Genomic DNA, 57,671 nt, shown 5'->3' with positions numbered 1-57,671 from the left:
TCTTACTTACTCTTACCAGGACGAAGGCAATGATACTTTCTACTATAATCCACTGAACTACGCACTTTACGGACCAACCTCTGTAAATACCTGTGCTTCCGATCTCTGCAAAGTATTAGATGAGTACATTCATCCAAATGTGATCGATCCTGAAATTATCGAGCTTATGAAGAAACCTGTCCTTCTCAGCAATGGCAAAACGGCTGAATACTGCGGCGGACTTATCACCCATAAGCTTCATGGTCTGGATGTATTCGGACATGGCGGTGCCGATGCTGCATACCGTGGTGAAATTATTTGCATTCCGGAAAAAGAACTGGAGCTTGTACTGATCAGTAACACCACAACTTACGCAATGTCTAAGCTTGCCGATAAAGCTGCCTGCATCGTACTCGGATTACCGGATTGTACCGAACCAGCCGTGCCGGAACATGAAAATGCACCTGCTCGCAGCGGTGTATTCCTGACAGCACTTCCGGATGATCCAATGTTTGTTGATATTGCAGAGCAAAACGGTACCTTCTATATGCAAAGAGAATGGTGCCGCACAGAACTGGTAAAAGAAGAGGATGGCGGTTATCGCATTGGTTCATTAGACGAAAAGATCTACTTCACAGATAAGGAAATCCTTTATCGACTTCCTGCCCGTGTACTTACATTGACCCCTGCCAAGCCTGCAGATCCGGCACTTTTCCAGGAAGGAACCTATTACAACGATGAAACCGATTCCTTCATGAAATTAGTGAAAGTTGAAAATACATGCGAAATCCATATGCGTCGTTATGGGAAAACAACACTTTATCAATCAGGATCAGGAAGTATTATCTTCCGAATGGATGCAAATCTTGTAATGTATGTAAAAGCTGAAAATGATACCATCATTATGGATGGCGGCCGTGTAAAACATATCATTTATCAAAAACAATAAATTAACAGGACGCATGAAAAAACGAAAGCTTTTTCATGCGTCCTGTTGCTTATGGATACAATAACAGCTGTATTACACAAACAAAACTGTTTTCAGCATACTGACCGGATCACATCGCTTTTGATGTGCTCTTTTACACTTTCTAATTCTCCAGATACTTCCGTATCCGATCTTCCTTCAACTGTTCCCCAATCACGATCACAACCTCCTGCCCGTCTCCGATCGGCTTCATACTGATCTCATGACCGGTTGCATTCAGCTGCATCCAGCTTCCTGCATCATCTTTCACAAATCCCTTCACCCGGAAAATACCGCCACATTCCGGATCCTGCATCATCTTCGCAACCTGCGTCTTCAATTCATCTGCAGAAATTTTTAATTCCATAAAATACAACGAATCAAAACCTTTTTTCTCATCCAGCTCCATCTTCCGATAATTTTCTGCAACATAACCGCCCTTTAAGATCTTATCAAAATCCTCTTCCGAAAGCTCTGCTCCATCTTTTCTCATGATTTCCTGATCCAGCCTTCGCTTGCACTGAACCTGTTCAAGCGCTCTGTTCAAATGTTCAATTGTATTTTCAATCTGTTCTTTTGTTGCTTCTTCTGCCCTGCTGAGGATAATGCTTCCTGCATTTGCAGCCTCGGACGCAAGCAGATAGTCTGCTTCTTCTGACAATTCCGGCTCCAGTTTTGCGTCAACGATCGCAATCACATTGCCAATCTCATACCACTTATCCAGTGGTTCATCGTGAAGAACGTCAAAAAATTCGTCTACATCATAAATCCCGGACGGTTCAACAATTACTCTGTCATATCCGCACATTCCCATTGCGATCAGCTTCGTCCGGAAACGCCGCCTGTGCGTCTCTTTGTCGCACCCACCGGAAATCATTTCAAGCTCACAGTTATCTCCCATCAGGTCCTGCAAAAGAAGCATATCTACATTTACCGCACCAAAATCATTCTCAAGGATGCCAATGTTCATTCCTTTATCCAGAAGATATTTTGCATATTTTTTAATAAACGTTGTCTTGCCGGAACCTAAGAAGCCGGTGATTAAATCTATTTTTACCATCGCTAATCTTCCCCTTTGATTTTTTAGTTCTTCAAAAATTTTCTGCTGTAATTTTACTTCCTTCTCTCTACTTTTAAGATAATAGCATATTTTTTTAATTTCTTAAAGGAACTCAAATAAAGAACTCAAACAGAAACTTAAATTTTGAGTTCCTATTTGAGTTCTTTTCATTTTTTCTAAAAAATCATTTTCCTTTTTACTTTTCTTCTTTCTTTATCCCAGCCTTCTCCAGAATCCCATTCCACATTTGCTCCCGCTTTTTCTCCCGTTCTGCCTTTCCGTCATTCCACTTCTGTATAAATGCCATCTGTTCCAGATCATCTCGCTCTTCCATAAACAGCCTCTCTTTCTTACATTTATTCAGATGAATTATTTCCTGTACCTGACTATTATATGCATGTCCGCAATGATTCTTTCCACTTTGCACGTTATATTTATAAGCAAGAAAAATCAGGTACCACACCAGACACCTGATTTTCTCTCACTTATTCACTCTTTAATTTTCTCTTCTTTCTTCCCCAGATATACATGGACAGTACAATCGCCACGCAATCCGTAAGTGCCTGTCCGTAAATGACTCCGTTTAATCCGAGCACTGCATTCAGCAGATACAGTAAGGGAATCAACAGAAGTCCCTGTCGGAGCACCGACAGAATCGTTGCCGGAAGCGCATCTCCAGTAGACTGCATGCAGTTCATATTTACAAAAAGGATTCCGATAAACGGTCCAGAAAGCATATATGCGACCAGCATTTTCACGCCATAATATATAACGTCTTTATCGTTGATGAACAGGTGGATAATTGGTTCTCGAAAAAAGAAAAATAATGCCGTCGCCAGGATTCCAACGACCAGACAGCATTTTTTCGTAAAACAGTCCACTTCCATAAAACGTTTCTGGTTGCCTGCCCCAAAATTGTAACCCATCAGCGGCTGCACACCGTTGGCAAGCCCCATTTGAAGGAAGGTAATAAACATATTTGCCTTGAATACAATTCCAATCGCTGCCACCGGTGCATTTCCGTATTTGACCAGAATCTGATTCAGCACGATCGTTGATACACTCATCAGTGCTGAAAAAATTGCGGTCGGAAAACCGATCGAACATACCCTTGATAAAACCTGCTCTCCGCATTTGAAATACTTCGGACTGACGGAAAAGCTTTTACTCTTTTTCATGAAATACCAGAGATAATAAATGCTTGCCAGAATATTGCCGATTGTTGTCGCAATCGCAGCCCCTGCCGCCCCCATTCCAAGTCCGCTGATAAATACCGGATCCAGAACAATGTTGACAACTGTACCGATCATGCTTCCGATCATCGCCTCACTGCTTGCACCTTCCGCACGAACGATAAAGCTTGCCGCTGCTGACCAGATGATAAATGGTGCACCATAGGAAACGTGAAATGTATAACCTTTTGCCATCTCATAAGTCTGACTGTTCGCACCAAATGTGTAAAGGATCGGTTTCATAAAGAAAATCAGGATCAAAGCAAATAAAATCCCGACGATCAGTGATGCATAGGTTACAAATGCCGATGTATTCTTTACCCGTTTCTCATTTTTTTCTCCCATCGCCATAGATGCAACGGCACTTCCACCCATACCAAACATATTTGCAAATGCCATCAGTAAAATAAATATCGGATTGGTCAGACTGACCGCTGCTACCTGCAGTGGATCCCCAGTCTGTCCAACAAAAAAGGTATCTGCCATATTGTAGACAACCGTGACCAGACTGCTGATCACGCTTGGTATTGCCATCTTCGCAACGGCTTTTGACACCTTCATACTTCCCATCAGTTCATTTTCATTCATCTGTCCGTCCTCCGTGTTGTTTTTTTTTGCCTGCGTTTTTCTTTACCGTATTCGCAGGAAAAGTATCCAGATTCTGCAACATTTTCTCTGCGATCCGCAGAAATTCCTGCCGTTCTTCTTTTGTCACTCCCTGCAGCAAAATCGTTTCCGACTCTTCGATCTCACTCTTAAGCACAGCTTCTATCTGCTCTGCTTTTTCAGTAAATACGATTTTCTTATATCTTCCATCATTTGGATCAGTCTCTCTTTTTATCAGTCCATTTTTCTCCAAAGATTTCAGTGTCTCTGTTGCCGTGGAAGGACGAAGTCCGAATTCCTGTTCAATATCCTTCTGATAGACAGATCTGTTCTGAGATTCTACTAAAATATAATTTAAAATATTCCCCTGTGCACCGCTGATCCCGATTGTTTCCTGGATTGCCCTGGACCGTCTACGGAGACGGTTGGAAATCTGATTGATCTTCTTTCCTGTCTGCATGATAACCTCCCTTGCACTTATGATATTTTACTTTATCATTTTTTGCATTAAATACTTCGTTTCCTAAGTATTTTAGGGCAGATTTTAAAAAAAGTCAATCAAAAAAAGAGACAGCCCATCATTTTGACAAGCCATCCCTTTTCGTCATATTTTATAAATCCTACGCTTCAGACTCTTTCTTAGCTCCAAAGTAAGCCTTCAGAGAATTGATCACAATAACAAGTCCGAGTGCCATCAGCAGAACTGCGATGATCAGCTGCAGTCCTTCTACAAGGAAAGTAGCGGAACCTGCTGCATATGCTTTTACAAGTCCGATGGTTCTCTCTACCAGTGCGGTTCCTGTTACACAAAGCATGATAATCAGCGGTGCGAACAGCATCTTGTTGCTTCTTCCTGTTACCTTCATGAATACACAAAGTGTTACAAGTACAAGTGCTGACAGTAACTGGTTTGCTGATCCGAACAGTGGCCAGATATTTGCATATCCGATACGTGTCAGAACGTAAGCACATAACAGAGTCACGATTGTTGAGAAATATGTATTGCAAAGGAGTTTTCTCCATCCTTCTGCATGTTCCATATCATCTACACTGAAAAGTTCCTGGAAACTCATACGTCCGATACGTGAAACAGCATCCAGACTGGTAAGTGCAAGTGCAGATACACACATGGTCATGAAACACTGTGCGATGTAAACCGGAATACCGAACATTTCAAAGAATCCTGCAACACCGCTTGAGAATACCTGGAATGGTGTTCCGGCTGCCGGTGTTCCGTCTGCTGCTGCAGCTGCACCAGCTACGCAAAGTGCGATAATTGCAAGAAGACTTTCCAGAACCATTGCTCCGTATCCAACCTTCAGCATATCCTTTTCATTGGATACAGTCTTAGATGATGTACCTGATGAAACAAGGCTGTGGAAACCTGATACAGCACCGCATGCCACGGTAACGAACAGGATTGGGAACATATCTCCAAGTGTATCATTGTGGAAGCCTGTAAATACCGGAAGGTTCATGGTTGGATGTGCAACCAGAAGTCCCAGTGCAGCTCCTACGATCATACCGATGAACATATAAGTTGTCATGGTATCACGAGGCTGCTTTAAGATCCACATCGGAAGTACTGCTGTAAAGAAGATATATACAAATGTAATGTAAGTCCATGTATCTTTTGTTGCTGTGATCGGTACTAACATACCAAGACCAAGAGCAGCTACTGTAAATACAAGACCAACAACTGTTTCTTTCCATCCGTGAAACCGGAATTTTTTCTGTACCAGACCAAAGATCATAGCAAATACGATAAACAGCAGAGAAATGGTTCCTGCAGCTCCGTTTGTCTTTGCTGCATCTGCAAGTTTTACGACACCGTCTACTTCTGTGTAAGCGTTAAATGTACCTGCAACCATATCTGCGAATGCTGCAATTACAAGAAGTGTAAACAGCCAGCAGAAAAGCAGGAATACTTTTCGTCCGAATTTACCGATATACTTTTCGATCAGAAGTCCCATAGACTTTCCTTCGTTCTTTACACTGGCATACAGTGCACCAAAGTCTGTAACAGCACCGAAGAAAATACCTCCAACGATGATCCACAGGAATACCGGAACCCATCCAAATACCGCCGCCTGAATTGCACCTGTAACAGGACCTGCACCTGCAATTGACGAAAACTGATGACTGAATACGGTCCATCCGTCTGTCGGAACATAATCCTTTCCATCTTCAAATTTCTTTGCCGGAGTCTCTGCTTTGGGATCGATTCCCCACTTATTAGCGAGCCAGCGACCATAGAATACATATGCACAGCTAAGAAGTACTGCTGCGATCAATACGATAACTAATGTATTCATACTAATCCCTCTCTTTCTCTTCCAGTTAAAATAATTAAGTTTTAATAAGATAACTAAAAATTTTATTAAATTATTATAGTGGTGTTTTAACTCTTTAAAGTCCTTTTGTCAATGGACTTCTCGCAATTTCGGCACGTTCACATGATTTTTTAGAGTATGCTCTGTTTTTTTGTGCATTTTTCCATACTCCGCGTTACAAAAACATATGACCGTTTCTCGAAAGCATTCCTGTAATATACAATTTGTCCATGACACCTGCTTCTGACTCCAGAATATGACCGAATATATTTTTATATTGATATTGACATTTTTTCCCAACCGAACTATACTAAATTTTGTAAATGAAACGGGGAGCTTGTTTGACAGGCTGAGAGGAAGTTCAGAACTTCGACCCATATACCTGATTTGGATAATGCCAACGTAGGAACGTATATTTTGATGATAACGGGAGATACATTGGTATCTCTCTTTTTTTGATATGCGACGTCAAATACCGTCAGCGTACTCTGATGATATTTGAGAAACAGGATTTCTTATAATAATATGAAATGATACCAGGGTCAAAAGGTCAGAAAGCTGATGCAAGCTTGCTTGCAAGAGGATTTTTGACCTCTTGACCCGCCAAAAACATGGGTAAGTAGCCATTTTTCAAAGAAAAATGAGCGGATTACGAATGTTTTTGAGGATTGCGAGAGTGCAAAGCACGTAGCAATCTGGTATCAAAGGGGTCAAAATACCTTTTGACCCCAACATCATGAAATTCCACATTCAACCAGGGTTTACACAAAAATGAATAAGGTAAAGTTGAGATTGGGCGAGAGTTCATGAAGGGGTACACCACCACGGGTGTAATTCTTTGTGTACTCTTTTTTCATTTTTAAGAACTTTTCCGTTTTGAAAGGAGGTTTTTCCATGATTACAGTTAATGGTAAAGAAGTTACTCTGACCGGACCGCTCAGTGTTGCGGATTATCTGGAACAAAACAATTATCAGATCAAACGGATCGCCGTTGAAATGAATGGTGATATTTTACCAAAATACAGCTATTCTGACACCATGCTCAAAGACGGGGACCGTCTGGAGGTTGTAAGTTTTGTAGGAGGAGGCTAAGAAATCATGTATCATACACTTACAAAAGAAGAAATCTACACCGCCCTTGACGAGCGACATTCACCGGAGACGCAGAAGCTTCTCTCGGCAGGAAATGTAGCGATCGCAGGGCTTGGCGGCCTTGGCTCTAATGTTGCTTATGCGCTTGCACGGATCGGTGTCGGTCATCTTCACCTGATTGATTTTGACGTAGTTGACATTACCAATCTGAACCGCCAGCAATATTTCATGGAGCATATCGGAATGTACAAGACCGATGCCCTGAAATCCCTGCTTCTGAAGATCAATCCGTATCTGGATATCCGCACGGACTGTGTAAAAGTTACGGACGATAATCTGCAGGAATTATTTGCAGATGCCACAATTGTCTGCGAAGCTTTTGATAATCCGGAAGCCAAAGCAATGCTGGTCAATGGAATTCTGGAACATTTCCCAGAGAAAAAGCTCGTATCCGCAACCGGAATGGCCGGCTATGGAAGTAGCAATACCATTATCACAAAACGGATCATGAAAAACTTTTATCTGTGTGGTGATGGCGTGACAGCACCAACTTACGGTCATGGACTGATGGCGCCGCGTGTTGCCATCTGTGCCGCACATGAAGCCAACATGATCACGCGGCTGATCCTCGGTGAAGAAGAAATTTAAAAATATAAGAAAGAAGGAACTTTATTATGAGTACAAATGAAGATAAATTTATCCTGGGAGGTCATGAATTCACTTCCCGTTTTATTCTCGGATCCGGTAAATTTTCTCTGGATCTTGTAAAAGCCTGTATCGAAAAAGCAGAAGCTCAGATCATCACACTTGCCCTGCGTCGTGCAAATGAAGGCGGTCTTGCAAATATCCTGGACTATATTCCGGACAATGTAACCCTGCTCCCAAATACATCCGGTGCACGTAATGCTGAGGAGGCAGTCCGTATCGCCAGACTTTCCCGTGAAGTCGGATGCGGCGACTTTGTAAAGATCGAAGTCGTTCATGATTCCAAATACTTGCTTCCGGACAACTACGAAACCATCAAAGCAACAGAAATCCTTGCAAAAGAAGGCTTTGTTGTCATGCCGTATATGTACCCGGATCTGAATGCTGCAAGAGCACTTGCTGATGCCGGAGCTGCCTGCATTATGCCGCTCGGCTCTCCAATCGGTTCCAACAAAGGGCTCAGCACAAAGGATTTCATCCAGATCCTGATTGATGAGATCGATCTGCCGATCATCGTTGACGCCGGAATCGGTCGCCCTTCCCAGGCTTGTGCAGCCATGGAAATGGGTGCTTCCGCTGTCATGGCAAATACTGCTATCGCAACTGCAGGAGATGTTCCTGCCATGGCAGAAGCTTTCAAGAAAGCCATCGAAGCCGGACGCAGTGCTTATCTTTCCGGACTGGGACGCACCATCGAAAGAGGCGCAAGCGCATCCTCACCTCTGACAGGATTCTTAGAGAATTAGGAGGCAGTCAAAATGGAAAATTCACATATCAACGAAAGTATTTTAAGTGAAGAAATTCTGGAAGACCAGAAGAAAAACCGCATTGATCATATGACTTACCTTCCGGGAATGGAAGATATCGGATCTGACGTAATGGATCAGGTCATAAGTGCCATGAACGCTTATGATTATGAAAAATATACCGAAGCTGACGTAAGACGCGCCATTGCGCATGACATCCGTACACCGGAGGATTTCGCTGCACTTCTCTCACCTGCCGCACTTCCTCTTCTTGAGGAGATCGCACAGGCTGCACAGGCAGAGACACGAAAACATTTCGGAAACAGCGTCTACATGTTTACTCCGATCTACATTGCAAACTACTGCGAAAACTATTGTATTTACTGTGGTTTCAACTGCCACAACAAGATCAACCGTGCACAGTTAAATGAGGAAGAAATTGAAAAAGAAATGGCAGCCATCGCCAAAACAGGTCTTCAGGAGATCCTGATCCTGACCGGTGAAAGCCGTAGCAAATCCACGGTGGAATATATCGGAAATGCCTGCAAGATCGCCCGTAAATATTTTAAAGTCATCGGACTTGAGATTTATCCGGTCAACTCGGACGAATACGCATTCCTCCACGAGTGCGGTGCCGATTATGTAACCGTATTCCAGGAGACTTACAATTCTGACAAATATGAAACCCTTCATCTTGCCGGACACAAACGGATCTTCCCATACCGTGTCAACGCCCAGGAACGTGCACTGATGGGCGGCATGCGCGGTGTCGGATTCGGAGCACTTCTCGGACTTGATGATTTCCGCAAGGATGCCTTTGCAACCGGATACCATGCTTATCTCCTGCAGAGAAAATACCCACATGCCGAAATCGCCTTCTCCTGTCCGAGACTTCGTCCGATCATCAACAACGACCGGATCAATCCGATGGACGTCCATGAGCCACAGCTCCTTCAGGTAGTCTGCGCTTATCGTCTGTTTATGCCATTTGCAAGCATTACGGTATCCACAAGAGAATGTGCGCGTGTAAGAGACAATCTGGTACAGATTTCTGCAACAAAAATCTCTGCCGGAGTCAGCACCGGAATCGGAAGCCATGTGGATGATATTGAGGATAAGGGAGATGACCAGTTCGAGATTTCTGACGGACGTTCCGTAGATGAGGTTTATCAGGCACTTCTTTCCAACAATATGCAGCCGGTTATGAGTGATTATATCTATGTATAGAGATCTTATTGCCGTAACAAACCGCCATCTCTGTTCCCGTCCTTTTACAGAACAGATTACCCGTGTCTGCAAGCTGCATCCGAAAGCTCTGATCCTGCGTGAAAAAGATCTGCCGGAAGAGGAATATTTTTCTCTTGCCCGGCAGGTGAAGGAAATCTGTGAACAGTTTAAAGTTCCGTTTATTCCGCATTTTTATCCAGCCGTTGCGAGAGAACTCGGCTGCGACAGGCTACATTTACCACTTCCACTTTTGCTTGAAAATCCGAAAGTGGTTTCCGATTTTCATACAGTTGGAACTTCCATCCATTCTGTTTCTGAAGCAGTCGAAGCGGAAAAGCTGGGAACTTCCTATCTCACAGCAGGACATATTTATGTTACCGACTGCAAGAAAGGGCTCCCGCCACGGGGACTTCCATTTCTGCAGAATGTATGCCAAGCTGTGCAGATTCCGGTTTATGGCATTGGCGGAATCAAAATTGATGAAGCACAACTGCACGAACTGAAAAATGCCGGTGCTGCAGGAGGTTGTGTGATGTCAGGGATGATGCACGTCTGACCGGTCATTCCTCAAAATAAAAAAGGCACTATGCAGGGTAGCATATCAAACTGATATTGTCACCTTGCACAGTGTCTTTTTTATTTCACCCGAAGTTGCACTTCTTTGCCTTCTTCTACTTTTATATTTCTGTCTGTCCGTACAATAATATGTTCATGATTCATTGTTTCAACATAATACTGTCTGTAAAACCCAAGAAATTCTTCCTGTCTTACAATTCCTTTCACCGAACCTTCTGCTGCAAATTCCAGTTCCTCCGGTCTGCAGCATATTGTATTTCCATGGATATCAGCAAAACGGTTGGATATTCCAAGGAAATCTCTTGCAAAATCATTCTGTGGATGCAGATACACCTCTTCCGGCTTTCCAATCTGAACCAACTTTCCCTGATCCATAATAGCGATCTGATCTCCAAGTACCATTGCCTCTTCCTGGTCATGCGTTACAAAAACCATTGTAATTTCATATTTCTTCTGGATTTCACGGATTTCTTCTCTCATTTTTACCCGGAGTTTCGCATCCAGATTACTAAGCGGTTCATCCAGAAGAAGCACCTTCGGTTTTGTGATCAGAGATCTGACCAGTGCTACTCTCTGCTGCTGTCCTCCGGAAATTTCCCCAATCGATGACCCGGCATATTCTTCCATATCTACGATTTTCAGATATTCCATACCCATTTCTCTGGCTTCTTTTTTTCGGATGCCACGGAACTTCAGACCATAGATCACATTTTCCAGAACACTCATATGTGGAAATAATGCATAAGACTGAAAAACAGTCGATACCGGACGCTTCTCCGGAGCCAGTGTGGTGATATCCTGGCCATCAACCAGGATCTGCCCTTTATCTGTTTTTAAAAATCCACTTATCATTTTGAGTGTTGTCGTTTTTCCACAGCCGGATGCTCCCAGAAGACACAACAGTTCTCCCTTTGGAAGGGAGAGTGATAAATCTTTTACTACTTCTTTTTCACCAAAACTTTTACTTATGTTTTTCAGTTCTAAATACACGTTTCTTTTTCCCTTTCCATGCAACAATTATTGAAAACAGCACATTTACTGAAATTGTGATCACAATAATAAATGTCGCAATCATAGATGCTTCTCCATACCGACCTGTGTTAATGCAATCAAATAATGTAAATACTGCAATCTTCTGTCCCGGTGTCACCAGGAAAATAACTGCTCCTGCTGTAACCATCGCACTTGTAAAATTATTGATAAATCCCGTTGCAAATGCCTGCTTTACATTCGGAAGAATGACATCTTTCATTACCAGAAATTTATTCGCTCCAAGATCCCGCGCTGCTGCATCAAGCTCTGTACTGATCTGCAAAAGGGAGGATGCCGAAGCCTTCGTTGTAATTGACATCTGTTTATAGATCATATTCAAGATAACAATGACCGCTGTTCCGGTAAGTTTTAACGGTTCATGATTAAATGCCAGAATATATCCGATTCCAAAACAACTTCCTGGAAGCATATACGGAAGTGTAATAATAAAGTCCAGTACTCCGCCAAATTTTATCTTTCGTCTTTCAATATAATACGAAAGTAAAATACCGATCAGACTGCCGACTATTGCTACAATAAGCGCATATTCCACACTTCGGATAAATGTATCCATATTCCGTTCCAGAAGTGCGTCCAGATACATCGTTGTAAATGTGATTTTCCCACGTAAATTTCTACTGAAACTGTTTAGAAAAATGGATCCGTATTCAAGCGCCATCATTACAAAAAAGATACCTGCGCCCAGCCATACAATCACTGCTGACAGCCCACGAACCCGGAATGTATCTCCCGCTTCTACCGTCTTATTACTGTTTCCGCTGATGACTTTTTCATTTTTCTGCATTAGATAGCGGTACAGGATAAAAACAAGAATTGTCGGGATCAGAAGCAGTACATTAAGTGCCGCACTCTTATCCAGTCTGGAATATCCGATTACCTGCATATAAATTTCGGTCGAAACTGTTTCAAAACGCCCACCTATTACAACAGGCGTTCCGAAATCAGCGATTGACCGGATAAACGAAAGCAAAAAGCAGCTGAGCAGTACCGGTTTCAATAATGGCACAACAATTCTCCATAATGTATAACCGGAGGACGCTCCAAGGTCAAAGGATGCCCGTACAAGCGACATATCCATCTTCCGAAGCATTCCGATTATCATCAGTGCATTTAACGAAGAAAAGAATAATGTCTGCATTACGACAACGCCAAGCCATCCATACGGGTTCAGCGAAAGACCGAAAACGCCTTTTGTGATCAGACCGTTCCTTCCGAAAAGCTGGATATAAGCGAGCGAGGCTATAAACGGCGGCGAAACCATACTGATAAGCAAAATGGCTTCCAGAAATTTGCCGGCTTTCTTCCCTGCTGTCCATACGCAAATGGATACGAACAGGCCCAGAATCGTTGAAAAGAATGCAGATAATACACCTACAAAAACACTGTTTTTTACAAGCAGCAGATTGTCACTGAAAATACTTTTGTAAACTTCTGTCGAAAATCCTTCTTCTCCCACAAAACTCTGTCTGATCATACAAAGAAGTGGATACAGAATAAAAAGCAATACACCTGCTACCAGTACTGCCAATATGAAATAATCCAATATATTATAAAAATGGGCATCATAAAATGATGCCCGTTTTTCTCTAGGTTTTCTATTCTTCACCTTTATCTCCCATCAAAGTATTCCACTTATCAAGAATTGTAGTTCTTTCTGCTCCAAAAAGTGAAAGATCTTCTTTCATCAGTTTGCTCTGGTCAAAATCGAGTTCAAGTCCTTCTATACTTGGTTTTACTAATAAACAAGTATTTTTATGATCGATTTCTGCAAGCATCTTCATATTTTCATCATCTGAGAAGAACCATTTGATAAATGCTTTTGCTGCTTCTGTGTTTTCTGCATTTGCAAATGCTGCAACACCTTCCGGAACATATGGCATTCCATCTGTCGGATATACAACTTCAACATCTGCCTGTTCTTTCAGTTCATCTAAAGTTCCATCAATATAAGTAATCCCGATTCCAACTTCACCGGCTGCAGTCTTAGTGCTCGGATCAGAACCACGTTTTGAGTAATAATCTACATTCTTATTCAGATCTTCAAAGTATTTCCAGCCTTCTTCTTCTCCCTTTGTCTGAAGAAGTGCATTTACTACTGCGTAGTTTGTTCCTGAAATAGCCGGGTTAGACATCAGAACTTCACCCTGATATTCTTCTTTTGTAAGATCATCCCAGGACTTTGGAGCTTCAAGTCCTTTCTCTTTTAAGATATCATTGTTAACAATAAATCCTACAACTGTAACACCTTTAGAGAACCAGTAATTATCACTGTCCTTATATTCCGGTGCAAGATCATCTGCTGCATCAAAATCTACCTTTTCAAGAAGGTTATTATCTTTTGCATCCATAAATGCATCGATTCCGCCCCCGAACCACAGATCAGCTGCCGGTGTTCCACCTTCTGCTTTAAGCTTTGATAAAACTTCTCCTGAAGACATGGAAATAAATTCTACCTTCGGTCCTACTTCTTCTGTAAACTTATCAAATAATGGCTGATAAGCATCACCTGTTGTAACAACCTTCAGAGTTCCTTCCAGTTTCTTTGTCTCTTTGTCGTCTTTCTTGGTTTCTTCTTTTTTTGTAGTCTCTTCCTTTTTATCTGAGCTTCCACAGGCTACCATACCTGCTGCCATTGATACTGCAAGGAGAAGAGCTGCAAATTTTTTCATTTTTTTCATAATGTTCCTCCCTTTAACATATCTCTGATATTATTCCGACATGCTTTTTACATTCTAGCACCAGATATTTTAATTTTCAAATTGTTTTTCTCTATAGATAATCATTCCTATAGTTTTTATCTATTTATTTTATTTTTATTTTCTATAAAAGAAATGCATGTGGGATACTGTACTGTCTTTACCGTTTTATTCAGTAAAAGCATTTATATCCTACACGCACTTCGTTTTACTCTCTTTTATAATTATCCCGCCAGATGAAGCACTCCGATCAGCAGAATACCACACAGTCCATAGTAAGCTACAACCGCAACAAGGTCGTTGATGGTCGTAATAAGTGGTCCGGATGCTACCGCCGGGTCGATATTGATCTTCTTGAAGAACAGAGGAATCAGTGTACCCACCGCACCGGAAATTACCATTGCCACCATCAGAGACAGACCGATACAGCCGGATACCGCATACGCGAATGTCCAGGTCTTTCCTTTGAAAAGTGCAATATAAAGTCCTAATACGAGAAATGACAAAATTCCAAGAATCGCACCATTTGAAAATGCGATCCGCATCTCTTTGAATACCAGTTCTACTTTCTGCTTTCCTGTCAGTGATTCATCCATCAGAACACGGATCGTTACCGCCAGTGACTGGGTACCGACGTTACCTGCCATGTCCAGGATCAGTGACTGGAAACACATAATGATCGTCAGCTGACTTACTACCTGCTCAAATACACCTACAACAGAAGATACAACTGTTCCCAGTGCCAGCAGAACAAGCAGCCAAGGGAGACGTTTTTTCATGCTCTCTTTGAGTGGCTCTTTCAAATCTTCTTCTGCAGTCAGACCAGCGAACATCGCATAATCTTCACCCATCTCATCATCGACCAGATCTACAATGCTCTGGGATGTGATAACACCGAGAAGTTTATTATCGTTATCCAGGATCGGAATAGAATTTTCCGAATAATCTTTCAATTTTTCGATACAGTCATCGATCAGCTCATGACCGTATACATATGGATATGATGTCACGATCAGATCCTCAAGACGTGTATCCTGTCTTGCCGTGATCAGATCCTTCAGATCCATCGCACCGTAGAAGGTGTGATCCGCTGTCACCATAAAAATTGTAGAAATATTGTCATTTTTTGCTGCCTGACTGACAAGTTCGGTCATCGCCTGCTTTACAGTAAGATTCTCTCTGATCTCAATGTAATTCGTGGTCATTCTTGAACCGATCTCTTCATCATCGAATGCAGCAATAACTGCCATATCCTTTCTGGCTTCATCATCCATCAGCTCTAGCAAAAGAGCTCTCTTTTCTTTTGGAATCATCCGCAGTACATCTACAACCGCATCTGTTTCCATTCTGGAAAGAATTGCTGCTGCTTTCCGCACATCCATCTCATCCAGATATTCAGCAGCCTGCTTTTCATCGATATACTCGAAGATATCCGCAAGCATGTCCAGATTCAGAATCCGGCACAATTTCCGCCGCTCTGCAACGGAGAGATCCGGGAATACATCTGCAAGGTCATTCTCATGGTAGTCTTCCAGTTTATTTCTCATAATTCCCGGAGAGGCATTGCTTCTTACAATGCCCAGGATCTCAGCTCTGTAGTCCTGGTAGTCCTGATAATCCTGTGTATTTTCCATAACTTTCGCCCTCCTTATCCTTTTTCCAGCACAAAAACATGCAGAATCAAAGTCTAAAATTCTCCACATTTCTGTCTTTCATCCAATATTCAATTATGAATGTCAATACGGGAAAACAGGATAAGAAATGCTATACGAACAAACAGAATGAACTGCTGCCATTTTCCCATCCTGCGTATATACTTCGCCCATGACTATCACAACTGTCCATTCTGTTCACCTGCCTTTTGTTTGAATTTGATTAAGAAGTTTTCAACTTCCTACGCTATTATAATACCTTAGTCTACAAAATTCAAACCTTTCTGTTTATAAAATTATTTTTTTATCAACTTTTTTCTTATTTTTAACATGAAATAAAAATCAACTGTTTTTTCGCTCCTCTTTACTCCTCTGCTTCCACTCATACATCTGTAAATCCGCTTCTTTTACACAGCTTTCACAATCATTCTTATCCGGATCAAATCTGCTGTAGCCGACAGATACATACGGAATCCTTCCCTCATAGCTCTGTCTGTTCATAAGTCCTGTTATTACATCTGTCTTCACGATAATACTGCTATAATAAATATAACCATCGCCAGGCAAATATAATCCGTCCGTACCTTACTGCTTATCATCCCAAACATAACACCAGAGTTTAAGAAAAAGAGTATCGTTCCCAATACAATACGATTACTATTCTGATATCTCCCTCCGAACTTCCATGCCTGAACAACAAAATATAAACTACAGCCGAAATAAAAAGCAATATATGCCCAATAAAATCTTTCATGATAATAATTGCTCTGCGCATCAATATAATAAATCTATCCGAAATATACGGATAAAATTTCAATCAGTGCATATCCACCTACCAGAAACGCAAAAATTCTCTTTTCTTCTGTCTTTCAATCAGGTCATTTCTTCCAATCATAAGGCTCATGACCAATATCGCTAATATAACCAAATAAATCTGGACCGTATACTGTTCCATCTTTTTACAACTATCCTTCCGCTTTATTATCATTACATTATATGCGATTTTGAAGAAAACATGAATATTATTTATTATTTTCTATCAAAAAAGGCAGAGATTTCATTCTGTTAAAATCTCTGCCTTTTCATGTTGCTCTTTATTTTCTAAAAACAATTTCAACAATATCACATTTCGGATATATCACTGTTCCGCGTTTTGTGTTTTTCCATTCTGCTCCGCAAACCTCTTTTACATCATGAACATTTACCAAAAGATATGTAATTTCTTCATTTTCCCCTGAACTGCACAGAACAATTTTTTCATCCTTATATCTGGCAGTAATATCCAGAACCTCATTTCCTTTTTCATCTGGAACAATACATTCCGCAATCTTGTCTTCTTCTAGTGGATATACCAGAATCTGTAACTGTTCCGGGTAATGATATGTTGCCGTTTTTTCATTATTACCAATTGGAAGAAGCGTGTTCTCACGGACAAACAACGGCAGAGAATCAAATCCATACACTTCTGTATACCAGCGTCCACCTTCTTTTTCTTCTCCGCTGAGCAAATGTGTCCATCTTCCCTTCGGAAGGTAATACTCACCAATACCCTCTTCATTGAAAATCGGTGCAACCAAAATCTGCTCCCCAAGCATATACTGTTGATCCAGATATCGCACTGCAGGGTCTTTTTCAAATTCCATGATCATTGGTCTCATAACAGGTATTCCAAATTTATTTGACCGTACAGCCGCTTCGTAGATATACGGCATCAGACGAAGTTTTAATTTTGTAAACTTCCGACACACCTCAACTGCCTCTTCATCGAACGTCCACGGAACCCGGTAACTCTTGGAACCATGCAGTCTGCTGTGAGTAGATAAAATTCCAAACTGCAGCCATCTTTTATATACCGTAGGATTGGCAGCTTCTTCAAATCCCCCAATATCGTGACTCCAATAAGAAAATCCCGAAAGAGTAAGAGAAAGGCCTCCTCTTAAAGATTCTGCCATTGACTCAAATGTACCTGTGCAGTCACCACCCCAGTGAACCGGGAATTGCTGTCCGCCTGCTGTCGCACTTCTCGCAAACACAACTGCATCTTTCTCGCCACGTTCTCTTTTTAAAAGCTCAAATACTGCCCGATTATACAAAAATGTATAATAATTATGCATTCCCCATGGATTGCTTTCATCATGATACTCTACGTCTATCGGAATTCGTTCTCCAAAATCTGTTTTAAAGCAGTCTACTCCCATATCAAGCAATATTTTTAATTTACTTTGATACCATTTTACAGCTTCCGGATTCGTAAAATCCACGATTGCCATTCCCGGCTGCCAGTTGTCTACCTGCTTGATTCCGAACCCATCTTTTCTTAAAAGAAAATATCCTTTTTCTTTTCCCTCTGCAAATAGTGTAGAATTCTGAGCAATATACGGATTGATCCATACACAGATTTTCAGTCCTCTTTCTTTATAACGTTTCAGCATTTCTGCCGGTTCCGGAAAAATTTTATTGTTCCATTCAAAATCGCACCAGTGTAATGCTTTCATCCAAAAACAGTCAAAATGAAACACTTCCAGCGGAAGATCTCTTTTTTCCATTCCTTCAATAAACTCTGTTGCTGTCTTTTCATCATAGTCTGTTGTAAATGAAGTACTCAGCCACAAACCGAAAGACCACGCTGGAAGAAGTGCCGGTTTTCCTGTCATATCCGTATAATTCCGAATAATTTCTTTCATATCATCCCCGCCGATTACATAATAGCGAAGTTCTTCTCCTTTTACCGAAAACCCTACATATTCTACTTTCTCACTGGCAACTTCAAATGAAACATTGGAAGTATGATCAACAAAAACGCCATAACCTCTGTTGGTGATATAAAATGGAATATTTTTATAGCTGATCTGCGAAGCTGTTCCTCCATCTTCATTCCAGCAGTCAATCTGCTGTCCGTTCTTAACAAATGCTGTAAAACGTTCTCCCAATCCATATACGTTCGTTCCTGCTGTTAGAAGCAACTCATTTAACATATACGGTTCCCCGGTTTCTGCCATATACTTTTCTTCTGGATATTTTGTTGCATACCCTCTGTTGTAGCGCATATAACCGACATTTTTAAAAGCTGCACCGGTAAGAAGTTTCCCGTTTCTCTCAAATCGGATATAAAATTCTTTCAGTCCTACCCGAACCGTCATTTTTCCATTTTTTAATACAGCTTCCTCCTCAGAAATTATAACTTCCGCTTCCTGATGTTCCAGAAAAAGTTCAAATCGTGGCTCTCTGTTTTTATACCCTAGAAAATGTGTGTATGTCACCTGAATCCGATCTTTTCCGGCTGCAGTAAATTCCATTACCATTGTACCGACATCCAGTTCATCCGCTCTTCCCAGGATTGGTTTAAACGTTGCAATCACACGCATACCAGCCGCTATTTTTTCTGCATAACCGGCCTGCACAGCATACAAAGCATTGGCTCTTTCATTTTTTTCCCAATATCCTTCTGTAAATTTCATACTCACAGCCTTTCTTAACAAACAACTGCTTTTGCGTAAAATCCCCGTGTTTTTCCATCAATATAATCATCTTCTGAAATGCTGACTATATCAGAAAGTCGAATATCTTCGCAAGAAGCTCCTACCAGAAGTTCAATTTCACCCTTTTCTACTTTCCACTTCATTTCTTCGTCAAGGAAGGCGAATTGTGACACCTTTATTTCAAATACAACTTTCTTCTTTTCCCCTTTTTTCAGGAATATTCTTACAAAGCCTGCCAGTTCCTTTGTTGGTCTTACCATTGATGCAACCTTGTCTGAAAAATATAATTGTGCGACTTCCGCGCCATCATATTCTCCTGTGTTTTTCACTGTAAAAGTAACTTTCACTGTATCATCCGGATTTATGTTTTTCTTATCCGTCTGCAAATCTGAATAGGTAAATTCTGTATAACTTAGACCGTGTCCAAAATAATACAGCGGTTCTGCCGTATCATTGATATAACCATTTTTATTGCGAATCATCCCTGTATGTCCGGCTGATACATATCCGCTTCCTCTTGGAAGACCATAGTATACTGGAAGCTGTCCTACATTTCTTGCTACTGTAACCGGAAGGTGTCCTGATGGTGACTGTTCACCAAACAATACCTTGCACAGTGCCTGACTGCCATATTCTCCCGGCTGCCATACTTCCATAATCGCATCAAAATGTGATGCCACAAATTCATTTGAAAGCGGTCTGCCATCATAATGAAGAACCACTGTCTTTTTATGCAGATCATAAACCCTTCTTGCAAATTCTTCCTGTCGTCCCGGCAGATCAATATCCGTAGAATCTATACCTTCTCCAACCGTTGAAGTTACGCCCCATCCATTTTTTCCACCAATAGTCAAAAGAATCACATCTGCCCCTGCTGCCACCTGTAGTGCTTCTTCCATGCCACCTGTATTGTCTCCAGAGCAGTTAATTCCCTGTGCATAAACCACTTCCGCTTCTGGAAGATATTCCTTCAATGCTGCACATAATGTTCTCGAGTTTGGAAATTCCTTTTGAATCTTACGATTTACCCGTGGTGATACTTCTCGAATCTCACCTTTATATTTCTGTTCAACATCATAAATAATCAGTCCGGGCTCTTCAAATTCCTGCCCATCTTCTTCTCTCGACATGGTCATATCAAGTACAGCCGGATAAGAAAATGTACCAAAAAGACTTCGAATATTATCCGCATGAGGCCCTATTACCGCGATTTTCTTAATTTTCTTAGAAAGTGGAAGTGTTTTATTTTCATTTTTAAGCAGTGTAAAACTTTCTGCTGCAATTTTTTCATTCAGTTCATCTGCTGATTTAAGATGAAGATATTTTTTCAGCTTTTCAAGATTCGGATAAGGATTCTCAAATAAACCAAGTTCAAATTTCTGTGTCAAAACACGCCGTACTGCCTGATCTATTATATCCATAGAGAGTCTACCGCTTTCAATCGACTCTTTCATTTTATAGCTGAATCCTTTTGATCTTGGATACTCTACATCTAATCCAGCCTGGATTGCACGAATTCCGGCCTCTTCAAAATTCTCAGCGACAGCAAACGGATCCACCAGGCGGTCAAGTGACAAATAATCAGAAACCACAAAACCCTGAAATCCCATTTCTCCACGCAGAATATCTGTCAACATCTTCTTTGATCCCACAACCGGTTCTCCATTCACTGAGCAATAGGAATTCATTACACTTTTCAGTCCTGCTTCCGTGATCGCGCATTGAAACGGCTTACAGTGTATCTCCCGCATATCTCTTTCTGAAACAATATTACGCCCCATATTAAGACCGCCCTCTGTGATACCGTGACCTGCAAAATGTTTTGCAGTCGCCAAAACCCCTTCTTTCAGCTCATCTCCCTGAATTCCTTTTACAAAGGCAGATGCCATGGCTGATGTAAGTGCTGCATCTTCCCCGTATGTCTCAGTAATACGTCCCCATCTCGGATCTCTTGTAATATCCACTACCGGTGAAAGTGCCTGTCTGAACCCAACATAATACATTTGTTTGCGAATAATATCTGTCATTTCGCCAACCACTTCCGTATCAAACGTTGACGCCTGCGCTATTGCACTCGGAAATACATCCGCCTCCGTAAACTGTGCCCCAGCACTCGCCTCACAGTGAATCAGTGCCGGTATTCCAAGACGTGTATGATTTACCAGATATTTCTGCAACTTATCCGCATATTCCACAATTGGCTCTACCGTATCTGCTACTGTAAATGCACCTACATTTCCAATGCCATTCGGTATATAATTTTCAAACTCCGGAATATCATCAGCAATAGTTACCAGACATGTAATCTGGTCAATTTTCTCTTCAAAAGTCATTCTGTCCAGCAGATCCTCCACTCTCTCTTCTACGGGAAGATCTTTATTCCTGTATTTTTCCATAGTAGTCCCCTTTACAGCACTCCCCTTGCCTTTTGTGCCATCACATCTAACAAGGGGAGAATTTCATTCTTTATTATTTACTTAAATAATCTGCTACATTATCTTTTGTTACAATTTTAAATGGAATATTGACATCTTCGATATCTGCCGGATCTGTTCCTTTTTTCAGTTTTTCAAAAATATCTGCTCCTGCTTCTGCCTGTGCCTTTGCATCCTGAAGTGCAGTCATTGTCATTTCTCCATCCTGAATTGACTGCAGAGCATCATCACTTCCGTCAATTCCAAGTACCTGAATACTGTCAAGTTTTCCTGCTGATTTAAGCGCCTCTACAACACCAAGTGCTCCATCATCGTTTTGGCATACAATTGCATCAATCTTGTCATAAGAAAGAAGACTGTCTTCTGCAGTACTCATACCAAGGTCTTTTGAATTTTCTACGTTATATTCATCAAGGATTTTGATATTTGGATTTTTCTTAAGTGCTTCTTCCAGTCCTTTTTTACGATCGACATACTGCTGATCATTTGGTGCACCGGTAAAATACAAGATTGAAGCTCCATCCGGGAATGCATCACACAGATACTCACCCTGTGCTTTTCCTGCATCTTCATTTGGCGAACCCACATAAATATATCCGTCATAGTCGTCTCCACCAGATACAGAAGTAAGGAATGATACATACGGAAGTCCTGCATCTTTTGCTGCCTCAAGTGCCGGAATTGAACCGTCAAGGTCATTACTGATTGCAGATACAACATTTGCATTCTGCACAATAAAATCATCGATCTGTCCGTTCTGAACATTTGTATCACCGCCTGCATCTGTTACTGTGATTGAAATTCCTTTTGCTTCTGTGGCATCTTTCAGATAAGATCTGAACTTTGCACAATAGTTATATGTATCACTGTTATTTGCAAATCCTACCAGATAATCGCTTTTCCCTTTTGAAGAACTACTGCTGTCCTTTGTATCATCTGCTGTTCCACAGCCGACCACCATTGTTGCACACATTGCTGTTACCATTAAAATTGAAAGTAATCTCTTTTTCATTTTCCTTCTCCTTTTACTTATTTACTCTTTTTGTTTTCTTTTGTCTTAATATCGATAATAACTGCGATTGCAATTAAAAGACCTTTTACAATTAACTGATACTGTGTTGATACATGAAGCAGGTTCAGAATGTTGTTGATAAGACCTACAATAATTGAACCGATCAGCGCTCCTGTAACCGTTCCGATTCCACCAAGGAAACTGGTTCCACCAACAATAACTGCAGTGATCGCATCAAATTCATATCCCTCACCAACAGACGGCATACCTGCCATCAGTCTTGCCATCAGTACTACACCCGCAAGTCCTGTAAGTGCACCACTAAGTGTAAAGATCAGACGTTTCATTCTGTTTGTATTGATTCCGGATGCAATTGTTGCCTGCTCATTTCCACCGATCGCATAAATATAAGTTCCAAACTTTGTTGATTTCATCAGAACAGCGATCACAATTACAGAAAGGAGCATAATGAGAACCGGAACCGGAATCCCCAAAATAGAGCCATGTCCTAAAAATCTCGCTTTGTTCACACCCCCAATTGTCTGACCGTTGGTGTATATCTGAACAATACCCTTTAATACATAAGTCATTGCCAGTGTTGCAATAAATGGCTGAAGCTTATAATAGGTGATCAGAAAACCATTAATCCATCCACATACGCATCCAATTACAATTCCTACTAGAAGAGCCAGTGATAAATGTCCTGTTGATGCAAGAACTCCGGCCGATACACAGGCTGATGTCGTACACAGGAAACCTGCTGACAAATCAATCATTCCTGATACGATCAGCATTGTTTCACCACATGCTATAATTGTTACAACTGAAATCTGTTTTAAAATATTGAGCAGGTTCTGAGGTTTCAGAAAGTTGTGATTGATCACTGCCGATGCAACAAACAGAATGATCATAATAATTACGATTCCGTACTTTCTGTAAAGCTCACCTGAAGATAATGCTTTTTTCTTATTCATCGCCTTTTGCCTCCACTATCATCTTCATAATCTTATTTTGTGAAATTTCATTCCGATCCAGAATTCCAAGCATTTTTCCTCCGCCGACAACACCAACTCTGTGACTCATTGACAGTACTTCCGGCATATCAGATGAAATCAGGATGATTGCCAGTCCCTGTTCTGCAAATTCTGTTATCAGAGAATATATTTCCTGCTTTGCACCTACATCAATTCCTCTGGTAGGTTCATCCAGGATCAGAAGTTTGATATTTCTTACCAGCCATTTTGCAAGTACTACTTTCTGCTGGTTTCCACCACTTAAATTTCCAACCAATGTATTTGCATCTGGTGCTTTTACAGATAATCTTTTACAGATTTTTGCAACTTTCTGCTGTACTTTTTTCTTATCCCAAATGCCACCTTTTGCAAATAAATCTCCATTTGGAAGAATGATATTATCACTGATTGATCTGACACCGACAAATCCATAAGTTCTTCTGTCCTCTGTTACCATTGCGATTCCATTTTGGATTGCATCTTTTACAGATCGAATTTTTATCGGCTTTCCATCCAGGATGATTTCCCCTTCATTTGCCCTTGCAAGCCCAAAAAGAGTTTCAACAATCTCGCTTCGTCCTGCACCTACCATTCCTGCCAAACCAAAGATTTCTCCTTTATGAACCTGAAAAGATACTTTCTGAAACACATCCTTTCTTCCTAAATTCTTTACTTCAAGGCGAATGTCTTTTCCGATTTGCGGTATCGGAGGGTAAATATCCTTGATATCACGTCCCACCATCATTGCAATCAGTTTATCTGTATCTACATCTTTGATATCTCCAGATGCAATCCATTTTCCATCTCTTAATACAGTATAGCTGTCACACAGTTCAAAGACCTCTTCCAGTCGGTGTGATATGAAAATAAACGCAATTCCTTTTTGCTTTAATTCATTTACCTTACTAAAAAGAATCTCTGACTCTTTTGAGGTAAGTGCAGATGTAGGTTCATCCATGATGATCACTCTGCTGTCCCGCGATAAAGATTTCAGGATTTCTATCATCTGACGCTGTGCCACATTTAGATTTCCCATCTTTTCCCTCGGATTATAATCAAGTCCCATTTCATCAAGTAATCTCTGGGTTTCCTTTAGTCGTTCTGCTTTATTCACAAAGACTTTTCCTTTTTTCGGCTCACGTCCCAGAAACAGATTTTCTGCAATGCTTAATTCTGAAACATAGTTCAATTCCTGCGCTACAATAGAAATTCCATATTTAAATGCATCCTTTTCACATTTCATATGAATCTCTTCACCTTTGCAGATTACGGATCCACCGTAGTTTGAATAAGTACCGGACAGTATCTTCATTAAGGTCGATTTTCCAGCTCCATTTTCTCCTACAAGTGCATGAACTTCAGAAGCCCGTATCTTCATATTTACATTATCCAGAGCAACTACACCAGGAAACTCTTTCCGAATATTCTTGAGTTCGATAATTGTTTCCTTCTCCACTTTTCCTCCTCCTTTGTGTTAAATCGTTTAACTTGTTTTTATTCTTGCCTATCGTTTTCGACATGGTCATCATACCATTTTCACAAACAAATATCAATATTCCATTGCTATTTTATGCATTTTCGTTGTTAATGCACAAATCAAAACGCTTCAACAAAATGTTGAAGCGTTTTGATTTAGATAGTTTTATATGGTTTAGATTTTTAAATAACGGTAACCGGCGGAATCGACTTTGTACTTCCTCTTACCAACAGCCTTGGTGTATACAAAATTTCTTCTCTTTCTTTCAGTTTTTCTTTATTATCAATCAGCTCAACTACTTTTTCGCCCAGTTTTTTCCCCATTTCAATAACAGGAACCCCTATTGTTGTCAGCGGAACCTGCATCACATCCGCAAACGGAACATTATCAAATCCAATAATTGAAATATCTTCCGGAATTGAAACACCATACAGTCTTGCAGCTCGATAAATTCCAAATGCCATTTCATCATTCATCGAAAAAATCGCTGTTACTTTCTGTCCCAGTATATACGAAAACGCCTCATAACCGCTTTCCATCGTGTAATCTCCAAAGTACACTAAGTCCGGATCATATGAAATTCCACTTTCCTCCAGTGCCTTTTTATATCCATTCAGGCGCTGCATCGTAACATGAAAACTTTGTTTTCCAGCCACGCATCCAATTCTTCTGTGTCCGCATTCTATCAGATGTCTGGTTGCCATATAACCGCCCTTTTCATAATCGAATAAAATATCTACCCCTGGACAGTCAAACCCATATTTTTCCATTGTAATGACCGGAATACTAAGATTTCTCATCGCATTTTTCAAAAAATCAGGTTTTTCCATATCATTCATTTCCATTGATTTTGACCAGATTAGTGCTCCGATATTATCCGCAGCAATATCACGGATAATATCTGTATCGATAGTCTGACCGTCTTCTATAATGTGACATACCAGAGAATATCCGTTTTTTTCAAGCACTCCGTTAATCGCCATGAAAAGCGAAGAAATATGCGTATTTCTCAAATCATTGAAAACAATGCCTATCAGACGGCTTTTCTTATTTGCAAGACTGACCGCTGCATTATTCGGACGATAATTATGTTTTTTGGCGATTTCCCGCACTTTCTTTTTTGTATTTTCCGAAACCCGTGACGGCTTATCTGACAATGCCATGGATACCGTTGCCACCGATACACCGCACTCTTTTGCAATATCTTTAATTGTAATTCCCATATTTTCTATTCCGTTCCAGTTATTTTTCTGCCCTCTTCATTTCCCACTCGTATTTTATTTATGCATCCGATCTCGCATAAGAATTCTTCATCTGATTGCTCAGTTCGTACAAAACCTTAGACAGTGTATCCGAAGTTTCCTTCTTCACCATCTTCGCAATCTCCCGGTTCGCTTCCCGTTTGATCTGCATACGCTTTGCTATATCACTTTCTTTCGTAAGATCGTCATCATACCGGTTTATGATCTGATGTGCCTTTGCCATCACATGTTCCTGGTAACGCTCAATATGGAAAATAGACTTTTTATAAGAAGCATCTGCCATCGCAGCGATCATTCTGCTTGACCAGTAGAAGTTCTCTGTTGAAACTTCCCCTGTCGTATTTGCAAAATATTCCGGTGTTTCATCAATATCTGCATAGAATGGAGCCATTACATTAAATGCATTTGATGCAAATGCCACCCATTCAATTGCGCGGGAATCTTCCGGCTGATCCGGTCTCATCTGGATCAAAGACATAAAATCATTTCGATTGATACCAATGGAACGATAAGCACCATTCATTGATTTGTCCCCGTAAGCTCCATACGGATCATAAGGTGTTCCCTGATAATGTGAAGACAGAACATATTTTACATCTTCTACTGTAACCTTCTTTTCCGGAACCATACACCACGGAATATCATCGGATACTGGTGTATAATCTGCATCCGGTCCGTCCCAGCTGTATGAATTTGGATTCAGGTAACGTTCCATAAACCAGGCTCTCGGTGTATTGTATACATGATCCGAGTCATCATGGCTTCCAAAAGCATCTCTTGGATTTAAGGTTCCATCCATGGACGGGTTCAGATGATATTTCTCAATGAATTCCTTCATATCCGGAGAACACATATAATTTTTCTGCTCACCAAGTGCATCTTCCAGATCAAATTCATCCATTCCAAGCTGGTTCGGCATCACCACATAAACCTCATCCGGCACTTTTCTGGCAATCCAGTGATGTCCACCGATTGTTTCCAGCCACCAGATCTCATTTACATCCTCGAATGCAATTCCATTCATCTCATAAGTACCGTATTTCTCGAGAATACTTCCAAGTCTCTGCACGCCTTCTCTTGCGCTGTGGATATAAGGAAGCACGATATATACAATGTCCTCTTCCCCGATTCCACCTGCAATTTCTTCCTGGTCGTCTGACTTCGGCTGATATGTAACCAGCGGATCCGCTCCAAGCACACGTGGATTGGATGTGATCGTTTCGGTTGCCGTCATTCCTACCTGCGCTTCATTTACCCCACTTGCCGCCCAGATTCCTTCCCCCTTGACTGCGTTCGGCATGGCGGTATAACGCATCGGATTCTCTGGTAATTCTATTTTCACATGCGAAATCACCGATTCATATACCTTCGGCTGATCTTCCGGATGGATCACCACAAATTTTTTCGGCATATAAGCGCCTGACGGTGAATCATCATTCCTTGCGATCATCGTGGAGCCGTCATACGATGCCTTTTTTCCAACCAGTATTGTTGTACAAGCCATTTTATCTTCCTCCTGTTATCTCCTGACAAAATCTTTTCGTCTAAGTGAAATTATAGAATCATTCCTTCTTTTTTTCAACCACCAGACAATTTGTATATATTTTAAATTTTTCGTGGACGAATTCGTAAAAACAAGGTAAAGTAATTTTATAAACTTTACACTTTACTTGAGAGGGATTTCCTTATGAATAATGACAAGGATAATGCAACTTTATATGCTGAGCTGGAAGCCGAACGTTTTATGACAGATCAGATTTCCCTGCTTCATGAAGCAGAGGATCTGGCTGACGGTATCAATTTTATGCTCAAATCAATCGGAGAATTTACAGACGCCGACCGTGCTTATGTATTTGAAACCAGTGAAAATCATACTTCTACCAATACTTATGAGTGGTGCGCCGCAGGAGTCACCCCGCAGATCCGGAATCTGCATGATATTCCTTTTGAAAGCATGCCAAAATGGATCGAGGTTTTTCTTCATGGTGAAAATATTCTGATTGAAGATCTGGAGGCTTACCGTGAATCTATGCCTCTGGAATATGAACTGTTAAAAGTTCAGAACGTTTCTACCCTGATCGCCTTTCCTATTTCTGTACACGAAAAGCTGATGGGTTTCGTTGGCGTAGATAATCCGGATATGGAGAAATCCAGCCTGATCCACCGCCTGCTGTCCCTTCTTGGAAAATATGTCGGAACCATGATCAAAGATCATAAGAATGAGCAGATGCGCCTGGAGGTTGTTGCTTCCAAATCCCGTCTGGATTATCAGCTGGAGATGGACGAAATTCTTCGTGGCGCACAGATCGGTATCTGGACGCTTGAGATGGATGGCGTTAAGGCTCCCCGGCTGCACCCAAATCCTACAATGTGTACTCTTCTTGGTGTGTCACAAGAGATGTCTCCTGAAGAAGTTTATCAGTTCTGGTATCACCGGATTCCTCCCAAATATGTAACCCCGGTGCTTGATTATGTGCAGAAGGTCATTCACGAAAGTTATTCAGAAATCACATACCCATGGAATCATCCGTTACTTGGACAGATCTGGATACGATGTGGCGGTATCCTCTATCCGGATTATCAGGGAAATGGAATATGCATCCGTGGATACCATCAGGATGTCACCCGTAATATCGAAAATGAACGTAAATATCAGAACCTGACCGCTGCAACCAGTCAGATTTATCATGCAATTTACCATATCGATCTGATTCAAGACCGGATTGAAAAGCTTGCCGGTGCCAACCAGAACTATACACCGACCGGAGTTGTCACTTCCGCCACTGCGCAGTTAAATGATATCCTTGAGAAAATGGTTGCACCGTCACATCACGAGATCATGCAGTATTTCTTTGATCTGACAACGGTAAATGACCGGTTGCACGGAAAGCTTTTTATAAGCCGGGAGTATCCATCTCCACAGGGGATCTGGCGCCGTGCCACCTTTATCGTCCAGAACCGCGACACTGATGACGATGTTACAGAAATTCTTTATGTAACCCAGATCATCGATGATTACAAGCAGAAAGAACTGGCTTACCAGCAGGAGCTGGTTAAGGCGGTCGAATCCGCAAATCAGGCAAATACAGCCAAGACCGACTTCCTCAACCGGATGTCACATGATATCCGCACCCCTCTTAACGGAATTCTTGGAATGCTTGATATTGCACAGAAAAATGAAACAAATCCCAAAGCACTGCTGGAGTGTCATGAGAAAATGCGTACTGCTGCTTTTCACTTAAAAGCTCTTGTCAACGATGTCCTGGATATGCAGCGGATGGAAACAGACCGATTCTTCCTTGAACAGATACCATTCGACATCCGCGAGATCCTTGACAATTGCTGGAGTATGCTGGAGGCACAGGCTTCCCGGCTTGATATCACTCTGAAAAAAATAAAACCGGGCAGTTTAAAATATCCTTATCTGATCGGAAGTCCATTACATATCCGTCAGATTTTCATGAATCTTTTAAGCAATGCAATTAAATACAATAAGCCCGGTGGTTCGATCTCTGTACACGCAAAGATCATCAGGCAGGTACATCAGAATGTTATTTACAAATTTATAATTTCTGATACCGGTATCGGTATCAGTCCGGAATTTCAGAAGCATATTTTTGAACCTTTTGCACAGGAAGATACCGGTGCCCGGACGATTTACAAAGGGACCGGGCTCGGTATGGCGATCGTTCACAGACTGGTACAGGAAATGGGCGGTACGATCCAGTTGAAAAGTGAAAAAAATGTCGGCTCAACTTTTACTCTGATCCTGCCATTTACCATTGACGAGCATCAACCTTCCGCCTCTGCGGAAATTGCCACTGATACTCCCGCAGATCTTACGGATCTTCATATTCTTGTTGTAGAGGATAATGAACTGAACCTTGAGATTGCTGTTTTCTCTCTGGAAGCCGCAGGACTTAATGTATCCACAGCCATCAACGGACTGGAAGCCGTCCGGCTTTTTGAAAAATCAAAGCCATATGAATACGACATCATTCTTATGGATATTATGATGCCGGTTATGAATGGTCTGGATGCCGCAAAGGCGATCCGCGGACTTTCCCGCCCTGATGCCACAACGGTTCCAATCATTGCCCTCAGCGCCAATGCTTTTGCGGAAGATATCCAGAAGTCAAAGAATGCCGGAATCAATGAGCATCTCGCAAAGCCACTGGAAATGGATAAGGTGTTGAAAGTGATTGCATCATATTGCAAGTAGCAGAAAGAAACAGATACTCGCTATGTATTGCATATTTTTCAGAGTTTCTGTTTTATAAAAAATCGGATTATCAGGCGATCTGTCATTTCCCCGATAATCCGATTTTTATTTTACTTACATCTCAAATGCTTTCTTTATACTGTCATAATGCAGAAACTTTCCTTCTGCCGCAAATGCCTTAATTTCATCTAATGTTGCAAACATATAACCATCTGTCTCTGCCGCCTGAAGATGGAGATCTTTTTCATCAATATCCATCACAAAACGATACACATCTACGAAATAATTATCTCCTTCCCCCGGATTCTCTCTCTTGTAAGTGAAAAGATAACCTCCGTCTGCCCGGCTTACATCCAGTCCTGTTTCTTCTCTGACTTCTCTTAATACAGCATCGTAAGACGCTTCTCCCGCCTGCGCAGCACCGCCGGATACCTCCCACCAGCCCGGTGCCCAGGCTTTCGTCATTACCCTTTTAGTGATCAGAAATTCCCCGTCCGGTCTTGCTACAACGCCAAGAACAGTAAGGTGATACTCCCCGTTCTTCAGACACCAGTCATTGCGCTTCATCGTTCTTCCTGTTGGTTTCTTATCTGCATCATAAATATCCCATAATTCCATTGTCTGCATCTCCTGTTCTTCTTGTCTGTAGTTTCTTATGTCATTATAATATGTCTTTCAGAACTTCACAATCCTTTATCGTCAGTTTCTCTCTGCCTTCCAGTTTTTCCTTACACTCCTTCTCTCTGTAAATCCTACAATATCTTTCAGCAGTATAATCAGTTCAAATCCGCTCCGGTACGGATAATCTCTTCCCCAGATATGCACTATCCCCTGAAAAGATGCGAACTCCCGTCCCATTACTTTTAACCAGAAAACAGCTGCATGCTCCGATTTTTTTACCAGCTCCAGTTCCTTTCCCGCTTCAAGATACCGTCTTCTTTTCTGATTTCTTCTGACCTGTGCTTTCCTCAGTAATACGCCATTCTGCTCGCAAGTTTCATCCAGATACAGCAAAAGCCCGTCAAATCCTGTGAAATTGATCTGTGCATCCTCTCTTTTGGCATCCTTCCAGTACAGAATATTTCCAGACGGAATCCTCCCTTTTTCCCAGTACATCCGGATAAAGAAAAGCTCCCCGATATGTCTGTTATCATCCAGCGACCGGTCTTCTGTTTTTTCAGCAAATACTGTCTGCATTTTTATCCCCCCCATTTATATTTATCCTCTTCTTTTTTTCTTCCTTTTCCAGCACAAGATCACGCCTGCCACAAACAGATTCAGTCCGATCACAGCGTACCATCTCCGATACGTCTTCTCTCCTGTCCGGATTGGCTCCGCTCTCTCCGTCACCTCACAGCGTACGCCCCGCACCAGAAGCCGTTTGGTATTGATACCGTAAGGCGTACATGTCAGTAATGTGCAGTAATCCTTCTCCTTATCCAGGGCAAGCAGTCCCGTTTCCTCCGGTTCTACAATATCGATCCGATCGATTTGATAGAAAATCGTCTGCCGGAGCACTGTAATTGTAAAATAGTCTCCCACCTTCAGCTTGTCCAGATCCGAGAAAAGTTTCGCCCCCGGCAGTCCTCTGTGGGAAGAAAGCACCGCATGTGTTCCCTTTCCGCCTATCGGGAAACTGCTTCCTTCCACATGTCCTGCGCCATTGCAGATTGCAAAATCACCCGTTCCATGGTAAATCGGAAGTTTCAACCGGATTTCCGGAATTTCCAGATATCCCATCACACCGTCAGATGTCATATTCAAAAGTGCTCCATAACTATCAGCATTTTTGTCATTCGGCACCGGGTTATTCTGTTCCAGAAGCATCACATTATACGCTCTTGTCTGTGCGATCATTTCCTCTTCCTTCCTGGCATCCAGCTTCTCCACTGACCTTTCATATCCATCTACCACCCTGCTTTGCCGATTGGCATTCCAGATCTTTCCGACTTTTGGATAGAGCATGACCGCGATTCCCACAAGAAGGATTCCTGTCCATATAAAAAAGAAAAGTCTTCCCCTTCGTTTCGGCTCATTCACTATCATACAATTCGTTTTCGTCTTTTTGTATTCAACAGGACAACTCCTGCAACAATTGCAATCAGTACTCCACTGACCGTAAAGATCATTTCACCTGTTCCACCTGTCCCCGGAAGAAGTTTTCCTGATTTATTTACAACAACTTTTACCTTTGCTGCAAAATCTGCATTTGTATAAGTTACCTTTGTCTCAGTCTCGCTTTCTGTAACATTTCCGTTTTCATCAAGATATGTGCTAGCGTCCGTCCTTGTCGCCCTGATCTTTTCGGCACTTACCAGAAATGACTCCGTCAGCTTGTTATATCCTTCTGGTGCTTTTGTTTCTGTAACTCTGTAATCACCCATCTTCAGACCTTTGATCACCACAGCTCCATCACTTCCGGCTTTCACCTTTCCGGTTCCGGTCTGTCCGCCTTTTACAGTATACACACCGCTTTCTTCTTCTGCCTGAACCGGGAACGGCACTTCAAATTCCACTCCGGTAAGTGCCTCTCCTTTTTCATTGACCTTCTGGATCACAACCGCATAGGTATCTGTTGTTGTAGAATCCTCTATCGAGCTTTTTCCCGGTTCCTCTGTCGTATAATTCCATGAAAATCTGGCACTGTTCTTATTTCCTTCACCGTCGATCACTGCTTTATCGTTTAACACAGCCGTATAATCAATGGTAATTTTTGCCCCGGTATCATAAAGATTTTTCCAGCCATTTTCTCCTTCATCCGCTGCCCAAGGGATCGTAACCGGGAAAGTTGTATTTTCAAACTGTTCCAGCGGTTCTTCTTCAATCATCACAGATGTGATCTTTGCTGCATCAAATCCGGTCGGAAGAGTATCTTCAATGATGAATTCCTTGATCTGCTTGTCTGCAACATAATTCGAGGTGTTGATCTGTAAACGGAAATGAACCGTTTCACCGATACTGACATTGTTTTCCTTTACCTGTTTACCATCGTCAAGTACAATACTTTTCCCTCCGGCATTCCCGTCATTCCCCGGAGTCCACTGCGGCTCCTTACTGTTTTTGTCCACGATCTGCGCGTCTTTTGCAACACTCGTTACCATGATCATACCGCCATCTTTTAAAGTGCTGGTGACATAATAATAGCCGTATGGAAGACCGGTGATTTTTAATATAGAGCCATCGGAAGTTTTACTGCATACTTCCTTTCCATTTTCTTTTATCCAGGCAATTGCCCCTTCAGAAAGTTGCTCTTTAGATCCAGCTTCATATGCATCCTCAGTCGCAGTTATATTTCCTGCTGAATCCTTTTTAAAATAAGGATTTTCAGAAATATCTTTTTTTGTATATGCTACCGAAGTCCCTTCCGCATTCACTTTTGCATCAAATATCTTATAAATTGTATAATGAATCCCTTTTGATGCATTCTCAATCGTAATACTGCCATTACCTCCTGCCCCCGATACACTTTCCTGTGCAAATGCCGTCATCGACATCCCCACGATCGTTACTGCCATTACCAAAACGGATAACAGCCGTCTCAATTGTCTCATTCTTTTTCCTCTCTTTCTTTTTATTTTCAGATCCTTTCCTCATTTTACACATCCATGCAACCGATTTCCGTTTCTTTTCCGTCCAGAAACCGTTTCTTTTTCATCCTTTTTTCGTTTCTTTTACAAAATCTTTTGAACCATTCATTTTTTATTCCTTTTACAGCAGACATTCACAATCAAAAAACTGTACAAAGAATGTGTAGTCCAATAAAATCTCTTCAAAAAAATCGGGAGGCTGTCTGATAACAGTCTCCCGATTTTTGCTATATTCCCCATTGTTCTTTTTGATTCAACAACGTTCCCAAAGTGTTTTCCGCCCAGCTGTAATTCGTCATATACACTCCTTTGAACAGTTTTTTATGTTTTTCCTCATCCTCCAGGTAGTCATACAGATCACACTCCACATGCTCTGTGCGGATACGGCTCTCCTGATTTACCCGGTGCAGGACTCTTTCGATTCCGTATGCATTTAACGTTCCCCGAAGCTCTTTTACCACTTTGCGGAATTTATCTTTTATTCTTTTTTCTGTACATTCATCCTCCCATAAATAACTGATCGCATCCCCCGTCGTCACAAATCCTCCTCTTCTGTCAACCAGAAGTGCCAACAGTTCTTTGGCTTTCTTACATGAAAAAGGAATCGTTTCCCCATCCACAAAAATATCAAAATAACCGAATGTGCGGATCACAATCCTTTTCCCTTCCATCTTTGTCAACTCACTGTACATTCTCTTTTCCCCCTTCATTTAATGAGAATCTTTATCATCATACACTATCCAAATGAGCAGACTCAACATTCCATGCCAAAACATTACTTTCGTAACTTTTCCACGCTATTCGATATTCCACTTTAACATTCTCTTCTTCTGAAATCTTTCATCTCTTTTCCATCTAATGCTGCATATTCCAGAACATCATCTGTGTTATATACAAGCTTTAATGAGAAAAACGGCTGCTCATTTTCAAGGAGTTCAAAAAAGATTCGATCCCCTTCCCACAATTCCAGGTCTCCGATTTTAGACTTTTCTACCCATTCCAGTTCTCCTTCATCACACGCAATCGGCGTTCCTGTAAAACCATCTGCCGTATAAAGTGACATATATTCTACTACATCTTCGCCATATACAAAGGTTACAATCCCACGATATCTCCAGGATGTCAGCGTGTATCCCGTCTCTTCCCACACCTCACGAAGAAGACATTCCTCCGGGCTTTCCCCTTTTTCAAAATGACCGCCTACTCCGATCCACTTGTCTTTATTGATATCATTTTCTTTGACAGTCCGGTGAAGCATCAGATATTTTCCATCCTGCTCAATATAACAAAGTGTGCTTAATTTTACCATTTTACGTTCCCTTTCATACACAAAATATTTTATGAAAATTATAATCTATCTTCTGGTATTTCTCAACTACCATGACCTGTCTTTTTCCACCATTCCTCCTTCTCTTTAATTGCAAATATTGTCCGCAAATAGTATAATGATGTTTAAAGATTGTGGGAATTGCGTAGCAATGGAGCAATCCGGTTACATCAGTAAGTGGCAAAATTCACTTTTGACACTCACATCGTATAATATCTTCAAATAGACCAAAATTGTAGATAAGGAGTCTCTGTTTTGACAAAAGAAAACTATAAAATAAGCAAAATCCAGATCGGATTTTACTATCTTCTGATGTTCCTGATACTTATCTGGTTTCTGGTAATACAATTCACAGGAATTAACAATCACAATGCCAGAATCCAATCCAGCGACATCACATATCGTGGTACTTTTACCTGGATTCACTCCGATGGAAGCAAAGAACAGATTGCCGTCCCCGGACATTACAATGTTCCTGCAAAAGAGACTATGGTCATTACCACAACACTTCCTGAAAATTATACACAAAGTTCACTTGCTATACGTTCCTCTCTGCAGGATATCCGTTTCTATATTGACGGAGTGCTTCGCACTGAATACTCAACCAAAGACCATCGACTGACTGGGAAAAATTCTGCCAGCTGTTATGTTTTCTGTCCTACTTCAGCAGCAGATGCAGGAAAAGAACTCCGTATTGAGCTGACTACCAATACCTCTAACTATTCCGGTGTAGTCAATGAGATCTATTTCGGAGACAAGAGTGATATCTGGGAATATATTTTTGAATCTTACGGGCTTGAGACTATTATTGCTTTCTTTATCTTGTTCGCCGGTATCATTACCATCCTTTTCAGTATCGCACTCGGAATTGTCTATGACAGAAAATTCGATATGGAATATCTTGGATGGTGCATGACCATGGGAGCTGCATGGATGCTCGGCGAATCCAAGCTCAGACAGCTTATAGTTCCGAATCCATCTGCACTGGGGACTTTATGCTTTGTGATGATCATGCTCGTTCCGATCCCGGTACTTTTTTATGCAGATCTCATTCAGCAGGGGCGTTATAAAAAGCCTTACTTTTACCTTGGCTGTGCGGCATTTGGTAACTTTTTGATCTGTCTGGTTCTTCATCTGACTGGCATTGCTGATTTTATTGAAACTCTGCCGGGCGCCCACGTGATTCTTGCAGTCACCTTCTTTCTGGTTTTCCTGACTTTCTGTCTGGATATGCGAAAGAAAGAATACCGGAAAAACAAATTGGTGCTGATTGGCCTGATCATTGCAATGCTTGCCATCGCCATCGAATCCATTTCTACATATTTTGTAGTTTTGATTTCCGGTCTTTTTATTGGTGTCGGTATGTTGATCCTTCTTTTCATTAACATTATCCGTACAATAAAGAATGTGCATACCATTGAAATGCATCGTCAAAAAGAGGAGCTTTTGAAACGTAAACGGCAGATGGAAAAAATTTCCTTACAGATGATGCAGACTCTCTCTACAACCATTGAGGCCAAGGACGAATACACCAGAGGGCACTCCCATCGTGTTGCGGAATACTCTGCATTGATTGCGCAGGAAATGGGTTGGAATCGCTCTGAAATCGTCAATCTCCGACATGCAGCTCATCTGCATGATATCGGAAAAGTCGGCATCCCTGATATTATTTTAAACAAGCCATCCAGACTGACAAGCGAAGAGTACGCTATTATTAAGGAACATACAGTTATTGGTGCTGAGATTTTGAAAAATGTTTCGATCATCAATCATGTAACCGAAGTTGCCCGATCTCATCATGAGCGTTATGATGGCCATGGTTATCCGGACGGTCTAAAAGGTGAAGAAATTCCGATCCATGCGCGAATCGTTGCTGTTGCTGACAGCTATGACGCAATGAATTCCCGCCGTATTTACCGTAATTCTCTTCCAAAAGAAACAATTTATGAAGAAATACGCAAAAACAGAGGAACTCAGTTCGATCCGGAAATCGCAGATATTTTTCTCAGACTGATGGATGAGAATCGTCTGACGATCACAGATACTTATCTGGAAATTGATGACGAGCCAGCTCTTCCTGGCATGGAATTTGAAATCAGCAACTTCATTTCCAATGTTATGAATACGATGAAGAGCCAGGAGGAATCAGAAAATTTTGATCTTCTTACCGGACTCCCTATGCGAAATACCGGTCAGAAAATGATCGCACAGCTAATGCAGGAACACAATGGCTGTCTGATCTTTATGGATATGGATAATCTGAAAAAGATAAATGATATCTACGGTCATAAAGCCGGCGACCGTGCACTGAAAGCACTTGGAGCTCTCCTCTCCGAGCATATCGGAAATTCGGTTGGCTGCAGGTTTGGTGGCGATGAATTCCTTCTTTTTGTACCGGATGCCGGTAAAAATGAAATATCCGAGCTTATGGAAACTCTGTTTTCCCGCTTTGATTCTGAGAAGAAAAAAGATTTTGAGATCCGTGTTGCATCCATTTCTGCCGGACTTTGCATGTGTACCAAGGGAGATTCCTTTGACGAGTGTTCTTCCAAAGCAGATAAAGCACTCTATTATGTCAAGCAAAACGGAAAACACAATTTCTTTTTCTATCAACAGATGGACAATACCGTATTCCCGGTTTCCAGCGTAGCAAAAGATCTTTCCCTTGTGGCAAAAGCACTTCGCAACAGCGGAAACTATTCCGGAGCACTTAATCTTAATTACCGTGAATTTTCTAAGATTTATGAGTACATCAACCAACTTGGAGAACGACATAAATACCATTGTTTCCTGGTCATGGTCACAATGGAAACCGCTCCGGATTCTATGATGTATATTGAAAATATTGAACAGGCACTGGAATACATGGAGGAAGCGATCCGTCACAAGATCCGTAGGATTGACGTGTGTACACGGTATAGTGCCATGCAGTATCTGATCATTTTGTTTGAACCAGATGAAAGTCAGATTCCAAAAGTTATGGACCGTATTTTCATTCAGTATTATAAACTGTACGATAAACGGGATTTCATTCCGAAGTATGAATATCTTCCGGTGAATGAACACTCGGAGGAAACAAATCCTCAAAACACTTCAGATCACCTTAACCAAAATATCCATCCAGTATAGAAATTTTACTACCTGAGACAAGAGATCCCTGTACCCTTTCCGGCACAGGGATCTCTTTAATCTCTTTCAGTTCCATTCCAAGCTCTTTCATATACTGAATCATGTCCAAACAGGCATTCTACTTGATGTCATAATAGCGGTAGTGCGTCTGTTCATCCACATAGCACGGCTTCTGAAGCCCCAATGAATTAATATCACCTTTTAGCTATTGTCCTTAGAAACACTCCAGAAATATTTCCAGAATCTCCTCATGTGTCATCTTCTTATAACTTCCATCCACCAGATAACAAGAATCCGCAATTTCTTTCAGATCCTCTTTTTTCTCCACGCCTACTTCTCGAAGTGTTGTCGGAAGTCCGATCTCTCTGATAAAATCAGCCAATGCCTCTACGCCAGCTTCAGCCATCTCTTCATCGGTACGTCCATTTCTCGGAATTTTCCATACATTTTCCGCAAACCGGGTAAATTTCTTTGCGCCTGCCTGACAGATATGCCGATAATAAACCGGATGCAGCACAGCAAGTCCACATCCATGACTGCAGTTGGTATAAGCACTGATCTGATGCTCCATCTGATGGCATTCAAAATCACATTTTTTGCCGAGCTTGATGATCCGGTTCTCCGCCATGGTAGACAGCCACATCAGATTACTTCTTGCTGTATAATCCTCCGGATTTACCAATGCCGCACGAAGACTTGTTATCACGCCGCGCATCAGAGCTTCCGAAATATCATCTGATACGTTATCCTCGTCCGGCTCACTGAAATAAGTCTCCATAACGTGAGACAGGATATCAAAGCTTCCTGCCACCATCTGTTTTGTCGGAACAGTATAAGTGTAAGTCGGATCCATTAATGCAAATTCCGGATTGCATTTCGGATAATCCCGGTCTGTCTTGATCATGACCTCTTCATTGGTAATGACTGCTCCCCCGTTGCACTCGCTGCCTGTTCCGGACGCTGTTACGATCACACCAAGCGGCATCGGTTCAAAATCCATAACCCCCTTCTTCGCCCAGTACTCATCCCACACATCTTTCTCGCTGACCGCTGCCATGGAAATTGCCTTGCTGCAGTCCATAACCGAGCCTCCGCCGACTGCAAGGATCCAGTCCACCTGTTTTTCCTTTACCAGCTTTGTGCCTTCAAGCACCTTCTTATAAGTCGGATTTTCCATGATCCCCGGAAATTCAATGATCGTTTTCCCGGCTTTTTCAAGTGCTGCTATGACTTCCTCATAAACTCCATTTTTCTTGATCGAGCCGCCGCCATAGGCAAGCAGAACCTTATCCCCATGCACCGCAGCGATTTTCGGCAGATACTCACCGACACATCCTTTCCCGAAATATACTTTCGTTTTATTTTCAAAAATAAAGTTATTCATCCTTTTTCTCCTTTATGTAATTTAAGCAAAATATGTTTCGGCAGATTTTCTTTTTTCAATGATCCATTCCGAAACATCCCTCTTTTGCCACAGATACTTATATTATAGTCCCTGAAAAAATTTATCGTCAACATCTTTCCGGTTTGCGCACATTCCAAAATGGAACCCGCAATTTTCCCTAATGACTTCTTTACATGGTTTTCCATGCCATCATGTAGTTTATACAGGTTTCTCTCCAGCAGTTTTTATTCAATTTGTAACTGTTCAGAGCCAAGCAAAATTTCATAAAACAGGTGTAAAATGCTTGCATTTTTAAGACTGTTTTTGAAATTTTATTTGGCGGATACGCCACACTGACGAAATGCGTAGCATTTTGGAGGTTGGCTCTGAACAGTTACTTCAATTTCAAAAAAGCATGCAAAATAAACAGATATATGGTATGATAGAAAGCAAAAAACAGAAAGTACAGGAGGGTTAACATATGTATATTACATGTCTGGATGTCGAAGGAGTACTTGTACCGGAAATCTGGGTTGCATTTGCAGAAGCAAGTGGAATTCCAGAACTGAAAAGAACCACAAGAGATGAACCTGATTATAACAAACTGATGCGTTGGAGACTGGATACTTTAAAAGCGCATGGTCTCGGAATCAAAGAAATTCAGGAAACAATTTCCAAGATTGATCCGCTTCCGGGCGCAAAAGACTTCCTGGATGAGCTACGTTCCTTCACCCAAGTAATCCTTCTCAGTGATACCTTCACCGAATTTGCAATGCCGCTCATGGAAAAGCTTGATCATCCGACACTTTTCTGCAACAGTCTGGAAATTGCGGAAAATGGTGAGATCACAGACTTCAAGATGCGTGTGGAAAATTCCAAACTAACAACCGTGAAGGCACTGCAGTCCATCGGATTTGAAACAATTGCAAGTGGGGATTCTTACAACGATCTGGGTATGATCCAGGCAAGTAAGGCAGGATTCTTATTCCGTTCAACCGACAAGATCAAAGCGGATTATCCGCAGATCCCGGCCTATGAAACCTATAAAGAGCTGCTTGGCGCAATTAAAGATGCAATGAAATAAAAGATAATTGCATATTGCATGGCGATATGCGTAAAAAACCTTACCGGTTTTCAGTTTTTACATCTTTCTTAAAAAAACTCGAAGAAATAGAGAGGAGGCGGGGCTAAGCCTGATTCGTCATGAACATATATATCAGGCAATCAAAGAAGAACACAAAGAACATAATTATCCAATCGCTGCACTTTGTAAACTTGGCAGAGTTTCCAAAGCCTCTTACTATAAATGGTTACATAGAGAAATTCCTGAAAGTGAACAAAAGAATAGACTTATTGCTGATGAGATAGAAAAGATTCATACAGAGTCACCGGATAAAGGCTATCGAAGGATCAGAGATGATCTGGAACGATATCATGGTATTGATGTAAACGATAAACGTGTGCTACGCATTTGCCGTAAACTTAATATAAAATCAACTATCAAGTATTCTAACAACGGGTGCACAAGACAGGCTGCAAACCCTCAGTATATAGCTGAAAACATACTTAATCGCGAGTTCACTGCCAAAGCACCAAACGAGAAATGGCTCACTGATGTGACAGAATTCCATTATTATATGGGGATGGAAAAACGTAAACTTTATCTAAGTGCAATACTGGATCTATATGATAGACGGATTGTTTCGTATGCTATTCGTGATAAGAACAACAATACTTTGGTGTTTGATACGGTAGACAGTGCTTTACTTAGAAATCCTGGTGCGCAGCCACTGTTTCACAGTGACAGGGGATTTCAATATACAAACAGGATATTTCATACAAAACTTATAAATGCTGGAATAACGCAAAGCATGTCGCGAGTTGCTAAATGTATCGACAATGGACCAATGGAAAAACACAAAATTTACTTGCAAGCTGCATAAAACTGCCAGCAGATAATTTCTACTGGCAGGAAAAATTTATATTTTTTCAATTGTCTACTTGACGGGGAGCAGTTCAGTTCAACAGCCCCATTCCAACTGGTTTTTCATTTCAATTCTGCCAGCACCTGATCATATTCCTTGTCCAGATGATATGCCAACATACAGATTGCAATTAATCCCCATGCCAATATCACTCCGTAAATATACAAATTTTTAATCATTGCGACAGCTTCCACTGTCTCTGTAACACTTCCGGTAAATCCGGATAACTGCATTAACTGGCCGATTGCCCAGCCTGCCACACCCCCACCAAATTTTTGTCCGACCGTAAAGGTGGAAAATATCAGCGCATGTACACGAATGCCAGTTTTCCAATGTCCATAATTAATTACATCTGCCAGCATGGTAAAAGTGAGTCCGTTAATCGGAGCCTCTCCGAGTCCTCGAATAATGGAAGCAGCTAAAACCAACTTCATATTTTCCGGATTAATCATTAGAATAATCTGCGCAGCAATACATATGATGGCTCCTCCCAAGACCAGATTACGCTTTCCAAACTTCTTAATCAATGGCGCCATACAGATGATTCCAAGAATCCACGGAATTTTTTCACACGTCTGCATAACCCCCATAATTTCTGCATTTCCAAGCACATACTGCGCATAATAAGTAGATACTGTTCCATTGACATTCTGATACAGAGCAAGTGCCATTACCATCAAGAACATAATGATAAAATATTTATTCTGTGCAGCAGCTTTCAGACGAACTCGAAATGGAAGATTTTCTGCTTCTGCTGCCGCTTCCGTATGAAAACGTTCCTTTGTTCCTAAAAAGGTCCACATTAGCATTCCAAACGCAATAATTCCATATACCGCCGTTACTATAATCCATGCCCTCTGATCTCCACCAAGAAAGTTAATCAGTGGCAGTGATAAGGCGGTTACAATCATGTTGCTGACAGGCGACATAGACATTCTGAAAATATTTAATTTAGCCAGATCCTCTTCATCATTTGTCATCAACGGCGCCATTGCCGAATATGGAAGATTTAATGCCGTGTAGACAACTGTCGTACACAAATTATAAGTAACAAAGATATAGATTGCCTGTACCATTTTGCCCGCATGCGATGGGACTGCAAATAGTGCCGTAGCTGAAACCGCATACGGCGCGGCCATCCACAGAATCCACGCTCTTGCTTTTCCATGTCTGGAATTAATCTTATCCATCAATTGGGCAATCAAAAGATCTGAGACACCGTCAAACACTCTAGATACCAGCAGGATCGTACCTACTACTCCTGCTGATACTCCGATTACATTTGTATAAAAATATACGATAAGACCAGATGTAAGTGCATATACTACATTACATGCAACATCTCCCATACCATAAGCTATTTTTTCTGATATGCTTGTCTTCATATACATTCCCCACTTATTTTCCATTCCGCTTATTTAAATCCTCAATAATCTGCGGATACATTTTATCAAGTTTGTAAAATTTTAACAATATAATATTCAATACTCCGACAACAAACGGAACTGCGATAAACAACAGTTTAATTGCAAGTACTGCAGATCCTGCCTGTGTATCAGCAAATGAAAGTGTTCCATCATATTTACTGAAATTGAGTACCCATCCGATGACTGCCGTAACAATACCTGCCGCAATTGTTCCTACAAATCCCTGCATACTGAATGTCAGCCCTTCGACACGAATTTTCGTTTTCCATTCTCCATATTCAACTGCATCACTTACCATTGCAGAAGACACTGCAAGTAGGAAGCAATATCCCACGCCACGCATAGCAGCTGTGATTATCAGTACTGTTGTATTTTCTGTAAATGGTAAAAGTATCACATAGCTGACACAGATAATCATCCATCCAAACATCGTAGTCTTTCCTTTTCCATACTTCTTCACAACCAGATGTACAAAGAAAAAGGTTGCAATTGCAGGAACGATATAAGCCGTATTCAATATGCTGATCATACTGCTATTATGAAGAACCGCTTTACTATAATATGTGTTTACCGTACTGATGGCCTGAAAGAAGATATTGATACAAATGGATATCACCATCAGCATGTGCCAGTATTTGTTTTTCAACACTGCTTTTACTCCGTCAACAACACGAATCTTTTCTGTCTTCGTCTCTTCATTTTCATGAATTCTCTCTTTACATCCTGCAAAGCATAAGAAGAACAGAATTGCCGCAATGACACCAAATATTCCGTATACGATACTCCATGCTTTTCTCGCCCCCACATATTCCGTTATAAAGTCTACCAGTGGAAGAGTTCCTGCTGTAACAAGAAGACTCGCAATCTGTGCAAACAACTGACGGAAGATATTCAACAGTGTTCTCTGATACTGGTCTTTGGTCATCATTGTAGCCATAGATCCATATGGAATATTAATCAGAGAATAGACGCTCATCATTGCATTATATGCAATGAATACATAAATAATCTGGTACAGCTTTGCTACATCCGGAACTGCAAATATTGCAAATGTTACGATTCCAAACGGAACAGCAAACCACAAAAGCCATGGCCTTGCCTTTCCGTATTTGGAATGCGTATTATCGATCAGCCATCCGGTAAGAAGTGCAACAACTGCGTTGATCACCCTGGCAATCAGAAAAATGACTCCAATTGTTGCCGCATTGATATTTACCACATCAGTGTAATAGAACATTAAGAACGTTCCCGTAGATGCCCAGATAATATTACTTGCCGCATCACCACAGCCATAGGCCATCTTCTCTTTCAGACCAAGTTTCTTCCCTATTGTGTCCATCACTTCATTCCTCCTATCTAACGTTTATCATATTCTTTTCATCTGATACAGTACACAGCCATGGCTTTCTACTTCTTCTGTTCCTTCTGTTCCTTCTGTTACCTTTTTTCCTGACCAGATTTCTTTTGCATCTTTTCGAAGATATCGCTCTGTCAATTTACCTGGAATTTCTTTCTTTTCATCTGATACGTTAAAGATTGCAATATATGTACTTTCCTTATTTTCACCTGACCAGACGATCCATTCATCATCTCTGTACTCCTGTCTTTGTCCTTCCAATGTGCGATGCATTTCATTTACCTCTGTATTCGTCAGCAGTGAAAGAGTCCAGGCATCCAGATCAGCCAGTTCCCCGCCATACATTAGTGGCGACTGGAAGATAGACCATAATGTAATCATTGTCTTTTGTTCCGGTTTCGTAAAGCAAGTCATACGGTCTGCCTTTCCACGCTCACCGGAACGGATTCCAATATGTCCAAGCGGAAGCATATCGCAATCAGGCCAGTTTCCTTTACGGATAAATGGCGACCAATAATTACAACGATCGAACATATCATAGAGCAATTCCCACTCATCCCAGAAATCGTCTGTAAGTCTCCACATATTGGCATTCTTTTGGAGAAAGCTTCCATCCTGAAGTCTTGCCGGTCCCGGTGAAAGGGAAAGTACAATCTCCCGTCCCGTTTTATCAATGGCCTTTCGAATACCTTCAATCTCTTTTCTATGAGAATCTCTGTAAATCGTTGAATATGCAATGTCATCTACCTTAATGAAATCAACTCCCCATGAAGCATACAGTTCCATAAGAGAATCATAATATAACTGTCCTTCCGGAATTGACATATCCACTCCATACATATCTGAATTCCATGGACAAATGCTGTTAACAGCAATCTGATCTGCTGTCTTATCCGTTCCTTTGATATGCATTCTTCCATGAACAGCCTGTCTTGGTATTCCCCTTAAAATGTGAATACCGAATTTCAACCCTAATTGGTGTACATATTCAGCAAGTGGTGCAAACCCAACTCCATCTGCTGAACTTGGAAAACGATTTTCAGCCGGAAGCACACGACTATATTCATCTATCTTCAAATCCGCAAACTTGCGATATGCTGCTGACTCAGCTCCTGGCTCGTACCACTGAATATCTACAACCACATAGTTCCATCCATATTTCTTAAGCTTTTCAGCCATAATATCTGCATTTCTTTTTACTTCTTCTTCTGTAACAGACGCTCCATATACATCCCAGCTGTTCCATCCTTTTGGTGGTGTTTTTGCAAATTCTAACATATCTCTTTCCTTACCTTTCCATTTTATTTTAGGGTGCACAAAATACAGGTCACCTTTTACAAACTGACTTCTTTCTTCTAATAACTATAGCTTTTTACTTTTCTGTGAATTTGAATCGATTCGTTTCCTGTCTGAATTTTTAGATTATTTTTTTCTTTTCTTTCTCTTGTCTATATTGATATCATATACTATAATCTTATTACCATGTTAGTCACTTTTGTTGGATAACTTATAAATTTTGTCGGAAATTGTAGTTTAATAAAAGCAAAAATTTTGTATCTATCGAATATAAATATACAAATTACCGAAAGGAGATCCTATGGAATTAGAAAAATTAAATCTGTACAGAGACACCAGCTGGAATGATATAAAACTTCGTTTCTGCGGTCATTCAGAATGTCTGCCGCTTCATTACTACGGACCTGGAACAAGACCCTATTATCTCATGCATTTTGTTCTTTCCGGGAAGGGACGTCTTGTTGTTAATAAAACAGAATATCTTATTGAAGAAAAACAGATTTTTTTGATTGAACCGGATCAGATGGTCTTCTATCAGGCCGATAAGGAGAATCCATGGACTTATTCGTGGGTTGGCTTCAATGGCAAACTCGCTCCATACTTCATGCATCGTCTTGGATTCGGTTATCCGTCCCTCACAAAAGGACTTTCTACAGAAGTCTTTGAGGAAATCAAGGATCTCCTTGAGATTCTGATTTCCATAAAAAATGATAGTACAAAAAATGATCTGTATACCAATGGCATTCTTCTCCTTCTTCTTTCAAAAGTTGGTACTTTTATCGAGAACTCCAAAGAGCTTCCCGAAAGAAAAAGTCGTCAGAATTCAGAAAGTCATGTACAGCGAGCAATTTCTATTGTAGAAGATTTCTACGGACGAGACCTGACAGTTCAGTATATTGCAGACAAACTGAATCTGAATCGATCCTATCTCTCAGAAATCTTTTCAAAGCAGATGGGTGTTCCATTGAAAAAATATATACTGGATTTTCGCATCACCCAGAGTGAAGAATTTCTTTTTACTTCTGACTGGTCCGTGGACTATATCAGTCAGATCTGTGGATTCAGTTCGCCTTCTTATTTTTCAAAAATATTTAAAGAATACCACGGAATTTCTCCTACAGAATATAGAAAAAACCGTCACAAACGCGAACGCCAAATTGTTCTGGTAAAATAAGGGGCTGTCGCACTAAATTGGTAAGGTTTCTCTTTTTTATGCAATATAAAATAATGTCCGGTGATTACAAACACAGCCTCTGCACACTGCACTTCTCATATGCAAACAATGCAGCTCCAAGCGCACCACAAAGCTGTGCCTCGTCGCAAATATACAATTTCGCATCCAGCTTTTCTTCCAGTGCTTTGATGATTCCAGGATTCTTTGCCACTCCGCCTGTCATCATATATTCTCCCGGATTCTTTTTCCCAAGACGTGCCGCCAGTGCTCCTACTTTCGAAGCAACCGACACATTCAGACCATGGATGATATCTGCCACATCTTTATTCTGAGCCACAAGTGATACCACCTCTGACTCAGCGAACACCGTACACATACTGGAAATCACAATATTTTCCTTCCATTCCAATCCTTTTGTACTCATCTCTTCAAGAGAAAGTCCCAAAGTCCGTGCCATCATTTCCAGAAACCTTCCGGTTCCTGCCGCACATTTGTCATTCATTAGGAAATTCTTTACTGCGCCATTTTCATCGATGCTGATCGCCTTGATATCCTGTCCGCCGATATCGATCACCGTCCGCACATTCGGGTTCAGGTAATGCGCACCTTTGGCATGACAGGTGATCTCTGTAATACTGTCATCCCCGCTTTCAATATAAGCACGTCCATATCCCGTCGTGACAATTCTAACGATTTCTTCTTTCTTAATTCCTGCCTTCTCTACGGCAAGATCCAGGCTTTTCTCCGCACTCATCATCGCTCCGCCGCCTGTCGGAATGATCATCGTAGATTTAATTTTTCCGTCCTGATCCAGAATCACAACGTCTGTACTTGTAGAGCCACTGTCGATCCCTGCTACATAATATATTCCTGACTCCATCTTTTTTCTTGCCTCCTCACTGATTCCTTTTCCCGGATCCATGTCTTCCGATCCTTCAATCGTTTCTGCAAATGCCTGGATTCTCGTCAGTAACTGTCCAGCGCTCTGACTTGTAAAATCCGTCTCGATTTTCAGAAGCGGTACTTTGATATTCTTTTTAATGCTCGCATATTCAAATCCATAATAATCACAGAATTTGATCGTATGATAAATAATTCCCTTCAAGTTTGGATCCAGATACAGCTGATTTCTCCGAGTGTTGTTATTCATTCGGAAACATGGGATCTGGCAAAGCAGGGCATCCGCATAAGCCAGAAACATTTTTTCTTCATCCATCTGTCTCATCTGCTCCGGAACAACTGCAAGCTGTCTTCCACCGGTGCAGGTAAGATTGTCCACGTCCATCTGAATATTATCCCGGATCATTTTTTCAAGAATACCCGTTACACGCACACCCATCAGACCAATGTATGGCTTCATTTCTGTCTCATTTTCTGTAAATGAATTTAAAAATGCTTCCTTATCAAATGTTTTTCCGGAAAATTTTTCGTATGCTTTTTTCAGGCGCATGATTGCCTGTGCATACTTTACCTTCTCACATTCATTATCCTCATGCGGAAGATCCAGCATATATAAAAAATTGCATTTTCCGGTACTCTCTACAATATCATAAACTCTCCGGGCAGAATCACAGCAGTTCACAAGTACAAGCTGCTTAACCTTTCCTTCCAGAACTGCCTGAATCACAGATTTCCCAAAACCGCACAGATTTGCGTGTGCGATCTGATCCGACATTTCAAAGTTCTCCGGCATTTCCTCCAGTACGGCACACTCTTCTCCAAATGCATTCAATAACTCTACCGGCGTATATTTACAGACATAATGTATCATCTGACCCAGCCCCCTTTCCGTGATTTGCGGCATATTTTTCTGCTTTATTTACCTTCAGCATCTCCATATAAGCCTGAAGTCTTGTAGAAATCTGTCCATCACTGCTGTTTGCCGGATTACATCCATCTCCATCAAGGATCATGGTTGGAATCCCTGCTTCCTCAAGCGATCCTTTGATCAGACTGGAAGCTCCGATCGTACCTTTGCATCCCCAATGAGTAAAAAGGATTCCTCCATCCACATTTGTCTGCGCCGCAAGCTCTTTTGCCTTCTGGATTCTCTGCTTGACGCTTCCATTGTAAATGCAGTTCACCATCTTTTCTGCCATGGACTCATACGGATCTTCATAATGTGTCTTCTGAAATCCGTCTGCCACAAAGTCACAGGCACTGATATGAATCTGGTCACTGTAATTGAAAATATCCTTTACCGGTTCCTGCAAAAATGGCATCATATGCATCCAGAGAATATGCAGACCTTCGCTCTTCGGTGCCTTTTTCACATCTTCCAGAAGCAATTTCGTATACTTGACTGCCTCCTGCGAACCCGCCATGAGGTGGCACATGAAAATCGCGTACAGCTCATTGGTCAGGCTCGTGACCGGATCATGTTCTTTGCGCAGTGCCAGCTGTTCATGATAATATGCGGCTGCCTGGTTACTGTTATTGACCGCCTGCCGTACTGCCTCTTCGGAAATCTTCTTTCCAGTAACATCTTCTAAAAATGCTTTCAACTCCCGGAGCTGATCTGCCACATATTTTACAGAATCTTCGTTCTTGTCATATGGTACATCTATAAAAAATCCCGGAAGCATATTTTTCTGCTTCAGATACGGGAAGGTCATCATATTGCTGTCACATGCCAGATTTGTGTAGATCATACATTTTGGCTTTGGCACAAGTCCGGATAGTGCCGCTCCAAGGAAAACTCTGTGATAGGAGCACATCGTTTCCGGAAATCCCTCTTCTTCTGTTTTTCTCAAAAATGTCTGCTCACATCTTGTTCCTGCGATAAAGCAGGACATTGCTTCTACCGAATACGGAGTCAGCCCTGCCGCCGTCAAAAGCTCTCCCGGAACAAAGATGCTGACCATCGCTGAATTTTCAGGCTTTGAAAGTGCCTGGATGATATTTTTCATAACAATTCTTGCTACATACTGTCCCGACTTGGGCAGCTTTTTATCTGAAAAAAAGAGCAGTCGTTTCTCCTGAAGTCGATATCCTGTAAGAAGAAGCCTGCGCGCCTTCCCGGGATCCTCCAGAGACATACTGCTCACTGCGTTACCAAATTTTTGTATAATGTCCATTATAGAATTCCTCTCTGTTTTGCCTTTACTTGCTGTCTGATATATTATAGCAGTTGTGTCGGGAAAGTAAAGAGGAATCTATTGACTTCAACGGAACCAATGGAACGTACTTTTTTCAAGATATAATATCTGCTCTTCTATCTCTTACTCAAATTTAATAGCTATCTCAAGAAATTTTCATTGACTCTCGAGTGCGCTTCTATGATATGATGATACCATGGTCCAAAGTATAACAATTATTATTTCTTTACTTCCGGACTTCTTCCATACTTGCTTTACGGAAAAATTCCGCGAATATCAAATCATTACAAAGGAGATTTTTATCATGAGAGAAACTATTTTGGGCAATCATCTGCAAAAAATTCCTTCCATTGCAGTCGGATGCATGCGACTTTCTGAAAAATCGAAGAAGGAAATGAACCATTTCATTCACTCTGCATTGGAACAGGGCGCATATTTCTTCGATCATGCGGATATCTATGGCGGCGGTATGAGCGAGACTGTGTTCGGCGAAGCCTTTGCCGGCGATCCATCCCTGAAACGGGAAGATATTTACCTGCAATCAAAATGCGGCATCCGGCAAGGTTATTATGATCTCTCAAAAGAGCACATTTTGAAATCCGTCGATGGTATTTTAAAACGGCTTCAGACAGATTATCTCGATCTTCTGCTGCTTCACCGTCCGGATGCACTCGTAGAACCGGAAGAGGTTGCTGCCGCATTTGATGTTCTGTTTGAGAGCGGAAAGGTCCGCCATTTTGGTGTTTCAAACCACAAACCGATGCAGATTGCACTACTGCAGAAGTATGTCTGCCAACCGCTCGTTGTCAACCAGGTTCAATTCAGCATTCCGGTTTCCAATCTTGTTGCAAATGGCATGGAAGTCAATATGGAAACCCCCGGTTCAATTGACCACGACGGAAGTTTGCTCGACTACTGCCGCCTACACGATATCACCCTCCAGGCCTGGTCACCATTTCAGATGCCGGCATGGAAAGGATGCTTTCTCGGAAGTGACGAATACCCGGAACTGAATCAAAAGCTTCACGTACTGGCTGAAAAATATAATGTCAGCGACACTACCATTGCGGCTGCGTGGATTTTACGCCACCCGGCAAATATGCAAATCATTACCGGAACTGCAAGTGAAAGCCGCCTGAAAGAAATTATCGCAGCATGTGAGATAACACTGACTCGTGAAGAATGGTATGAGCTGTACCTGGCTGCAGGTCATCCGCTTCCATAAGGATTTTCGGCATTATATTTCTGATTTTATATTCTTGCTGACTTATGCTATTACCCGCACCGTTGGTGCGGGTAATTCTATTTCCGGAATAAACAGACAGTTAGCAAACTGAAGCTGCTTTATCAGTTGGCCACGATTTTCTAAGTGCCACATAGGAAATCGCAAAATTGGCAAACCAGCCAGCCGGTACGGCAAGCCAGACAAATTCGATACCAAAACGAGGTGCAAAAATCAAAGCAACTGCCAGACGGATTGCAAGGTTTACCATATTGGCAACGAGAAACGGGCGCATAACACCAAGTCCACGGAGTACTCCATCTGTTGCCATCTTGATACCCATAAAAATGAAAAAGTAACCAAGCCATCTCATATAATCCCCGGACACCTGATATGCCAGGGCGGTTCCGTCTTTCCCCAGGAATAACGAGGAAATCTGGGTATGCAGCGTTTCAATGACTATAAAAGCAAGAACTGCAAAACATAAATCCAAAACCAGTGCCGCATGATATCCTTTTTTGATACGTTCCATTTTCTTTGCGCCAAAATTCTGGGAAACATACGGTGAAACTGCATTTCCAATGGATACAAAGATCAGTGAAAAAACGTTCTCTACCCGCATCGTTGCCGAATAACCGGCAAGTGCCTGTGTACCGAATGGATTTACAACTGCCTGTACGATCATCATGCCAATTGACACTGTAGACTGCTGAAGAACAGATGGCACAGCGATCCGAAGCATGGAATGCAATTCCTTCCCGTCAAACCAGTCAAAATGGCTTTTATATCGACGCATCCGGCTAAAGAAAATCAAAAGTGAAAACACTGCCGAAATCCCCTGCGCAATGAGGGTTGCAAGAGCTGCACCAAATACCCCCAAACCAAGTCCGGCCACCATCCAGAGATCCATAAAAATATTCAAAATAGAAGAAAATATCAACAGTCCCAATGGAATCTTTGATTCACCGATCGAGGTAAACATCGTTGAAAGGATGTTATACATAAACAGAAACGGAAATCCCACAAAATAAACACGAAGGTACAGTACTGCTTCATCCAGTATATCAGCAGGTGTCTGTAATAAACTCATCATCGAATGGGAAAAACAAAAGCCAAATATACCCAGAAGTACGCTTAGAATCAGGAAGCTGATCAATGATGTTGACACGATTGTTTTCATTTTACTATAATCTCTGGCTCCAAAATAACGGCTCACGAGCACTCCTGCACCTACACCGGCACCCAATGCTATACAAATGAAGACATTCGTAAGTGCGGCGCAGGCACCGACTGCCGCCAGTGCAGACGAACCAACAAACTGACCTACGATAATAGAATCAGCCATATTATATACTTGTTGAAAAAAGCTGCCTAAAATCATAGGCATTGCAAAAACAGTTAATGCTTTAAGAGGCGCATCTGTAATTAAATATTCATCTTTTGACATTCTCCAGTTCCTCCTACTGTTTATTTTTTTCGTACTTCCTCAATTCCTCCAGTGCCTCTCCACCCATAGGATACAAAGTCACAATATTAAAAATCGTCATAAGTCCGATTCCCACATCGCCAAGATCCCATACAATATGATAAGCCGCAATTCCTCCGATAAAGAGCATCACAAGTGCAAGGATTTTATATGCTGTCTGCCAGCACCACTTATCCCCTAAAAGATATGCCACATTTCCTCTTGCATAAAACAGGATTCCAAGAAACGTTGAAAAGCTGAAAAGGAACAACGTAACCGCAATAAAGATCACGCCAAATTTACCGAGATGATAATTCATTGCTGTCTGCAAAAGCTCCATTCCTTCCAGTCCTGCTATCATCTTTTCCGGTACAAGAAGCATGATCATCGCCGTACAGCTGCAGATCACAATTGTATCTATAAATACACCCAATGCCTGTATAAATCCTGCTTTTACAGGCGTATCACATTCTGCAGCCGCAGCTGCGCATGGTGCTGATCCCGAACCCGCTTCGTTGGAAAATAACCCTCTTTTTACACCATTCATAAGAACTGCTCCGAACCCTCCGGCTGCTGCCTGACGGATCCCAAACGCTTCCTGGAGAATCCGCTCAAATACACCCGGAAGGCTTCGGATATTCAATAAGATAATGACTATCGTAATCACAAAATAGCAGACTGCCATGATTGGAACCAGAATATCCAACACCTTTACTGTGGCATTTTTTCGCAGTACGATCACTGCCGCAACGGCTACCAGAATCACCGTCGTTAAAATTGGCGGAATCCCAAATGCATTTTCAAAAGAAGATGCAACCGAATTACTGATCACCTGACTGATCCCGGCCCAGCAGATAAGCCCTGAGATTGCAAAGAGCACCGCAATACAGACATGTTTCTTTGTCTTTCCTGTCCGTCTCTCTACATAATGATGCATATAATATGCCGGACCTCCGCGGTAGCCTCCGTAAAGCGGATCTTTCTCTTTATAAAGCTGTGCAAGCGTTGCCTCGATAAAAGCGGTTGAAGAACCGATGACTGCTGTGATCCACATCCAGAATACCGCACCGGCACCGCCTGCGGAAACGGCAGCGACTACTCCTACCAGATTTCCCATTCCGACTCTTGTTGCAGTTGAGACGATCAGTGTCTGAAAAGTCGACAGACTGCCATCTTCCTTCTTTTTCCCGGTAAGCGCGCGAACCATATCTCCAAAAAGACGAACCGGCAAAAATCTTGTTCTTATCGTAAAATAGATTCCTGTGGGAATCAGTAAAATAATAAGCAGTGACACACCAAAAGAGGAGCCTCCCGGAAGTGGTATCCTTAAAAGATCTCCCCATAAAAATTGGTATACTGCCTGAATCCATGTAGTTATCATTTCTCTTGTTTCCTTTTCTTTAAATTATTGTTCTCGTTTATCTTATCACAAAGCTATTCTTTAAAATACAAAAAACACGGAAATATTCCGTGTTTTTTGTATTGACATCCTCTTTTTAGATTATTCTCCCCAGCGAAGTCCTTTTCCGGCTTCTACTGCCTTATCATAAATCACTTTTGCTGCTACCAGATCCTGCGCAGCAACTCCTACAGTTTCATATACGATAATTTCTTCGTCATTTTCACGTCCTTTGATCTTTCCATTGATCACATCTCCAAGACTTCCAAGCACATCCTCTTCTGTAATGATTCCGTCTGCGATCGGAATCAGAAGATCCCCCGTTTCTGAAAGTGCCGCCTCTTTTGAATCACAAATGATCTTAGATGCTCTCGGCAGAACAGCCGGATCCAGCTCATGCTTGTGCGGTTCATAGGTACCTACGCAGCTGATGGTTGCACCGGCTTTTACCTTTGTCCCGTCAAATACCGGTTTTGCCGAAGGCGTCACTGTGATGATCAGATCTGCATCTTCAATACAGTCATCCGAATCCTTGGCCGGTATGATTGTTGCACCGTATTTAGCCAGTTCCTTCTGCATTTCTTCGGCAAATGCTTTGCATCTTTCTTCATTCAGGTCAAAGATCTTTACTTCTTCCAGCTTTCTTGCTGCGAGCATTGCCTCAAGCTGAGCTGCTGCCTGTCCCCCTGTACCGATCATTGCACCTTTTTTACATTCCTTTTTTCCAAGCAGATCGAATGCTGCACCGGAAGAAGCCCCCGTACGAAGCTGTGTCACATAAGTTCCATCCAGCATCGCGATCACATATCCCGTCTTTCCGTCGATCAGCATGGTCTGCGCCGGTGATGTCATCAGATTGTTATCGATATTGTGTGGAAAAATGTTGATCACCTTCATGGCTGCCGCATCTAATTCCGGAGCATAGGCCGGCATAAACAGAAATGCGCCGTCATATTTTCCATTGATGACTGTACGAAGCGGTGTATCTACCGTACCATCGACAACCATCTTAAATGCCTGCTTATCCGCTTCGATCATATCTTTCATTGTAATTACACTTTTAATATCCTCTTTTGAAAGCAATAACATACCCGTTCTCTCCTTATCCATACCAATACTTTTATTCGTGATGATATCCGTAGTCTGCATCCAGTGCCCATGGCTGCATTGCACCGCCTTCTTCTGCCGGTCTGCAGTTCTGTGCGTAAATATTTAAAACACCCTTCTGCTGCTTAAGCGGCGGACGTACCCAGGATTTTCTTCTTTCTGCTAAAATCTCATCGGATACGAGAAGATTGACGGTTCCCCCTGCAATGTCCATCTCAATTTCATCACCATTTTCGATCAAAGCGATCACACCGCCGTCATAAGCTTCCGGAGAAACATGTCCGACGATTGCTCCGTAGTTGAATCCGGAGAAACGCGCGTCTGTGATAAGCCCGACCTTTTTATCAAGTCCAAGTCCGATCAGCGCATCGATACTAAGCATCAGCTCTTTCATACCCGGTGCTCCTTTACAGCCTTCATAGCGGATAACAAGAATGTCCCCCGCAACAATCTCGCCTGCCATAATGGCTCTATATGCATCCTGATCGCATTCATACACTTTTGCCGCACCTTTGATGTATTTTACTTCTTCATATACTGCTGTCGGACGTACGATCGCCCCTGCCGGAGAAATATTTCCCCGCATGATTTTAAGTCCCGGTTCTTTTGCTACAGGATCTTCCAGCGAATGAATGACTTTATTTGGCGCGCTTTTCACAGAATCGAGGAGTTCACCCCAAGTTGTATCCCCGTAAATCGTCGGCGCATCGGTATGGATTTTACCGGCAAGCTGCTTCATGACCTGCTTTACACCGCCGGCATAATGAAAATCTACAACTGTATACGGTCCGCTTGGAATCACTGCATTGATGCAGTAAATTTCCTTCGCATACTTTTCAAAATCTGCCAGTGTAAGCTTGATACCAAGTTCATATGCGTATGCCAGGATATGCAGTACCGCATTGGTAGATCCTGCAACCGCCATATCAAACATGATCGCATTTTCCAGAACATCTTTGGTGATCAGATCTTTTGGTGTCTTTCCGGATTTGGCAAGCTGTACCATGTATTTTCCTGCTGTTCTTGCAGCACGAAGTCTTGCATTATCTGATGCAGGAATCGTAGATGTTCCCGGCATAACAAGGTTCAATACCTCACCTAACATCTGCATCGTGTTCGCTGTTCCCATAGAAGGGCATGCACCAAAAGACGGGCAGACGCTTTCTTCCATTTCAAATAGCTCAGCTTCGGAAGCACCTGAGAATCTTGCCGCATCCAGATCTGCCTCTACAACTGTCTTACCACAATAATTTCCGGCCTGCATTGATCCCCCGGTCACTACCAGGGCCGGAATATCCAGTCTGCACGCTGCCAGATAACATCCGGCAATGATCAGATCACAGGATGCCACACAGCAGATCGCATCGAAATTATGTATTCTGGATACAAATTCGATGGACATTGCCACGATATCTCTTCCTACCTGCTCATACTTCATCTCATCCGCACCATTTGCAACATTTCCGCAAGTAGCCGGGATTCCAAATTCTACCGGGATTCCTCCTGCTGCCCAGATTCCCTCTTTTACAGCTTCTGTCACCTGGCGAAGATGCGCAGTTCCGGGAGAACCTGCCATGTAAGAATTCGGTATTCCGATATGCGGTTTCTGACGGATATCTTCATCCGAATATCCTGCCGCCTTCATCATAACACGGCGGTGTGCCGCTTCTGTTCCGTTCCAGTAATTGTATCCCATTATTCTTCTCCTTTAATTCATGATACACTTAAACTCCTTTAAATTTCATTCCCCTGTTCTATGCTATTCCAGTTTCCGGTCATTGAAAAGTCTGTAAAACTGATATCAGACTTCACTTTTTCTTAATACATTGTTAACTCTTTGATTTGCGCTTATATTTTCACTTTTTCTTATGTTTGATTTTAAAAAAATTT

General features: G+C 41.7%; 46 protein-coding genes and 1 riboswitch (1 of these 47 only partly in view). Of the genes, 12 read left to right on the top strand and 34 right to left on the bottom strand.

Translation table 11 applies throughout. From position 1 onward, the window contains the following. On the top strand, positions 1–928 hold the 3' portion of the coding sequence (locus tag PGU50_RS07090) for a serine hydrolase domain-containing protein (RefSeq protein WP_195255341.1). 611 nt of this gene lie to the left of the window's left edge; the window shows 928 of its 1,539 coding nt (coding positions 612–1,539); the start codon falls outside the window, past its left edge; its stop codon occupies positions 926–928. 142 nt (positions 929–1,070) lie between these two features. Here the strand turns inward: PGU50_RS07090 and PGU50_RS07085 are convergent, their stop codons facing one another. The 5 genes from PGU50_RS07085 to PGU50_RS07065 form a co-directional block, all read right to left on the bottom strand. Next, complete coding sequence (locus PGU50_RS07085; protein WP_270246527.1) at positions 1,071–2,006, bottom strand: GTP-binding protein; 936 nt, start codon at positions 2,004–2,006, stop codon at positions 1,071–1,073. Between the two features lie 196 nt (positions 2,007–2,202). After that, positions 2,203–2,340: a hypothetical protein gene (locus PGU50_RS07080; RefSeq protein ID WP_022219980.1), complete on the bottom strand. Its 138-nt coding sequence runs from the start codon at positions 2,338–2,340 to the stop codon at positions 2,203–2,205. 151 nt (positions 2,341–2,491) lie between these two features. Continuing rightward, on the bottom strand, positions 2,492–3,826 hold the full coding sequence (locus tag PGU50_RS07075; protein WP_117824436.1) for an MATE family efflux transporter: 1,335 nt from the start codon (positions 3,824–3,826) through the stop codon (positions 2,492–2,494). Then, positions 3,819–4,304 carry a MarR family winged helix-turn-helix transcriptional regulator gene (locus tag PGU50_RS07070; protein WP_270246526.1) on the bottom strand — a complete coding sequence of 162 codons (486 nt, stop codon included), beginning with the start codon at positions 4,302–4,304 and terminating at the stop codon, positions 3,819–3,821. Before PGU50_RS07070 ends, PGU50_RS07075 begins: the two co-directional genes overlap by 8 nt. Before the next feature lie 160 nt (positions 4,305–4,464). Further along, positions 4,465–6,159 (bottom strand): carbon starvation CstA family protein, encoded by a 1,695-nt coding sequence (locus PGU50_RS07065; RefSeq protein WP_195250498.1) that lies wholly within the window; start codon positions 6,157–6,159, stop codon positions 4,465–4,467. Positions 6,160–6,498: 339 nt separating this feature from the next. Beyond that, a riboswitch (TPP riboswitch) is annotated at positions 6,499–6,603 on the top strand. 468 nt (positions 6,604–7,071) lie between these two features. Here PGU50_RS07065 and thiS point away from each other — a divergent pair. The 5 genes from thiS to PGU50_RS07040 are packed head-to-tail and all read left to right on the top strand — an operon-like array spanning position 7,072 to position 10,503. Beyond that, positions 7,072–7,269: a sulfur carrier protein ThiS gene (thiS, locus tag PGU50_RS07060; RefSeq protein WP_008368609.1), complete on the top strand. Its 198-nt coding sequence runs from the start codon at positions 7,072–7,074 to the stop codon at positions 7,267–7,269. A 6-nt stretch (positions 7,270–7,275) separates the two neighbouring features. Continuing rightward, positions 7,276–7,917 (top strand): sulfur carrier protein ThiS adenylyltransferase ThiF, encoded by a 642-nt coding sequence (gene thiF / locus PGU50_RS07055; RefSeq protein ID WP_008368611.1) that lies wholly within the window; start codon positions 7,276–7,278, stop codon positions 7,915–7,917. Positions 7,918–7,943: 26 nt separating this feature from the next. Beyond that, positions 7,944–8,720, top strand: coding sequence for a thiazole synthase (locus PGU50_RS07050; protein WP_117824433.1), 777 nt, complete (start codon positions 7,944–7,946; stop codon positions 8,718–8,720). 12 nt (positions 8,721–8,732) lie between these two features. Next, positions 8,733–9,947, top strand: coding sequence for a 2-iminoacetate synthase ThiH (thiH, locus tag PGU50_RS07045; RefSeq protein ID WP_022219951.1), 1,215 nt, complete (start codon positions 8,733–8,735; stop codon positions 9,945–9,947). Next, positions 9,940–10,503: a thiamine phosphate synthase gene (locus tag PGU50_RS07040; protein WP_117836143.1), complete on the top strand. Its 564-nt coding sequence runs from the start codon at positions 9,940–9,942 to the stop codon at positions 10,501–10,503. Before thiH ends, PGU50_RS07040 begins: the two co-directional genes overlap by 8 nt. 80 nt (positions 10,504–10,583) lie before the next feature. Here PGU50_RS07040 and PGU50_RS07035 read toward each other — a convergent pair whose 3' ends face one another. From PGU50_RS07035 to PGU50_RS06980, 12 genes are all read right to left on the bottom strand, one after another. After that, complete coding sequence (locus PGU50_RS07035; RefSeq protein ID WP_117824431.1) at positions 10,584–11,513, bottom strand: ABC transporter ATP-binding protein; 930 nt, start codon at positions 11,511–11,513, stop codon at positions 10,584–10,586. After that, a complete protein-coding gene (locus PGU50_RS07030) occupies positions 11,485–13,182 on the bottom strand; it encodes an ABC transporter permease (protein ID WP_195250499.1) in 1,698 nt (565 codons plus the stop codon). Before PGU50_RS07030 ends, PGU50_RS07035 begins: the two co-directional genes overlap by 29 nt. Then, positions 13,172–14,245, bottom strand: a complete 1,074-nt coding sequence (locus PGU50_RS07025) for an ABC transporter substrate-binding protein (RefSeq protein ID WP_055296616.1) — start codon at positions 14,243–14,245, stop codon at positions 13,172–13,174. Before PGU50_RS07025 ends, PGU50_RS07030 begins: the two co-directional genes overlap by 11 nt. 251 nt (positions 14,246–14,496) lie before the next feature. After that, positions 14,497–15,906, bottom strand: coding sequence for a magnesium transporter (gene mgtE / locus PGU50_RS07020; protein ID WP_022219946.1), 1,410 nt, complete (start codon positions 15,904–15,906; stop codon positions 14,497–14,499). A gap of 360 nt (positions 15,907–16,266) precedes the next feature. Beyond that, positions 16,267–16,452, bottom strand: coding sequence for a hypothetical protein (locus PGU50_RS07015; protein ID WP_044998506.1), 186 nt, complete (start codon positions 16,450–16,452; stop codon positions 16,267–16,269). Positions 16,453–17,018: 566 nt separating this feature from the next. Beyond that, a complete protein-coding gene (gene yicI / locus PGU50_RS07010; protein WP_270246524.1) occupies positions 17,019–19,382 on the bottom strand; it encodes an alpha-xylosidase in 2,364 nt (787 codons plus the stop codon). 14 nt (positions 19,383–19,396) lie between these two features. Beyond that, positions 19,397–21,799, bottom strand: a complete 2,403-nt coding sequence (locus tag PGU50_RS07005) for a glycoside hydrolase family 3 N-terminal domain-containing protein (protein WP_270246523.1) — start codon at positions 21,797–21,799, stop codon at positions 19,397–19,399. 73 nt (positions 21,800–21,872) lie between these two features. Beyond that, the gene (locus tag PGU50_RS07000) at positions 21,873–22,850 is read right to left on the bottom strand and encodes a sugar ABC transporter substrate-binding protein (RefSeq protein ID WP_117824425.1); all 978 of its coding nucleotides are present in this window, start codon (positions 22,848–22,850) and stop codon (positions 21,873–21,875) included. Between the two features lie 17 nt (positions 22,851–22,867). After that, entirely contained in the window at positions 22,868–23,824 is a 957-nt protein-coding gene (locus PGU50_RS06995) for an ABC transporter permease (RefSeq protein WP_270246521.1), read from the bottom strand. Continuing rightward, the gene (locus tag PGU50_RS06990) at positions 23,817–25,319 is read right to left on the bottom strand and encodes a sugar ABC transporter ATP-binding protein (protein ID WP_117824424.1); all 1,503 of its coding nucleotides are present in this window, start codon (positions 25,317–25,319) and stop codon (positions 23,817–23,819) included. The genes PGU50_RS06995 and PGU50_RS06990 overlap by 8 nt, the downstream gene beginning before the upstream one ends. A gap of 203 nt (positions 25,320–25,522) precedes the next feature. After that, complete coding sequence (locus PGU50_RS06985) at positions 25,523–26,563, bottom strand: LacI family DNA-binding transcriptional regulator (RefSeq protein ID WP_055155489.1); 1,041 nt, start codon at positions 26,561–26,563, stop codon at positions 25,523–25,525. Between the two features lie 58 nt (positions 26,564–26,621). Next, positions 26,622–28,106, bottom strand: coding sequence for a C69 family dipeptidase (locus PGU50_RS06980; protein WP_117557277.1), 1,485 nt, complete (start codon positions 28,104–28,106; stop codon positions 26,622–26,624). Positions 28,107–28,289: 183 nt separating this feature from the next. On the opposite strand from PGU50_RS06980, the gene PGU50_RS06975 reads away from it, so the two are divergent. Then, positions 28,290–30,824, top strand: a complete 2,535-nt coding sequence (locus tag PGU50_RS06975; RefSeq protein ID WP_270246519.1) for an ATP-binding protein — start codon at positions 28,290–28,292, stop codon at positions 30,822–30,824. Positions 30,825–30,938: 114 nt separating this feature from the next. On the opposite strand, the gene PGU50_RS06970 is transcribed toward PGU50_RS06975, so the two are convergent. The 6 genes from PGU50_RS06970 to PGU50_RS06945 all read right to left on the bottom strand — a co-directional run bounded on the left by PGU50_RS06970 (position 30,939) and on the right by PGU50_RS06945 (position 35,720). After that, complete coding sequence (locus PGU50_RS06970; protein ID WP_270246517.1) at positions 30,939–31,442, bottom strand: NUDIX hydrolase; 504 nt, start codon at positions 31,440–31,442, stop codon at positions 30,939–30,941. 81 nt (positions 31,443–31,523) lie between these two features. After that, positions 31,524–32,021 carry a hypothetical protein gene (locus PGU50_RS06965; RefSeq protein ID WP_117557271.1) on the bottom strand — a complete coding sequence of 166 codons (498 nt, stop codon included), beginning with the start codon at positions 32,019–32,021 and terminating at the stop codon, positions 31,524–31,526. A gap of 21 nt (positions 32,022–32,042) precedes the next feature. Beyond that, positions 32,043–32,870, bottom strand: a complete 828-nt coding sequence (locus tag PGU50_RS06960; RefSeq protein WP_270246516.1) for a class C sortase — start codon at positions 32,868–32,870, stop codon at positions 32,043–32,045. Beyond that, positions 32,867–34,375: a SpaA isopeptide-forming pilin-related protein gene (locus PGU50_RS06955; protein WP_270246515.1), complete on the bottom strand. Its 1,509-nt coding sequence runs from the start codon at positions 34,373–34,375 to the stop codon at positions 32,867–32,869. Before PGU50_RS06955 ends, PGU50_RS06960 begins: the two co-directional genes overlap by 4 nt. A gap of 263 nt (positions 34,376–34,638) precedes the next feature. Beyond that, positions 34,639–35,103, bottom strand: coding sequence for a hypothetical protein (locus tag PGU50_RS06950; RefSeq protein WP_270246513.1), 465 nt, complete (start codon positions 35,101–35,103; stop codon positions 34,639–34,641). A gap of 122 nt (positions 35,104–35,225) precedes the next feature. Continuing rightward, positions 35,226–35,720, bottom strand: coding sequence for an NUDIX hydrolase (locus PGU50_RS06945; protein ID WP_270246512.1), 495 nt, complete (start codon positions 35,718–35,720; stop codon positions 35,226–35,228). 273 nt (positions 35,721–35,993) lie between these two features. Between PGU50_RS06945 and PGU50_RS06940 the strand changes: the two genes are divergently transcribed. Next, a complete protein-coding gene (locus PGU50_RS06940; RefSeq protein ID WP_270246511.1) occupies positions 35,994–38,867 on the top strand; it encodes an HD domain-containing phosphohydrolase in 2,874 nt (957 codons plus the stop codon). Here the strand turns inward: PGU50_RS06940 and PGU50_RS06935 are convergent. Both PGU50_RS06935 and PGU50_RS06930 read right to left on the bottom strand, forming a co-directional pair. Next, positions 38,842–38,970 carry a hypothetical protein gene (locus tag PGU50_RS06935; protein WP_270246510.1) on the bottom strand — a complete coding sequence of 43 codons (129 nt, stop codon included), beginning with the start codon at positions 38,968–38,970 and terminating at the stop codon, positions 38,842–38,844. The genes PGU50_RS06940 and PGU50_RS06935 overlap by 26 nt on opposite strands. A gap of 111 nt (positions 38,971–39,081) precedes the next feature. Continuing rightward, positions 39,082–40,251: an iron-containing alcohol dehydrogenase gene (locus tag PGU50_RS06930; protein WP_118198613.1), complete on the bottom strand. Its 1,170-nt coding sequence runs from the start codon at positions 40,249–40,251 to the stop codon at positions 39,082–39,084. Positions 40,252–40,732: 481 nt separating this feature from the next. Between PGU50_RS06930 and thrH the strand changes: the two genes are divergently transcribed. Next, positions 40,733–41,335, top strand: coding sequence for a bifunctional phosphoserine phosphatase/homoserine phosphotransferase ThrH (thrH, locus tag PGU50_RS06925; RefSeq protein ID WP_118198611.1), 603 nt, complete (start codon positions 40,733–40,735; stop codon positions 41,333–41,335). A 61-nt stretch (positions 41,336–41,396) separates the two neighbouring features. Beyond that, a complete protein-coding gene (locus tag PGU50_RS06920; RefSeq protein ID WP_117824416.1) occupies positions 41,397–42,194 on the top strand; it encodes an IS3 family transposase in 798 nt (265 codons plus the stop codon). Positions 42,195–42,298: 104 nt separating this feature from the next. On the opposite strand, the gene PGU50_RS06915 is transcribed toward PGU50_RS06920, so the two are convergent. The 3 genes from PGU50_RS06915 to PGU50_RS06905 are packed head-to-tail and all read right to left on the bottom strand — an operon-like array spanning position 42,299 to position 46,298. Next, complete coding sequence (locus PGU50_RS06915) at positions 42,299–43,621, bottom strand: MFS transporter (RefSeq protein WP_172679828.1); 1,323 nt, start codon at positions 43,619–43,621, stop codon at positions 42,299–42,301. Between the two features lie 13 nt (positions 43,622–43,634). Further along, positions 43,635–45,002: an MFS transporter gene (locus PGU50_RS06910; RefSeq protein ID WP_055296558.1), complete on the bottom strand. Its 1,368-nt coding sequence runs from the start codon at positions 45,000–45,002 to the stop codon at positions 43,635–43,637. Between the two features lie 27 nt (positions 45,003–45,029). Then, a complete protein-coding gene (locus tag PGU50_RS06905; protein WP_055296556.1) occupies positions 45,030–46,298 on the bottom strand; it encodes a glycoside hydrolase family 27 protein in 1,269 nt (422 codons plus the stop codon). A 319-nt stretch (positions 46,299–46,617) separates the two neighbouring features. On the opposite strand from PGU50_RS06905, the gene PGU50_RS06900 reads away from it, so the two are divergent. Further along, the gene (locus PGU50_RS06900) at positions 46,618–47,490 is read left to right on the top strand and encodes an AraC family transcriptional regulator (RefSeq protein ID WP_270246509.1); all 873 of its coding nucleotides are present in this window, start codon (positions 46,618–46,620) and stop codon (positions 47,488–47,490) included. Between the two features lie 64 nt (positions 47,491–47,554). Here PGU50_RS06900 and PGU50_RS06895 read toward each other — a convergent pair whose 3' ends face one another. Continuing rightward, positions 47,555–49,261: an acyl-CoA dehydratase activase gene (locus tag PGU50_RS06895; RefSeq protein ID WP_270246508.1), complete on the bottom strand. Its 1,707-nt coding sequence runs from the start codon at positions 49,259–49,261 to the stop codon at positions 47,555–47,557. Then, positions 49,242–50,567, bottom strand: a complete 1,326-nt coding sequence (locus PGU50_RS06890) for a 2-hydroxyacyl-CoA dehydratase subunit D (protein WP_008368701.1) — start codon at positions 50,565–50,567, stop codon at positions 49,242–49,244. Before PGU50_RS06890 ends, PGU50_RS06895 begins: the two co-directional genes overlap by 20 nt. Before the next feature lie 325 nt (positions 50,568–50,892). On the opposite strand from PGU50_RS06890, the gene PGU50_RS06885 reads away from it, so the two are divergent. After that, a complete protein-coding gene (locus PGU50_RS06885) occupies positions 50,893–51,813 on the top strand; it encodes an aldo/keto reductase (protein WP_270246507.1) in 921 nt (306 codons plus the stop codon). A gap of 100 nt (positions 51,814–51,913) precedes the next feature. Here the strand turns inward: PGU50_RS06885 and PGU50_RS06880 are convergent, their stop codons facing one another. The 4 genes from PGU50_RS06880 to ilvD all read right to left on the bottom strand — a co-directional run bounded on the left by PGU50_RS06880 (position 51,914) and on the right by ilvD (position 57,477). Beyond that, positions 51,914–53,257, bottom strand: a complete 1,344-nt coding sequence (locus tag PGU50_RS06880; RefSeq protein ID WP_195255324.1) for an MATE family efflux transporter — start codon at positions 53,255–53,257, stop codon at positions 51,914–51,916. A gap of 13 nt (positions 53,258–53,270) precedes the next feature. Further along, positions 53,271–54,656, bottom strand: a complete 1,386-nt coding sequence (locus PGU50_RS06875; RefSeq protein ID WP_118198607.1) for an alanine/glycine:cation symporter family protein — start codon at positions 54,654–54,656, stop codon at positions 53,271–53,273. Between the two features lie 120 nt (positions 54,657–54,776). Next, positions 54,777–55,763, bottom strand: a complete 987-nt coding sequence (locus tag PGU50_RS06870) for an ornithine cyclodeaminase family protein (RefSeq protein WP_195502557.1) — start codon at positions 55,761–55,763, stop codon at positions 54,777–54,779. Positions 55,764–55,794: 31 nt separating this feature from the next. Next, entirely contained in the window at positions 55,795–57,477 is a 1,683-nt protein-coding gene (gene ilvD, locus PGU50_RS06865; protein ID WP_195502558.1) for a dihydroxy-acid dehydratase, read from the bottom strand. Positions 57,478–57,671 lie beyond the last annotated feature (194 nt).

The organism is Coprococcus sp. AM11-30B (assembly GCF_027674365.1).
Taxonomy (GTDB): Bacteria; Bacillota; Clostridia; order Lachnospirales; family Lachnospiraceae; genus Allocoprococcus; species Allocoprococcus comes.
The sequence above is the reverse complement of the archived record's forward strand: the minus strand, read 5'-3'. Positions and strand labels throughout refer to the sequence as shown.

What these genes read in the sequence shown, in the direction of transcription:
- PGU50_RS06870 (WP_195502557.1), bottom strand. Translation starts at nt 55,763, where the DNA reads ATGTTATTGCTTTCAAAAGAGGATATTAAAAGTGTAATTACAATGAAA.
- ilvD (WP_195502558.1), bottom strand. Translation starts at nt 57,477, where the DNA reads ATGGGATACAATTACTGGAACGGAACAGAAGCGGCACACCGCCGTGTT.
- PGU50_RS06905 (WP_055296556.1), bottom strand. Translation starts at nt 46,298, where the DNA reads ATGTTAGAATTTGCAAAAACACCACCAAAAGGATGGAACAGCTGGGAT.
- thiH (WP_022219951.1), top strand. Translation starts at nt 8,733, where the DNA reads ATGGAAAATTCACATATCAACGAAAGTATTTTAAGTGAAGAAATTCTG.
- PGU50_RS06980 (WP_117557277.1), bottom strand. Translation starts at nt 28,106, where the DNA reads ATGGCTTGTACAACAATACTGGTTGGAAAAAAGGCATCGTATGACGGC.
- PGU50_RS06950 (WP_270246513.1), bottom strand. Translation starts at nt 35,103, where the DNA reads ATGTACAGTGAGTTGACAAAGATGGAAGGGAAAAGGATTGTGATCCGC.
- PGU50_RS06945 (WP_270246512.1), bottom strand. Translation starts at nt 35,720, where the DNA reads ATGGTAAAATTAAGCACACTTTGTTATATTGAGCAGGATGGAAAATAT.
- PGU50_RS07075 (WP_117824436.1), bottom strand. Translation starts at nt 3,826, where the DNA reads ATGAATGAAAATGAACTGATGGGAAGTATGAAGGTGTCAAAAGCCGTT.
- PGU50_RS06895 (WP_270246508.1), bottom strand. Translation starts at nt 49,261, where the DNA reads ATGATACATTATGTCTGTAAATATACGCCGGTAGAGTTATTGAATGCA.
- yicI (WP_270246524.1), bottom strand. Translation starts at nt 19,382, where the DNA reads ATGAAATTTACAGAAGGATATTGGGAAAAAAATGAAAGAGCCAATGCT.
- PGU50_RS07080 (WP_022219980.1), bottom strand. Translation starts at nt 2,340, where the DNA reads ATGGAAGAGCGAGATGATCTGGAACAGATGGCATTTATACAGAAGTGG.
- PGU50_RS07065 (WP_195250498.1), bottom strand. Translation starts at nt 6,159, where the DNA reads ATGAATACATTAGTTATCGTATTGATCGCAGCAGTACTTCTTAGCTGT.
- PGU50_RS06960 (WP_270246516.1), bottom strand. Translation starts at nt 32,870, where the DNA reads ATGATAGTGAATGAGCCGAAACGAAGGGGAAGACTTTTCTTTTTTATA.
- PGU50_RS07005 (WP_270246523.1), bottom strand. Translation starts at nt 21,799, where the DNA reads ATGGAAAAATACAGGAATAAAGATCTTCCCGTAGAAGAGAGAGTGGAG.
- PGU50_RS06970 (WP_270246517.1), bottom strand. Translation starts at nt 31,442, where the DNA reads ATGGAATTATGGGATATTTATGATGCAGATAAGAAACCAACAGGAAGA.
- PGU50_RS06915 (WP_172679828.1), bottom strand. Translation starts at nt 43,621, where the DNA reads ATGAAGACAAGCATATCAGAAAAAATAGCTTATGGTATGGGAGATGTT.
- PGU50_RS06975 (WP_270246519.1), top strand. Translation starts at nt 28,290, where the DNA reads ATGAATAATGACAAGGATAATGCAACTTTATATGCTGAGCTGGAAGCC.
- PGU50_RS06930 (WP_118198613.1), bottom strand. Translation starts at nt 40,251, where the DNA reads ATGAATAACTTTATTTTTGAAAATAAAACGAAAGTATATTTCGGGAAA.
- PGU50_RS06900 (WP_270246509.1), top strand. Translation starts at nt 46,618, where the DNA reads ATGGAATTAGAAAAATTAAATCTGTACAGAGACACCAGCTGGAATGAT.
- PGU50_RS07000 (WP_117824425.1), bottom strand. Translation starts at nt 22,850, where the DNA reads ATGAAAAAGAGATTACTTTCAATTTTAATGGTAACAGCAATGTGTGCA.
- PGU50_RS06910 (WP_055296558.1), bottom strand. Translation starts at nt 45,002, where the DNA reads ATGGACACAATAGGGAAGAAACTTGGTCTGAAAGAGAAGATGGCCTAT.
- PGU50_RS06885 (WP_270246507.1), top strand. Translation starts at nt 50,893, where the DNA reads ATGAGAGAAACTATTTTGGGCAATCATCTGCAAAAAATTCCTTCCATT.
- PGU50_RS06955 (WP_270246515.1), bottom strand. Translation starts at nt 34,375, where the DNA reads ATGAGACAATTGAGACGGCTGTTATCCGTTTTGGTAATGGCAGTAACG.
- PGU50_RS06965 (WP_117557271.1), bottom strand. Translation starts at nt 32,021, where the DNA reads ATGCAGACAGTATTTGCTGAAAAAACAGAAGACCGGTCGCTGGATGAT.
- thrH (WP_118198611.1), top strand. Translation starts at nt 40,733, where the DNA reads ATGTATATTACATGTCTGGATGTCGAAGGAGTACTTGTACCGGAAATC.
- PGU50_RS06995 (WP_270246521.1), bottom strand. Translation starts at nt 23,824, where the DNA reads ATGAATAAGAAAAAAGCATTATCTTCAGGTGAGCTTTACAGAAAGTAC.
- PGU50_RS06890 (WP_008368701.1), bottom strand. Translation starts at nt 50,567, where the DNA reads ATGGACATTATACAAAAATTTGGTAACGCAGTGAGCAGTATGTCTCTG.
- PGU50_RS06935 (WP_270246510.1), bottom strand. Translation starts at nt 38,970, where the DNA reads ATGATTCAGTATATGAAAGAGCTTGGAATGGAACTGAAAGAGATTAAA.
- PGU50_RS06880 (WP_195255324.1), bottom strand. Translation starts at nt 53,257, where the DNA reads ATGTCAAAAGATGAATATTTAATTACAGATGCGCCTCTTAAAGCATTA.
- PGU50_RS07070 (WP_270246526.1), bottom strand. Translation starts at nt 4,304, where the DNA reads ATGCAGACAGGAAAGAAGATCAATCAGATTTCCAACCGTCTCCGTAGA.
- PGU50_RS06985 (WP_055155489.1), bottom strand. Translation starts at nt 26,563, where the DNA reads ATGGGAATTACAATTAAAGATATTGCAAAAGAGTGCGGTGTATCGGTG.
- PGU50_RS06875 (WP_118198607.1), bottom strand. Translation starts at nt 54,656, where the DNA reads ATGATAACTACATGGATTCAGGCAGTATACCAATTTTTATGGGGAGAT.
- thiF (WP_008368611.1), top strand. Translation starts at nt 7,276, where the DNA reads ATGTATCATACACTTACAAAAGAAGAAATCTACACCGCCCTTGACGAG.
- PGU50_RS07025 (WP_055296616.1), bottom strand. Translation starts at nt 14,245, where the DNA reads ATGAAAAAATTTGCAGCTCTTCTCCTTGCAGTATCAATGGCAGCAGGT.
- PGU50_RS07085 (WP_270246527.1), bottom strand. Translation starts at nt 2,006, where the DNA reads ATGGTAAAAATAGATTTAATCACCGGCTTCTTAGGTTCCGGCAAGACA.
- PGU50_RS07050 (WP_117824433.1), top strand. Translation starts at nt 7,944, where the DNA reads ATGAGTACAAATGAAGATAAATTTATCCTGGGAGGTCATGAATTCACT.
- mgtE (WP_022219946.1), bottom strand. Translation starts at nt 15,906, where the DNA reads ATGGAAAATACACAGGATTATCAGGACTACCAGGACTACAGAGCTGAG.
- thiS (WP_008368609.1), top strand. Translation starts at nt 7,072, where the DNA reads ATGATTACAGTTAATGGTAAAGAAGTTACTCTGACCGGACCGCTCAGT.
- PGU50_RS07040 (WP_117836143.1), top strand. Translation starts at nt 9,940, where the DNA reads ATGTATAGAGATCTTATTGCCGTAACAAACCGCCATCTCTGTTCCCGT.